This is a genomic window from Paenibacillus oceani, assembly GCF_014705615.1.
In the GTDB taxonomy this organism is placed as follows: Bacteria; Bacillota; Bacilli; order Paenibacillales; family NBRC-103111; genus Paenibacillus_AB; species Paenibacillus_AB oceani.
This window is the reverse complement of sequence record NZ_JACXJA010000064.1, coordinates 1-42390: the sequence shown is the minus strand read 5'-3', so window position 1 is coordinate 42390 and position 42390 is coordinate 1. Positions and strand designations below refer to the sequence as shown.

Sequence of the window (42390 nt, the reverse complement as noted above, 5' to 3'; positions counted from 1 at the left end):
CCCGGCGGCGTAGCCCGGCGGCGTAGCCCGGCGGCGTAGCCCGGCGGCGTAGCCCGGCGGCGTAGCCCGGCGGCGTAGCCCGGCGGCGTAAAAGACGCCCTTCCCAGGGTTCCCCAGGGAGGGCGACTTTTACATGTGCCGCGGTTTGAGAGGTACGGCTGAGCGGATAACCTCCCGGATTTCCTCCCTCATTTCTCCAAGAAATCCCCGTCACTTTTGCGTCAGAGGACGCTGCCCGTCAGAGAACCGTTAGCAGTCTTTTGCACCCCTTATTTCTAGTAGATTGGTCACTTTCGGCAAAATAGCGGATGCTAGCAGCTCTTATTATTCGAGTTATGAGCCCTTGCGCCAATTTACCCAAAAATAGCAGCTTCCAAAGACTCTTATTGGTTGCGGATCGACGCTTCGGGACGAAATAAGCGCTGCAAACGTCCGCTATTAGGGGAGGGGGACCCACACTAGGCCCACACAACCCGGCAGCATACCACATACCGCTTGGAGCATGCCAGCACGCCGGCACCGACAGGCTTCGTACTCGCCGATGGCATACCGCCGCTCGTCCCAGCCCCCCCTCCTCCCTCGCTTCGGCGATATGCAGAAGAAACAGCGTTACTCCCTCCGCACAATGATCGGAGCCGGATACTGCGATTCGCTTCGCCCCGTCCCGCCGCCTGATAGGCGCCTTTTAGGTGTCCAGCCTAAGAAGGTTACTGCAATTGGTTTCCCTTGTCCTGCTCTTCCCTGCTCTTCCCTGCCCTGCCCCGTCCTATCTTTTCGCTTTTGGCAAAACGCATATCGCCGCCGTTACTCGTACCAATAGGCGGGCAGCGCTTCCCGCTCCTGCTCCAGCAGCTCTCTGATGATATGGTCGGCGTCGCCGATCGAATTGACAAGCGGATCGGTCATCATCGCCCTTCTCAGCTTGACAAAGCTCCGCTCCACTACGGCTTCGGCGGTAAGCTCGTGCGTATCGAGGACGAGCTCCTGCATCCCGCGGATCCCCCGCGGCATTTCCCCTACCGGCCGCGGCACGATCCCTTCCATCGTCACATCGCAGAGCAGCTCGAGAAAAGCGTCGCCGCTCATATTGGACACCGCCCCGCGGTTTAACGTGTTGATATAAAACGGCTTGCCCAGTCCGCCTACCATATTCTCGATAATATCCGTCGCATGATCGGGACCGAAGGCAGTCCTAAAGTCGGAGATCGGCTTCTGGCCGGTTATAAAAGCATCGACCTGCTTCCACATCTCGTCATGCCGCTTATACCGCTCTTCCGTCTCCCATATATGCAGCGGCGGAACCGGCTCCACCGTCTTGCCGAGCCCTTGCCAAAAGCGCACGTATTCCTTCGTATGGGCGACACACGTAGGGATGTATCCGAAAATACCGTACAGTTCATACCCGATCGCGTCGTTGTACGCCGCCTTGGCTCCACGGTCGCCGCCGTCGGTGCCGGTTTCCGCCGCTTTGCGAAGCGATTCGGCGATTAACGGGGCAACGTCCTTGCCGTCGAATTCCGCCTTCAGCAGCCACGTAAAATGATTGACGCCGGCAATCCGGAGGTCGAATCGCAGCGACACGTCTTCGGTAAATTGACCGGCTTCGCCAATAAGGCCGGACCGTCTCAAGTAATTCCGTTTTACGTGCGGCATATGCAGCCCGTCGCACAGAGCGAAGCTCTTCAGCTTCGGCGCATACCGGCTTAAAGCGATGCCGTGCACGGCGGACGGATTGATGTAGTTGATGACCCAGGCATCCGGACAAATGTTCTCGATATCGCGGACGCTTTCCATAATGACCGGCAGCTCCCGCATCGCCCTGAATATGCCGCCTGGTCCGATCGTATCCCCGGAGCACATGCGAATGCCGTATTTCTCCGACACCGTGCAGTCGATGCCCCTGTACTTCACCGTATCTTTGGCAAAACTGAGGACGACAAAATCGGCGTCCTTCAGTACGTCCCGGCGGTCGGTCGAGCCTTCCACGGCAAGCTTCACCCCTTGCTCGGCCGCCGCCATACGGGCCAGTTTCAGCAGCTTGTTCAGCCTGGCTTCGTCGGTATCGACCATAGCGAGCGTCCCATTGTTCAAATACGGCGAAGTGACCATCTGCCATATCGACTGCCTTCCGAAAAACAAGCTGCCCGCTCCCAGTACTACGACTTTCGGTTTGCCCGATTTCCCGCCATCCCGATTCATAGCGTATCCCTCCTTTTCCTTCTCGCCTTAATTATAAAAGGATGGGAATGAATTCAAATGGACTGTAGTTTTAAGCGGATGTCAAATAGTACGATTGAGATGCCGGCCATGATCTTGTGCTATATTGGAACCAACGCGATTCGTCAAAAAGTATCGAAGGGGCGGTAACCTATGAAGGGTCAAGCGGGGTCCTTTCACCTGTTCAACGAGCTGTCCGAGCATATTACGCTGCGGATCGGCTCCTGCCATTCGCTATACCACGACAGCAGGTGGAGAGAAGTCAAGGAGCACTCCGATTACGATCTATGGATCGTGGAGGAAGGGACGGTTACCCTCCGGATGGGGGACGTGAACGGGACGGCGAAGGCCGGAGACCTGATCTTGTTTTATCCGAACGTTCCTTACACCGCTTCGAACGGGGAGGAGGGCTGCCGGTTTATCTACGTTCACTTTGATTTTGGCATCGGGGACCGGTCGCGGATATTGGACAATTTCCCTTTATCCGGCATTGTTGCGGGAAGCTCGGTGCAGGAGGAGGCGGCTTTGTTCCGGCAAGCCTTCGAGCGGTACTCCAATCGTTCGGTTTTGTCGAGCGTCCGGCTTAAAGGCTGTCTGACCGTACTGCTCGCCAAAATTATCGAAAATGCGGCGGAATCCGAAGCCGCTGCCGCAAGCGGCGAACCGGCGGACACGCCTCCGAAGGCAAGGGCTTCCCGTCAGATGGACATCCTGCAGCCGGTGTTCCGCTTTGTGCATGAACAGCTGCACCGTCCGATCGCCGTCCGCGAGCTTGCCGAAAAAGCCGGGATGTCGGAGAAATATTTCATTACGTTTTTCAAGCAAACCGTCGGCGTCACACCCGGCTACTACTTGTATCAAGTACGCATGAACCGCGCGCGCGACTACTTGTACCGGAGATCGTACACGATCAAACAAATCGCCGAGCTGCTCGGCTACCCCGATCCGTACACCTTTTCGAAAGCGTTCAAAAAGTATTACAACAAGCCGCCCTCGCAATTTGTGTAAAAGGGCGCCCTGTCTATTTCTCCGCCATACGGGGCGTTTGTTGCCCGGTTTGGTTTATGTAGGGTCTGCACTTCCGGGTTCATCCCCTGTGGTATACTTGTCTTATGGACCCGTACAAGAGCCTTGGAGGAGGGATGCTTGATGGAATGCCGGGTCGGATGCGCCGCTTGCTGTATCGTCGTGTCGATCTCGTCCGCTATCCCCGGAATGCCGGAAGGCAAACCCGCCGGCGTCCGGTGCGTCCAGCTTAAGGGCGATAACAAGTGCGGCCTGTTCGGGAAGCCCGAACGTCCTGCCGTATGTCTAAGCTTGCGGCCCTCGGAAGACATGTGCGGCCATTCGAATGAGCACGCTTTCGACTATTTAAGCACAATGGAGCGTTTGACAACTCCGGATCGTTCCTGAACGGCCGTTGCTCTGAGAGAGAAGACCGCGACATAACCAGACAGCCATTTGCCTCCCCAAAACGCGCCCGATTCGATGGCGAACGTTCAGACAAACAAAAACCCCCTCATCTCGAGGGGGCGGGGCGGCTCTTTCTAGGAAAGCGCACGTGCAAGCCGTTCGCATAAAGCCGTATCGCCGATCTGCCCGGTCAAATAAAGCTGCAGCGGACCGGATATTTGTCGCAGCTGCCAGTTGGCCAGATTCAGGTCTTGTTGAACGCGGAATGACGGCATAATTTCTTTAAACAAATTGTAGCGGGAAGGACGCAGTCCGTCATCCGGCCGGATTTCGTCGGCGACTTCCTTATGAACCGGGATGCTCAGAGAATGGGTGCTGATCAGCCTCTGAGCTCTTGGCGATCTCAAATACTCCATAAACGTGCGGACCGCTTCCTTCTGTCTGGACTGTTCGTTGACGCCGACTCCGATCGAGACCGCATTGGTCAGCGGATGACGGATAAACGGCAGCGGCGAGATATCGTAATCGAGACCGCTTCCTCCCAGCCTCGTTAAGGTGCTGTAGCCGACGAGTGTCATCGAAATATGCCCTTCTTTAAACATCTGGATATAATCGATCTCCCGGTCGTTCCAGAATGGAGGGAACATCGACGGGTCCGAGACGATCTCCCGGTAATACCGCATGCACTCCATAAACTTCCCGTCCGGACCGACCTCGAAACGGCCGTCGGCATCGCGCTCAAATTTTACGCCGCTCTGCAGGAGCAGGGCAGGCCAAATATTGATGGACAGCGGATCGAAATACAGGCCGTACGAATCGCTTCGGGTGAGTTGCCTCGCATTTTTGATCATATCGCTCCACGTCCAGGTGCTGTCCGGCTCCAGAAGTCCATTCTCGCGAAAATGCGCTTTGTTGTAGCATAATATAAGAGGAGAAAAGGTTACAGGCTGCACGTAGCGCCGACCCCCGACGGAAAACACATCTGTCAGAAAGCGGTACACGCCCGGCAGATGGTCCGGAAGCGGCTCCAGCAAGGACAGTTTGTCTCGCACCGCAAAATCCTGGAACGTATCCTGATTCAGCGTCACCGCGTCGATCACGCCGCTGTCCAGCATCTGGGTGAACATGTGGTAGTGGTCCGTATTGACCAGAATCGTTTTCACGCGTATCGACGGGTGCAAGGCCTGAAAGTCTGCGATTAACGGCTCCAGCGCAAAATCGTGGACAACCGTCGCATAACAGGCGATCACCAGCGTCACCTGCTCCAGTTCGGGAGCTTTGACGACTTTCGCGCCGACCCGCCTTTCCTTGACGACCATGCCCCGTTCCACCAGAAGATCGATGCCCTTGCGGACGGAACGCGGTCCCATCTTGAACAGCTCCGCCAGTGCGGTTTCGGAAGGAAGCAGATCGCCTACGCTGTACACGCCTTCGGCAATATCCCTCTCCAGTTTCTCCACCATTCGGTTCAGCCGGGAATGAAATGTTTTGCGGCTCGTTTTCTCCTCTTTATGCAACGGTTTCTACACTCCTGTCCAATCGCCGGAACTTTGCTTCCTTCATTTTGTATCGTTCCGAATTCAAAGTCAACAGACGCATTCGCCCAAGGCACCAAAATGGGAAATGCCCGGGTCTGTTCAGGCTGAACGGTCAGCCGTAATAGTGGACGATACATTCGATCAAAGCGATGCTGCCCGCATTCGTATCTGTCGGTGAATCACCTTGCCGGGTCAATCGGAAGGCGGCGTTTTTGCCTTTGAGTCCCCCGCTCTCGAAATTATAGGCGACATGGACTTTATTGATTCCCGCCGTCAAGCCGGCATGAAACACGTTATCCATTCCCAGAGGCGCATTCGTCGCCGTATCGATGGCAGCAAGGCGAAACGATGCGTCGCCCGGCTCGTCGGCATGGACGATTACATCTACGGCTCCCCGATTAGCGATCCCGGTCCCGAAGGCGACGAACCCGAGCCACCCGTCAGTAGCGACATCCGGGCCGGCAGCTACATGGCCGAGCGAGAACGAGCGGCTTGTCGGGTTGCCGTACTGCAACGTATTGTTGATAACAGGCTGACCCGTTACACTGAGCAGCGACCTCCCATCGAACATGCCGCCCCTCACCCCGTTGGCAACGATCTCATTCAGCACAAGCGCATTTTCATATCCGTGGAAGGAACAAGCCGGATCGATGTACAGCCCAATTGCTTTGTTGACGACAATCGCCCGCTTGCAGCCGGAAGATCCCCGTAAAAAAATGCTCCCTCTCACGGCTATCCCGTAAATCGTAGCTAACGGATCGTCCACATCGATCGCAACATCAGCTCCATTGTTCACGTTGGCCGTGCCGTTCGATTCGAAATAGACGCCGTCAAAGTTGACTTGACGCGTCCCGTTTTCGAGACGGGCGCCGAACTGGCTATTCCCTTCGATGGCCGTGCCGAAGAAGTTGACTCCGAGCGGAGAACGGGACCGGAACCCGACTCCGTTTCCTTGCAGCTCCCCTCCGACGAACGAAATGCCGTTAAAGCCGACATGCGGCGGCGAGTCGCTCCTTACGATATCCACACCTACGGCGAAACGCTGTGCGATCAGATTGAATACGGACGCGATCCATCCGCCGCGTATGCGGCATCCGGTCCCTTGCCCGACGGTCTCGCTGTATAAAAAGAGATTGCTCAGGGACCAGCGCGTAGGCGCCGTATTAACGCTGGCATCGATAATATCGAGCGCGATCTGGCCGCTCCCCGCTGTCGTGATCAGAAAGTTATCGAGGCTGAACTCCTTGGACTCCGCTCCGCTCAGGACGACCCCGCCCGACGTAAAACGAAGATTCGTGCTTCGGCCGTATCCCGTGACACGGTTGCCTTTGGTGAGATAGATGTTGCCCGCGCACAAATAAGTTGCTTTCGCCGACAGTTGAACGCCGCCGTGAACAGCCGCACATTGGGTGATCTGACGCTGGCTCGGGATGACACCGCCCGGATCGGCGCCAAACATCTCGGGCGTTATAGCCGTATCTCCCACTCTCCTGTAACAGCCTTGGCCGGTTGTGTCCGCAAGGAACCAACTCGCCACTTGTCCGTCATTCGTCCAGTCCGCGGGTAGCGGCCGGTTTGGATCGACGACAGTTCCGCCGTTATGGAGACTTTTGCTAAGCGAAGCATCCCAGACATAAGCGCCGCCCCCATGCGGCGTACCCGCACGGTAGCCCTTCAAGCGGAAGCACTGTCCGTCCTGCAGCTCCGACTCGTCTATAGCTGTCAGGTCGGCCAGACTGTCTACGCACATGGCGCAGCTCGCACCGGCGGCTTTCTTGGCGAATCCGACCGTGCTGCCCGATGCGGCGATGGCGCCGGCGGCAGCCACCCCGATGGTCGCCAGCATCTTCCTGCGGCTGATGGTCCCATTTTCCCATCCAACCCGATTCCCTTCCATGCGTATCACTCTCCCATGTACGTTTTTAGAGGTTGTTCAAAAAGTCCACTTTTGATCACGCACTTTTAGTTATTTCAGCTGTGCTTCGATTTTTTTATTGGCCCGCTCTTCCGCTTCCCGCAGGGCGGTATTGACATCTTTGGACCCCGAAGCGACATCCGTTCCTGCGATATTCAGCTCGGGGCTGGCCAATTTTTCGTAATTCGTGCTGTATGGCAGAGGAGCCGTTTGATGTTTGAAAATCGCCTCGATATTTTTGCCTTTGACGAGCTCATTCTTCGTGCCGAACTGCTTTCGGATCGCCTCCGAATTCAAGGCGGTTATTTTGCCATATTGCGAAAGCAGCGACTGCACTTCTTCCGAGGTCGATATGTACGATACGGCCTGGAACGCTTGCTCCTTGTATTTGCTGCTCTGGGACACTAGCAAATAAATCGGCTTGGCTGCACCGGATATGCCGGGCGCCTCCCGATGCTGCGGAATGGAAACCATATCCCAGTTCAGCGTCTGCCCGCTATTCGCCACGCTTTCGGCGAAACCGAGCATCGGATTCAGCCACTGGGTAAGCATCGCCATCCGCTTTTCCTTATAAAACGCCTCGTTGGGCAAATTCGTAATTCCCGTTTCGTGAATATCCTTCACTACACCAAGTGCCCGCTTCCATAAATCATTTTGAAAATCGGCCTTTCCCGTCTGCTTGTTAATGATCGGAATGCCCCACTGCATCCCGACCGTATGCAAATTACCCCAGCGGACGCCTTCGTATTGAACTTGATCTTCCTTGCGTGTAAGCCGTCTGGATACATTCACCAGGTCTTCGTAAGTCATCTGATCGGTCGGATACGCAACCGCAAATTTGTCGAACAAGTCCTTGTTGTAAAACAGCATGAATTTATCGACGTACCACGGCAGACCGAATATTTCCCCTTTGGGTCCGACGTTCCGGATGCCTTGAACAGGCGATGCGTCCAACTGATTCAGATTCACTTTGTATGTCTCCAGGTAAGGATTCAAGTCGAGCGGATACGCATAGTCCGTGACGGCGGATAAGTTCGGATAATCGGTTATGACGAGATCCGGGGGCGTTCCTTGCTCGATCATCTTCTGGAAGCTGACCCCTCCTCCCGTGTTCACATATTCGATCGTAATATGGGGATATTTCTTCTTTACGGGTTCGCCGATAAACTGATCGACCGCTTCCTGTGTAATTAACGTGGCGAAATACATAATCTTCAGCGTAGCCGGTTCAGCTGTTGCAACCGCCGCAGCCGCTTCGGGCACGTTCTGCCCGGGAACGTTTACGGCCTCCGGTTTCGTTCCTCCGCATCCGGCGATCATACTTGCGGCAAGAGCGAACATCGTGCACGTGTAAATCGGTTTGCGAAACATCGCTTGACCCCCTTTTATTGACAACGCTTTCATTTTCGGACTTGTTTCATATTCCGCATTTCATATTGCCTGCCTCCGTACTCCTAGCTCATAACGGTAGTGCTACTCCACATCACGCTTGAGATTGCATGCCGCAAGAAAAAAGATACTTCCCTCCCAGCCGTGTAGATTAGGTCTCATCTACATCCTTTATTTATAAACCGACTATTTTCAAACAACTTAGGACGCTTGAAGATCCGACCTTGAAACTCATTATATTTCGTCTCCCACATCCTGTAAAGAGGGTTTTGGACGTTTTTTTGCCTGAAACAAACAAGAAATCGTATAAATGTTATATTTAATTGTTTAGTTTATTCAATTTGGGATGTAGATAGGATGTTATAACTTTTATTTTTAATAAAAACCAGGTTGCAGATGGGATGTAATATCCCAAATCCGACTAGTGCTAGACCTCGAAATTAGACCAACGGATAAATCTACCAGCGTATGGGCAGCAGAGATCGGTGTCCGGATCCAGCGGCGAATGAATTTACGCCTACACGCTGAATGAGGATAGCAAGGGGGTGTTTTTTGCAGGGTGAAGCGATTAGCGGAAGAAAGACTTCCGCTACTGTGCATGAAACCGTCCAGAAAGGTGGATAGCGGAACTATTATTTCCGTTATTTATGGAAATTTACTTGAAATACAGAGAAATCCTCCGTATAGAGGAAATAAAACTTCCGCTAACGACCATAAAAGAGTTTGATCAATGAATTAGCGGAAGTAAAGTTTCCTCTATCTTGATTTGCAGGGAGCAAAACAAGGTTGAACCGTATTCTTTGCCAAACGACCATCGCTCGCCTGTTATATAAGGCTGTCGATTCAATGTGGACAACCAAGTGGAATGGGAAAAGATTAGCTTCTGGCGAGTTTTGTCTGGAATCCCCTACCTTACCATCCTTATTCAACAAGGGATTCCGGACAACCTGTTTGAGCAGAAGAAGGTAACTTTTCACTTGGAACGCCCTGCTATCACTTCTACATATTGAATCGACAGCCTCTATATGACGACTAGTACATCCAACCTCCCCGTCTGCGCAAACTCGCCGCTTCGGTAAAATTTGCTCGTACAAGTGTTGGGATTTTTACGCAGCGTTGCACTAGGCATCAGCTCGCCCGTTTCTCTTCACCTTTCGACTCGCATTTTTCATGATTTCCGCTCCCTCTATTTGAGCTCCCCGGGAGAGTCCGACTTGCTGCAGACTTTTGTGATTCCCTTCGTGTACGTGTCCGCAGCCCTTCCCTGACTGGTCCCGCCTTCGCCCGCTTCCTAATTCCAACTGCATTCGCAATTCAACCAAAGGGAAAACGGCCGAACGAAGTATTAGCCGCTTTTCCGGAACGTTAAAAGACCGTTTCAGCCTGGTGAGATGGCTTCGAACGGTCTTTTCGCTGCAGGTTCTGACATAATTTGTTCCATCGGCATTTCATGATCGACCAGGTGAACTTCAGCAGCCTGACAAATAGCCGATGTTAGGTTGGTCGCTGGAACGCCTCTCTACCACTGGAAAGGCAGCTTGTTAAAAAACAGATTCGGGTTGGCCTGCACATTATGCACCCAGAACGTAAAATGCAGGTGCGGCCCCGTTGAAAATCCGGTCGTACCGACAAGCCCGATGATGTCGCCTTTTTTCACCCGGTCCCCGGCCTTCACCTTTAGCTCGGACATGTGCGCATACTGCGAAAACAAACCCATGCCGTGATCCAAATAAATCGCATTGCCGGTTAAATACAACATCTCCGCCAATACGACGACACCGTCGTTCGTCGCCTTGATCGGCGTCCCTTCCTTCGCCGCCAGATCGATCGCCAGATGGGAACTGTCGTATTTGCCGTTGACGTAACGCGTATGTCCGTATGGCGTGGTCAGCCGGCCTTCGACGGGCTGGATGAAGGCGGAATCGAACAAAAACTCGGGCTCGGATTGGCTGCGCGCCTCGTTAATCTTTTTCTGATCGGCCTGGATGCGCTGCGTGTCCTGCTTCATGCTCTCCATCTGCTGTGTCACTTGCAAATATTGGGTGTCGAACTTTTTCGCTTGAATCGTTAGCTGCTTGTCCCCGATCGGGTACGAGCCGGCCTTTACCGACAGCGGAATCGGAATATACGTGAAGTAACCTGCACCGAATGGCTGAAGCGTGTACGTCTTGCCGTTCCATTCCACCTGCCCCGGCTTGTTGTGCCGGACGAGCATGACATCTCCGGGCGAAGCCTGCTCCGGGAGGATGACCCACTCGGTCCCCATCGTCTGCTTCGCTTGCTCCGGTGTGGCATACAATGCCGCTTCCCGGCTGATTCGCCGCAGCCGCGACTTCTCTTCCTCCAGAGCTTCTTTAACTTGCGGCGTTACTTCCGCTTGCCAGCTCGTCCCTCCGTCGGTCGTTACCAGCAGCGGTGAAGCCGGTTCCGCCGGCTGCACGGGCAGCACCCAGCCGACACGGTCGGTTACGAACTGGGATTGCTTGACCGGATACGTGTTCGTCCCGACCATAACGTTCGCGGGTTTGGGCTCTCCCTCCGGCACTGTGCTCCAATCGAACAGAACGGCCGATGGTCCGGCAGTGCCGTTCGGGGAAGCTGGCGCTGCGCCTGGGGCTGTGCCTGGAGTTGCACCTGGTGTCGCGTTTGACGTTGTGCCCGGTGTCGTGCCGGCGATTGTCCCCGGGTTCGCCGCTGCACCACTTGCCCCGGTTGCCGCACCGGCCGCCGACACCCCCGGAACAGCGCCGGCGCCAGCACCGCCTGCTCCTGTTGGACTGTCCGCAACCAGCCGCCACTGGCTCCCCCCGTCCTCGGTTACTTTCATAGAGCCGTCCGAATAACGCATCCACCCGCGGTCCAGATCGGTCATGCCGAACTGGACGACTTCCGGGGGAGGCGGCTGTACCGGCATTGGCGGCGCCTCGGGCTCCGCTGCCGGAGACTGGCCGGCCCGCTGCCCGTTCACGAACACAACCGCACAGGCCGCCACGAGGACGATGGCGAGCAGAAATAGTCCAAATTTGCGCGACATAAGTCCGGATCGTTTCGAATGCGTCTCTTTCCGCGAATCCATACTTCTTATCCTCCACTCCGTACTTTCGTTTTGATTCTTTAATCATACGATACGGAGCTGAAAAATTCTATTTCGTATCCGTTGCAAATTTCATGTTGACTCTCACGTTACGTTATACTTTAAAGTGAATGTTGAAAGGAGGTCATTGCGATTCCGCTAAAGGTAAGCGAAGTGGCGGAGCTGGCCGGCATCAGCGTAAGGACGCTTCATCATTACGATGAAATCGGGCTGCTAACCCCTGAGGAAGTGACCGAGGCTGGATACCGCTTGTACTCCGACGGCAATCTGGAGACGCTGCAGCAAATTTTATTTTTTAAAGAGCTTGGCTTCCCGCTCAAACACATCAAAGAGATTATGAGCAGTCCTTCCTTCGACCGTCAGGAAGCGCTGGAGCTGCATCGGAAGATGCTGCTGGAGAAACGCCGCCAGCTCGACAAGATGATCGCCACCATTACGAAAACGATTCAGCATACGAGAGGAGAAATCCAAATGTCCAACAAAGAGAAATTCGAAGGCTTCGACTTCAGCCACAATCCGTACGAGAAAGAAGCCCGCAAACGGTGGGGAGACGAAGCCGTAGACAAGGCGAACGCCAAAGTCGGAAGTTTGTCCAAAGACGAGCAGGCCGCCTGGGGCGAGGCGATGAACGCCATCTACACGAAGCTTGCCGCGCTTCGCGGCAGTTCGCCCGAATCCGACGAGTCGCAAGCCGCGATCAAGGAATGGTACGACTTCCTGAACCGGATGGGCCAGTATTCGCCCGAGGCTTTCAGAGGGCTCGGCCAAATGTACGTGGACGATGAACGGTTCACCCGGAACATCGACCAGTTCGGAGAAGGTCTCGCCGTATTTATGCGCGATGCGATGGCCGTCTATGCGGACCGGCATCAGGAATAGGTGAATGCCGCGGTAGACGACGTATCCCGCGTACCCTTATCCATTTTCGGCCGTTGTACGCGAAAAGTCCCCGCGGAGGTGCTCCAGGCACCCCGGACGGGGACTTTTTGGCGCGGCGGGAAACGATGACGCCGTAGTGGATCGTCCCACCGCAAACTTTTTTCCAACAAACGTCTCTAATCCATCCTGTCTCCAACCGACTGCCCGCGTCCGCGCATCTCCTCCATCACCGAAACGAGCTCGCTAAACGCGCGGATCGTCCGAAACGGCTGAATCTCATGCATCGACAACGGGTCTTTGCCTTTATGGTTGATCCAGACGGATTTGATGCCGAGCTTTTGTGGCGCCACCACTTCCCATTGGTAGTTGTCGCCGATCATCCACGCTTCCTCCGGTTCGGCTCCCAGCAGCTTCAGGGCGTGCTCGTACACGCGGCTGTCCGGCTTGCCGCTGCCGAACTCCCCTTCGATCAGAATATGATCGAACAGCGGAGCAAGCCCGAACCGGTCGATCTTGGACCGCTGCGGAGCGGCAGCGCCATTCGTCAGCAAGACGAGCGGAATGCCCAAACTTTGGATGTAATGAATCGTATCGATAGCACCCGGAAATACGGACACCTTCTCGTCACGCTCGACTCCGTAATCGGAGGCTATCAGGCCCGCCAGCGGGCGATCCCGGATACCGAGCTGCTCCAGCGCACATCCGATAATTTCGGTTCTCGCCATCGTTAGATCAAGCCTTCCCACCCTATGGCGCTCGGCATCGCTCCAATACCAATGCGCTTGCTTTTTGATGGCGTCGACTACCGTCTCCACGCTCGGGCCGCTCTCCCCGTTCAAATATTTCCCGCATACGCTTACCCAACATCCATCCAGATCGACTCCCTGCTCGTAAGCAAGAATCGTATCGTCCATATCCACTAACAAAGCTTTTGGCAGCAAACGGCTCTCCCCCCTCCACATCGACGCGCGGCATAAGTTCCGCAGCGGTTCCTCGTTGTCCATCCATTATCTCCGTTATTTCCTGTATTTTCAATCGGAAATTGGGAGGGAGAGCCGCCGGGTGCAGGCCCAATAGAAATCCAAGCACGCTTGGGCAATCGGGAGACCCCCTCCCGCTACTTGCCCTGCTGCTTCATCTCCTGAATATGCTTGTTCGCTTTCTCGTCCGCGAGCCGAAGCGCCGTATTGACGTCCATATTGTTTTGCGCCATCTCTTTGTTGGACTCTTGGAGGAACGAATAAATTTTCGTATCGTAGTTCGTGCTCATCGGGGCCGGAGCGGGTGAAACTTTGAATATTCCCGCCAAATTTTTTCCTTCATACACGTTCAAGTCGGCCGCATAGTTTTGTTTCATCGCCGTATCCTTCAGCACCGTCAGACGTCCGGCTTTATTCATCGCCACCTGCGCCTCGTCCGACAGCAGCGTACGGATCACTTCATAGGCGGCGGTTTTGTTTTTGGATGCCGGAGGCACCATGAACAGGTGGAAGTCGATCTGGCGTCCCAGCTTCGGACGATCGTCGAAGGCCGGATACGAGACCATATCCCATTTGAACGAACGGCCCTCCTTCTCCATCTGCGCCAAAGTGTCGGTCGTCGCCGCAATCCAGTTCGGATTCATCGCCAGCGTCTGGTCTTTGGCGAATTCGTTAAATCCGTAGTTGAATTCCTTGTTCGGTCCCAAATATCCGTTCATATCGTACAGCTGCCTCAAAGAATTAAATATCGTCTTGAAGCCTTCGGACGTAACCGCCGACCTCTCCAGCTTCTCATCCACGACCGGCAGCGAATATTGCCGCAGCAGTCCTTGCGGCGCTCCCATCGATACGCCTACATAGCGGATTCCGCCTTCCGTCCGGGTTACCCGCTTGGCCAGCTCCAGCGTCTGGCTCCAGGTCATCTCGTCCTTCGGATAAGGGACGCCGAGCTTGTCGAATATTTCTTTGTTATACAGCATGACCCCGTAATTCATCGAGAGGGGCAGACCGAACAGCTCTCCCTTCGTTCCGAACTTGTTCAGCTCATTCAGCGCTTCAGGCTCGATCCGGTTCAGATTCAATCCGCTCGCCTTCACCATAGACTGCATATCTTCGCCGAACCCGAGATCCAGCATATACTTCACGTACACATTGCTCGTGGCGACCAGATCCGGGACGATTCCCGACGCAGCCAGATCCTCGGGAGACTTGGCCGTCAGCAGCTCGAACGAGATATGCGGAAACTTGGCCTGGATCGGCTTAACGATATACGCCTGCAGCTCGCGGTCGTTAATGCCGGCCTGGTAATCGTAAATTTTCAAAGTTACAGGCTCGTTCACGGGCTGGGCCGCTGTCTTGGCGTCCGGTAAAGCCGTTTCTTTGCCGCAGCCGGCCAGTGCTGCCGCCAGGATCAGTCCGAGCACAAACGCCTTCCGTCCTCTCATCGTCTAACTCCCCCTCATCCTTTATCATAGGACCCTTCAACTGTTACTCTGCGAATGAACAGACTGTACCCCTTGCTTCATGTAAACGCATTCAAATAAACACAGCGATGACCACCTCCCATCGAACTTTATCTCCAGCTTCCCCTTCCTCATGAGGAGCTCGGTACTGCGGAACAGGCACGTGATAACCTCCCAACGACCTCTGAAACCGTTCTCATTTCACCTTTTAGAAAAAACGCTCCGCTTCCAGCGCCTGCATCCCGCCTCTGTCTCCCATTCCCGGTAGACCAAACAGGCTGACTGCTTCTCCTATCAGGTCAGCCGTTTGGTCCCTGATCCGGGCAGGTCACCTTGCCGGATTCGGTTCGTACTTCTCGTCCTGTACTTCCGCCTGGAGACGGTACAGTTCCTGTTCCAAAATGTCCACGACACGGGCATAGTCCGGATCATCGTAAACGTTGATCATCTCGTGCGGGTCTTTCTTCAGATCGAACAGTTCCCACTCCGGCGGCTGGGGGTTATCCTCCGAGCCCGTAGTGCCGAGTGCGTCGGCGTAATAATAGATCAGCTTGTATTGTTCCGTGCGGATGCCGTAATGGGCATAGACGGCATGCTCGGACATATGCATCCAATACCGGTAGTACATCGACGTGCGCCACCCCTCCGGGCTTTCTCCCTGCAATACCGGCCGGAAAGTGACGCCCTGCATATCCGCAGGTATTCCGATTCCGGCATAATCGAGGAAGGTCGGGGCAAAATCCGTATTCAGCACCATATGCCGGTCATCGACGGTCCCCGGCCGAATGCCGCGCGGATAACGGATGACAAAAGGCATGCGCAGCGATTCCTCATACATGAACCGCTTGTCGTACCAGCCGTGATCGCCAAGGAAGAAGCCTTGATCGGACGTGTACACGACGATCGTGTTGCCTGTCAGCCCTTCCGCATCGAGATAATCGAGCAGGCGGCCGACATTGTCGTCGACGGAAGCGACGCACCTCAAGTAGTCTTTCATATATCTCTGGTATTTCCAGCTTTTGAGCGCGGCTCCCGTCAGATGCTCCGGCGGCTCCATCTTCAGATCCCGCGCGGTCAGATCCCGGTCGATCCGCATCTCCGCCGCCGCTGCTGCGCTCGCCCGGTTCGTGTAGTCGTCGTGAAACGTCTCCGGCTCGGGAATATCGACATCCTCGTACAGGCTGGCGTGCTTCGCGTCCGGAATCCACGGCCGGTGCGGCGCTTTGTGATGGCACATCAGGAAAAAGGGCCGGTCTGGGTCGCGCCTTCCGATCCAATCGATGGACAAATCCGTAATAATGTCGGTCGCGTACCCGCGGATGACCCGCCTCTCTCCTCCGCGGATGAAGGCCGGATCGATATAATCGCCTTGACCGGGCAAGATGTCCCAATAATCAAAACCGGTCGGGTCGCTTTCCCTGCCGTGTCCGAGATGCCATTTGCCGACAATCGCGGTCTGGTACCCGTTCTCCTGCAGCAGCTTCGGCATCGTTTGCTGTCTGCCATCGAACCGGTCGGACAACGTCCGCACGCCGTTGATATGATTGTAGACGCCTGTAAGGATCGCAGCCCGGCTCGGGGCACAGATCGAATTCGTGCAGAAGCATTGATCGAGGCGCATCCCCTCGTCCGCAATCCGGTCGATGTTCGGTGTACGATTCATCCGGCTGCCGTAACAGCTTATCGCATGGGCGGCGTGGTCGTCGCTCATGATGAATACGATATTCGGGCGGTTGTCCGCTTGTGGCTCCACCTTCGTCAGCTCCTTCCAACGCTTGGTTGCCCCCATTATAACGAATCCGAATCGCCGCCAGCCATGTACAATACTCCGGCTTTATGTACAAAATCACATTGGCAACGACAGCGCGGATCGTGTTACGATGAGGACAAATGATGGCGTGTTAGGGGTGTTTCCCGGATGCTCACTCTCCATTCCGCTTATTACGACGACAGGATTCCCAACTGGCGCATGGCACCGGTCGCGGTAGAATCCAACATTCTCGTCCTCGTCACAGAAGGCAGGCTCGTGTATACCATCAACCATACTCTAATAACGGCGGAAGAAGGCGATCTCGTCTTCATCCCGAAAGGAACGTTCCGCAGCGCGGAGAATGACGGGCCGCACCCCCACCGGAAGTATTCGGCGCTGTTCGACCATTCGTTTCCGCACGGAACCGTTCCTCTGTTCGACCTCGGCTGTTTTACGAAAAAAAGAATTGGCGATATCGATTACGTGGCCAAGCGGTTCGAGGCGCTGCACCGCGAAATGCAGGAGGAGAAGCCGATGCACCGGTTCGCGGCTGCGGGAATTGTTCAAGAGATCGCGGCCATCGCAAGCCGCGAATCCGGGTCTGCGGGCATCTCCCCGACGAAGTGGAGGCTGGCCGAGCGAATGAAACGGCACATCCGCGAACACTACCGCGAGCCGCTTCATGTAGGCGAGCTCGCCGAGCTCATTCAGCGTTCCCCCAATTACGCGATATCGCTGTTCAAGGAGGCGACCGGCCAGACGCCTGTCGCGTATATGCAGCAGTTGCGCATCGCGGAGGCCCGCAACCTGCTGCTGAACAGCGATTTTACGGTAACTGAAATCGCCGACTACCTCGGGTATTACGACACCTCCTATTTCTACCGGGTGTTCAAGCGGGCGACGGCCGTCTCGCCCTCCGCCTTCTCCGTCATGAGGGACAGATGATCTCCTTCGGACCGGTACTCACCAATCCCGCCCATTCTCCATATGCTGTAGGCAAACATCCAATTGGAAAGGAAGTTTGACCAGCATGTCCTATCGGTTCCCGGCTGAAGCCGGCAAGCTTAACGAGACTGCCTCCTTGGAGAAACGGGAGGACGACGGGTGGGTGACGGCCGGCGGTCCGAATCGGGCCGAGCCCGGTCTGAACGCAGATCTGGACGGAGACGGCGTCCCCGAGTGGATCGGCGTGTATAGGCGCAATGGCGACTTGTATGTGATGGTGTACCGCTGGAGCGGAACGAATTGGGCTCCGGCCTCCGCCTTAAGAGGGTACGGCAATGAGCTAAACGTATTCTACGCCGCTCCGCTCACCCGTCCTGACCGGTGGAACATCGTCGCCGGATGGCACGATGCGGAGAACGGCGCTCGGCTGGCGATCTACGAATGGACCGGATACGGTCTGATGGACTTCGGTCCGGGCCCGGCCCGGCCGCTGATCTCCGGCAGCGGATACGGCTCCGGTTACGCCCCGGTCCTGGTGCCGGAACAAGCCGAAACGAGACTGCCCGCCGCCGCCGTCCGGACGATCCCGCTGTATCCGATCACGGTCAGGACGATCGGGGGCAATCTGTGGGGGTATATCGACGAACGCGGGCAGACGATCCTCCCTCCCCGGTTCGAGTACGCGAACGACTTTCAGGACAACGGGCTCGCTGTGGTGGAGACCGGCGGCAAGCAAGGCGTTATCGACGCCCGGGGGCGGTTTGTCGTAGAGCCGGTTTACGAATCCGTTTCCCCGTTCTCGGAAGGCCGCGCCATTGTCATCGACAAGAAAGGGTTCCGTGTCATCGACGACCTCGGCCATATTCTGACTCCGAACACTTACGACTATATCGGCGCTTACCATGACGGCAGAGCGGTGTTCTACACGATGGATGCGGGCGGGTTAAGCCGCTATGGGTATTTGAATCTGGCAGGACAAGAAGCGATCCCCGCCCAATACTTGGATGCGACCGACTTTGCAAACGGCAGAGCGGTCGTGAAGGTGAAGGAAGGCGAGTATGCGTTAATCGGAACGGACGGCAGACGTCTGGCCGTCTACAACTACGCTTTTGTCGGCAGTCCGGGCGACGGGCTCCTGTCGTTCCAGCAGACGGAAAACGGCAAGTACGGGTATATCGACGAAAAGGGGAAGATCGTGATCCCTCCCCGCTTCAGCATCGCTCTACCTTTCCAGAATGGCCGGGCCGTCGTAAATATCGCGGAGGATTACAACAACCTGTACGGGCTGATCGATACAACCGGTGCGTATATTATGCAGCCCGAATATAACGACATCTCATTGCTCGGAGAGCAGCGGGCGGCGGCTGGCAAGGCGCTCGATCCGAAGCGGCCATATCTCGGCTCCACATACGCGCTTGCCGACAGCGGCAGCGGACAACGGCTGACCGGCTTTGATTTCGGCCAAATTACCGAATTCCACGAAGGGTACGCCTCCGTGTACAACGACCGGTACACGTACTGGATCGACCCTTCGGGCAGGCAGGCCGCCCATCTGCCCCGGCTCGAGGGCAGCGGCACGATGGCGTTCATCGGCAAGTTGATCAGCGCCAATATCGATCAGCGGCTGTCGTATTACGACCGCAGCGGCAAGCTCGTCTGGCGCCCCCCGGTCGTGCTGCCGCTCCGCCCTCCTTACCAGGTCCGGGAGGTCAAGTATAAGCCAAACAAAGATTACCTCGTCTACTACCCGCAGATCGAAGGCATGGCCGATCCGGCTGTCCAGAAGAAGGTCAACCGCAAGCTCGCGGAGCTGTCCGCCGTGAAGCCGGTTCCGGCCGACAAGCAACTGGACTACAACTACACCGGCGATTATGCGGTTGTCTTTTTCGACAAAAACCTGCTCGTCCTCGAGCTGTACGGATACAACTATCCGTTCGGAGCGGCCCACGGGATGCCGAGCCGCGTGTACGTCCACCTGAATCTGGCGAACGGCGATATGTATGCGCTGAAAGATTTGTTCAAGCCCGGAGCGCCTTACACGCAACGGCTGACGGAAATCGTGAAGAAGCAGATCGCGACGAATCCGGAGTACGATTACGTCTTCCCGGACAGCAAGGTTGAAGTGAAGCCCGATCAGCTGTTTTTCGTAAACCGGGATGCGCTGCACATCTTGTTCCCGCCTTACGAGATCGCGCCGTATGTCGCAGGTTTCCCGACCTTCAGGATCCCGTATGCGGAAATAGCGGATATTCTCGATACGAACGGGGCGTTCTGGAAATCGTTCCATTGAGATTGGAGCCCGTGCGCTTGGATAAAAGCCCCTTGCGCAGCAGTTACCAGCATATGGCCGGCCGACCGGAGTCATTTGGGGGTGGGGGTTACCCGATACGATTGGGCCTTCCCAGTAGTCAGTACTCGGTTCTTCGAGTCCCTTAGAACCAACGATTTTCCACGAGATATAGGGAGCGGTCTCGAAAGTCTTTTTGCGAGGCTGCGCCCCGCTTCGAACCGACTTTCTTCGGGAAAAAGGACCTCGAGCCTCCACGTTGCAGTGGAATCCTGAGGTCCGTTCTTGGGAATCGGGCCGTTCCGCATCCTGCGAAAAGGCTGAGGGACGGTTCCTTGGGTTCTCCGGGTGATCCGGTTCGGGGGCCGGTTCTCTAGCGCTCCGGTGATTCGGTAATCCGGCGATCTGAAAGTAAATCGTATCCGCAGCTTTTGGAAGCGACGGTCCTTTCCCGACCTTGCTCGACATAAAGGAGGTTTGCACCCCTTATTAAACAACTTTAGCATCACTACCAAGAAATAACGGCGGTTTGAACCTCTTATTTCAGCGGCTTTGGGGCAATTTGCAGAATTCGGGGGAGTTTAGCAGCTGCAGACCGCTCTTATTCTCGCATGAACCCCGATTTCTGGCAAAATAAGAGGTGCGAATCGCTCTTAAGTTACGACAACTCCCCCTTGAGCGAGTAAAACCGCAATTCGCGATGCGCGCCAAGGCGAAAGCACCGCTGCATACCGAGCAAAACGCACCCGGAGCTTGATGAGGTCTAGCATCTCCCGCATAACTGAAAAAAACCTCCAGACGCCACCGGTTGAGTGGTTCTGAAGGTTCCCGCCGCCATGCCGTGCAGCGAAGCACCGTATCTGAAAACTGCATACGGTGCCGCTACGCCGCGATATGTACTAACCGCACACCTTGCTTGCCCTGCATATCCGTATGCCTGTACGTCCTGCTTATCCCGCAGACCTGAATGCCCAGCATATCCCACAGGCCCTGCACGCCTCGTAAGTCCTGTATGTCCTGCACACCCTGCTTATCCCGCAGACCTAAGTGTCCTGCCTATCCCGCATGTCTCGCACACTTCACACGGTCCTGCCTGTCCCACCTAGCCGCCAAAATAATCGTTCAGGCCGGCCGCGATCGCGCGCGCCGCCTTGCGCTGATAATCGTCCTTGCGGACGACCGATTCGTCGCTGGCATCTGTCAGGAAGCCGAGCTCGAGCAGCACCGAAGGCTGCTTGTTTTCCCGCAGCACGTGGTAGTTGCCGTACGAGATCCCGTTGCTTTTAATGCCGCCTCCTTGGCCGAGCCTTGCCTCGATACTGCGGGCCAAGGGCCGGTCTTTTGATTCGGAGTAATAAAACGTCAAGGTGCCCGACACTTTCTTGGGGGATGCATTGTAATGAATGCTGACGAAGGCGTCAGCCTGCTGCTTGCTGCCGAGCGCGGCCCGCTGAGACAGCTCCGGCTGCTCCTTGTCGCTTGTCCGGGTCATGACGACTTTCGCCCCGGCGCGGCGCAGCTCCTCCGCAACATACTGGGCCGTACTCAAATTAATCGTCTTCTCTATCGTCTTATATTTGTTGCCGATCACACCCGGATCATCGCCGCCGTGCCCGGGATCAAGCACGATCACTTTCCCTCTAAGACCGCCGGTTTTCCGTGCCGTCTGCGCTGTTACGCTGCCTCCGGTCTCGTCCACATAACGGCCGGACACCCATCCGGTCTTGCCGGCGGTCGTACGGACCTGCAGCCAGCCGTTCTCCCGCTTCACGATCGTCAGCGCCGCGCCTTTCTGCAGCAGCTCCGTCGCCTCGTTGTTCGTCCCCGGTCCGCTGCGCATCCACAGCTTGTCCGCCGAGACGACGCCGTGCTTGCTTGCGGTGGCGTTCCCGACCGCCGATTTCGGCGTCGCTTCGCTTTTGGAGGTGTTCGTCGTTGCGGTTTTGGCCGGGCTTGCGGCCGGGTTACCGGCAGTTGCTGTCGAGTTGCTCAGCTTTTTCACATATTGTCCGGCTACCCAGCCTGTTTTCTGGCCCACCTTGATCTTCAGCCAGCCGTAGGCCTCGTCCGAGACAGTGATAACCGCACCATTCGACAAAGAGCTGACGATCTTCGAACTGGCCGCCGGTTCGGAGCGAACGTTCAGATGATCCGCAGTCACCCGAGCCGAATACGTATCGCCGGCGTGCGCTTTTTCCGTTACAGGCAAAGAGATGCAGAGCATCATCCCGAGAACCAGAACAGCTTTCCGTGCAATAGGTGGTTTCATAGCAGTCCTCTTATTTTCTTTTAATAGGTTTAAGAGGTTGTTCAAAAAGCCCACTTTTGATCACGAAGCAGATACAGGAAGCCTGCTCGACATCGAATATGGAATTCAGCCGGAACCTCCGGTGCTCACGAAAGCTTTCACTACGCTCCGCTCCTCATTTCCTTGCTTCATCCCATCTTCACGGTGCTGAAAACCGGGCTTTTTGAACTCGCACTTTAAATTCCTTACTCTCATTTTTACCATTTACGACAAAGAGACGCAACTGCCGACAGGACCGTTTTTCCCATTCCATGGAACTAGACGGGGCGAATCGCAGGGTCACAAGAAATTACTTCCCGGAAGCCCAGAAGAAGGGACTTTTTTTCGAACATAGCAGCTGAGTACATACATCTATTCCGAACGAACAGCGGAACCTTTCCCCAAAAATGAGCCGAAATGATGCCAAAACGCCCCGGTTTGCTTTAACAAACAGTCACATTCTGTATCGTTAAAAAAAATGTAGAATTTACCCGAAAACATCTAAACTTTCGTGTCGCCGCAACCGTCAAATAAGATAAGAGAGTTCGGCAATAGCGTACGCATAACTCTTGTAGGCGCAAACCGCGGTGCGCCGCCCCAAGCAACCGATTCACCCGTTATGAAACACTTCGAAACAGAGCCTAATGATGGTACGGCGTCCGTGCTTGTTGCGGAAGTTCGTTCCTGATCATCCAGCATCGTTTCCAACCAAATAAATAGATCGGCAAGCAGCCAGCATGGTAGAAGAGAAAGGATTCAGCTTATGAGAAGACGTAGAAGATTAAGACTAACGGTCGTTAGTGTTGTCATGCTGCTGATTTTTGCCGGTTATACGATTAAAACCGCATGGATTGGCGGCGAAAGTCCGCAGACCGCTGTAGCCGAGGAAGTGCACAGTCCGATGACTCCCCCTCAGGTGCCGCCGGTAGAGAACGCATCGATGACCGGCGGACAGAGCGGCTTGCCGGCGCCCGGCAGCTCCGTAGCAGCGAAGCCGGGCAAGGAAAACGGCACACCGAAACCGGCAGCACCGAAAGAAACGGCGAAGCCAAATGAAGCCGGGAAGCCGACCGTTCCGGTCAAGAAGCCGGAAGGGAAGCAGATCGCGCTCACCTTCGACGACGGTCCGGACAAAACGTATACGCCTCAAGTATTGGATATTTTGAAGGAGCACGACGTCAAGGCGACCTTTTTCGTCGTTGGCATTCAGATTGCGAAGTACGGGGATGTTCTGAAACGGATTCAAAAAGAAGGTCACGCCATCGGCAATCATTCGTATCATCATGCCAAATTGACCGAATGTAACCCGGATCAAATCGCCGAAGAAATCGCCAAAACCGACGAAGCGCTCCGCAAAGTGCTCGGAAGCGGAACCGATCTGTTCCGTGCGCCGTACGGTGCGACCAACGAGAAGGTGAAGAAAACGGTAGCGGCCTCCAAACAGGAGCTTATCCATTGGACGGTCGATACGAAGGATTGGGCCGGCACGCCGCCGGAGCAGATCATGGAGATCGTCAAGGAGCATGCGAAGCCCGGAGGCATTATCTTAATGCACAGCTTCGGAGGCAAAAACGGCAAGCTGGACAATACCGTCGAGGTGCTGCCGCAAATGATCGAATATTTAAAACAAAAAGGATACACGTTCGTAACCGTGCCGGAGCTGCTGGCCGGCAAAGCGGCGTAAAAACGTCAAGGGCATTCGCTCCGTCATGGAGTGAATGCCCTTTGCGTACCGCTAACCGGACAAACGCCGATATCGCCTGTTGCCGTGCCGTCACGGTCCGGGTGGAAGAAGTTCGGAGTCACGATCCGGTCCTCGTAATGATTATGGAAAATCGGCGTCGTCGCAGGCGATAGGGGAGGGATCAGCCATGTCCAGTCTCCCGTTACGCCTCTTCCGCACCGGCTCTCGCGCTCCTCGAACCGGGTAAACTGCTGCGCCGCCGTATGATGATCGACGATCATCACTCCGTGCTTCTTGTAGGAATGCAGAACGGCCACGTTCAGCTCCACCAGAGCCCGGTCCCGCCACAAGTACGACTCGTGCCGCATATCGAGCCCCATCAGCGACGCCACCGCCGGAAGCAGGTTGTACCGGCGCTCGTCGGCCAGATTGCGAGCCCCGATCTCCGTCCCCATATACCAGCCGTTAAACGGAGCCGCAGTGTACGAGACGCCACCGATCTCCAGTATCATGTTGGAGACGATCGGCACGGCGTACCATTTCAACTGCAGATCGGCAAGTCCAGGCAGCTCCGGGTGGGAGAGCGGGACCTCCAGCACAAGTTCGCGGGGAATCGGGAATAACCGGGGAGTCCGATCCCCGATCCGCACGACGAGCGGCAGCACGTCGAAAGCCGTCCGTTCCCCCTGCCAGCCAAGCTCCAGGCATCGCTTCGTAAAATCGACCGAATCCGGGTCGCCGACAATCCCTTCCTCCGTCTCGTAACCCGCATAACGGATCAATTGATAATTCTCGATCCGAATCTCCCGGCCGGGTCGCCCCGCCTGCCGGAATACCGTAATTGTCGGCCTAATTCGTCCGCCGTTGGTCGCGGTCCCGATATGGCGGAGCAGCGCCTCGGCAATCTGTTCCTCCGTCTCGAGCTGTCTAACGTCCACAACCTCGAGCGTCTCCCAGAACAGCCGCCCGATGCACCGGTTGCTGTTGCGCCAGGCAAGCCGCGCTCCGAGCCGAAGTTCCTCCTCCGTATGCTCGTAGCTTCCGCTCTCCGCGATCCGGCGCCGGACCTCGAGCAGCCGATCGTTCGTACGATCGGCGCCCCAGCCCAGTTCATCGCCGCATATCCGGATAAATGCTTCCGCTTCTTCCAGTACTGTCCGCTGCGTCGTCATGCTCATGAAGTCTCCGTTCCGTCTATGATGCTTCTAGTATACCTAACCGGAACGACGCGCTACAAATGAGCAGTTTGTGAACGATCGGCGCATGGCGTTATTTTTTTGCGGCCATCACTTCCTCGATCTTTTTGTTCGCCGCTTCCTCCGCTTCCCTAAGCGCCGTATTGATATCCTTCTGCCCGTTCATAACCGAGAGGTAAGCCGTATTGAGGAAGCCCGGCACCTGACCGAAATACGTATTGAACGGATACGGAGAAGCCGCGGACTCCAGCGGCACGGCTGCCTTTACATTTTTGCCGGCCAACTGCGGCACGTTTTTCCCGAGCACTTCCGTCAAATTGTCGATCTTGATCGGCGGAACATACCCGTGCTTGGCGAACTCCTTTTGGAACTCTTCCGAGCCGATATAAGCCGCGGCGAGAAACGCCTGGTCGCGGTTTTTGCTCGTGTTCGCGATGGCGTAAAACGGAAGCTGCAAGCCGGGTCCAGCCTTGGGAGCGTCCTTGAAGCGCGGAAGCTCCACGAGATCCCAGTTGATCGGCGTTTGTTTGACGATATCCCACGAACCCCCGCTCTGAGCGGCCATGATCGCCACCCGGCCTTCTTTCCAGAACAGATCGTTAAAGGTCGGGGCGTACTCATTGCCGTCGATGCGGTGAAACCGGGCGAAATTATCGATGATTTTTTTCCAGTTGTCGTTATTCAGCGTTGCTTTGTTCGTCTTCGTATCGATGTAGCCTTGCGACAGCTGATTGACCGGCAGCAGATGGCCGTAGCCTTCCTGGAAACCTAAATATTGAACGCCGCCGTCCTGTCTCGTCAGTTTGCGCGCCATCTCGTACACTTCGTCCCAGGTCATGCCGTCCTTCGGGTAGGAGACCCCGAACTTGTCGAAAATGTCTTTGTTGTAAAACAGCGCTGTCGATACGGCCGCATTCGGAATCCCGTACATTTCCTGCTTGCTGCCGAACTGCTGCATCTGTTCCAGAACGACGGGATACAGTTTGTTCAAGTCATATCCATACAGCTTGATCAGATCGGTGACGTCGCTTTCCAGCTTGTTGTCCGCCATCAGCGTATAAAACGAAGCTCCGCTTACTTTGATCAGATCGAGCGGAACGCCTTGAGCGAGCAGGTCGGGCAGCGACCCGCCTCCGTTATCCTTATTGGCCGAATACAGCTTGAAGGATAGGTTCGGGTACTTCTTGCGGATCTGATTGCCGTACAGCTCCATAAACTGCTCCTGCGTATACGTAGACGAGTTCTCGAACACGTTGATGACGACCGGCTTGGATGTCGCTTCCGCAATTTTGCTGGCGAAGTCGTCTTTCTTGGCTGCACCGCTGTCTCCGCCCGGTTCCGCCGTTTTCCCTCCGGTTCCGTTCCCGCTGCAGCCGGCCAGCAGAGCCGCAATCGTCAAGCCCGTAATCACGATCGATCTTTTTCCGTTCATTCGGAACACCCCTTCGTTTGTCTGATAGGATCATTTCATAAACGTCCTAACGTACCGGTCTGCATCTCGGCCGCATCTGTCTGTCCCGCTCCTGTTCCACTGCTCGATCACTCAAAGCTTGATCACCTGATCGCGACGCGAGGAAGCGTTGCGGAAATCCGGCACATCGATCACCCGGCCGCCGTTCATAATCGACAGTTCGGACAGCAGACCGACCGCCGTCCATTCACAAGCGTCATACACGTCGATCGCCGGAGGAATCCGGCCGCGGACCGCCTCGATAAAATCGTGCACGATAAAATAATCTCCGCCCCAGTGGCCGGCCCGCTTCTGCTCCTCGGTAGCGTTGCGGTACCGCTCCGGCATCTTGTCGTAATGACCGGCAAGCGGCTCCCATTTGGCATGATCCATCTCTTCCCCGTCGGTATGAAAATAAATTTTATGCTGATCGCCCAGCCCTCTCGGCGCCTCGTAGCTGCCTTTCGTTCCTTGCAGCGTGTAATAGCCGCAGTTGCCCGGCCGGTTCGACACGCAGTCAAGGCGCAGACGGATCAGCTTGCCGCTCTCGAGCTGGCACATCGTGACGGACGTGTCTTCCTGCCGGAACTGCGGAGCCGTATGCCAGCCCGTGCCGAAGCAGGCGACGCTTTTGATCCGGTCTCCGCGGAACCATTGCATTAGCGGCCCGAGACTGTGCGTCGGGTAGAAATTGCCCCGTTTGCCATACTGCCAGTAATGGCGCCAGGAGGTCCGGTTCGCCGTCGGATCGTTCGTCACCCGGCGGTTATGTCCGAAGGCGAGATGGCGGTTGCTGTGCAAATATTCCCCTTCGGCGTAATAAATATCGCCGAACATCCCTTGCCGGACCATATTGCCGATCAGCTGGTTCTCCGGAATATAGCAGTAGTTTTCCGCCATCATATATACTTTGCCGTGCTTCTCCACCGCTTCCTTCAGCCACCACAGCTCATCCATCGTGACCCCCGCGGTCACCTCGCACAACACGTGCTTGCCCGCTTCCAGCGCCTGGATCGTCTGCTGGAGATGAAACTGCATCGGCGTAGCGACGAAGACGGCATCGATATCCGAGTCGAGCATATCTTCATAGATCCGGTACGTGTTCGGAATTCGGAGCCATGCCGCCCGTTCCAACAGCTGCCCTTCGTGCAGATCGCATAAAGCGGTTACCTCGACGCCCGGAATCGAGTTGAAGCCGAGCATCATGCTTAACCCTCTTACCCCGGCAATTCCGATCTTTAAAGTCATTGCTTCCACTCCTATCTGTGTAAGGATCGTTACCGCTCCTTTTGTATGCGCTTACAATGATGTTGCTGCATCTTGTGAAGCAGTCTCCCGTCTCCGATTTATACGGTTAGCCCCCCTTCTTTCAACTGACGGAATGTCGTTCCGTATGCTGAACCACAACTATAGCGTACCATACCCTCATTTCCGGGATATGATCTATCTTGCATCGTTTTCGACTCTTATTTGCCTAATCTTGCTTTCTTGCGTCCTTGCCGTCCCTCCGCCCAGCCCGTCGTATCCGTCCTGCACGGCCCACTCATGACGTGGCGTTTTGCTCCCGGCGGTATTGATCCGGGGACATGCCGACCTGCTTTTTGAACACTCGGCTGAAATGAGCCAAATTATTGTAGCCGACCTGGTAGCATACATCCGTAACCGTACTGTCCTTCCGGTAATAAAACAGCAGCTTGGCCTGCTTGATGCGTCTGTGGCGCAAGTAATCGAAGATCGTCATGCCGGTCATCTCGCGGAACATTCTCGTCAAATAATATTTGCTCATATGAAGCTCGGCTTCCATCTGCTCCAGCGTGACGTCCTGCATGTAATAATTTTCAATAAAGGCGATCATCTTCTGCACGTTCCGTTCTTTTTCCGCCGATATCTTCGGATTGCTCTCCATCGTCTCCTTGCATAAATTGCTGATAAACATCAGCAAATCGTAAAACGCCATCAGGAAACGGTTGTAATACGCCTTCTCCTCTTCTTCGTAGAAATGGTTGATCCGCATTAAAATGTTCTCGCAATCGGCAACCTGCTCCTCGCTCAGCCGGATCTGGTGGTTGCGCAGCTCGATGAACGGTTTGAGCGGCGAGTCCGTGCAGAAGTAAGGGTCGAATACGTGGGCCAGCTGCGGGTCGAACGAAAACCGGGTCTGCACGCAGTCCCATCCCGGTTCCGCCTTCGGACTGTAAGGCGTGATGCCGTTCGTAATGATCATGTCGCCGCGCCCCCAACGGACCGTATGCTCGCCTTGCCGGTAGTCGCATTGGCCGCTATGGACGTAATAAAAGTGGTATTGGGTGCAGTCGTGGGGAGTGACGCCAGGGTCGCTTTTCTTGTACTCATACGTGGCAAAAGGGAAATGCTGACGGGGGTGCCTCATCGATAATCCCTCCAAATTCGATTAGTTGGTTTCGATGGATGGGCAAGATTGATCAAATGATGTTGAGTCTACTGTATCACAATTCCATGGCGGAGATTTGATTTTTATTGCCGTTTCCTGCTCCTCATTTGATTTTTATTGCTCGATCAGCGAATTGGAAAATGGCGGCAGGAGATCCGGAGACGAGGACGAATATGTAGCTTCGTACGTTTCCATATCATGGCGCGGGTGGAGCTTTGCCGAGGCGCAAGGCCGCCATAAACGCGGGAAACTGTCCTCCTTGCGGAGGGGCAGACCCGCATTCCGACGCCGATAACCGGGAGGAACACGATGAACGCTCTGACGGAACAAGAACGCCAGCAAGGATACCGACTGTTGTTTGACGGCAGCACGCTGGGCGGCTGGGCGGTAACGCGCCAGCCGGAGGAATGGCTCGTCCGCGACGGGAACCTGGTGTGCACCGGGGACAGCCACGGCTATGCGTATACAGAGGATCAGTTTGAGAACTTCATCCTGGAGCTCGAATACAAAGGGGCGCCCGGGACGAACAGTGGCGTATTTTTCAGATGGTCGGATCTGAGCGACCCGGTGAACACCGGACTGGAGATGCAGATCTGGGATACGTTCCACCAGGAGGAAATGGTCAAAAACAGCTCCGGCGCCTTGTACGATCTTGTCGCTCCGTCCGTTAACGCCGTGCGGCCGGCGGGGGAATGGAACCAGATCGTCGTCAAATGCGACGGCAGCATCGTCGAGCTCACGCTGAACGGGACGCTCGTCGTCAAGGCCGATCTCGACCAGTGGACCGTTGCCGGCAAAAACCCGGACGGCACGGACAATAAGTTCAAGTACGCTTGGCGCGACCAGCCCCGCCGGGGACATATCGGGCTGCAAAACCACGGCGGCTACATCGAGTTCCGCAATTTGAAGCTAATCGAGCTGTAAGCGGGTGATTAAGCAATACAGGAAGAATATGGGAGATTCGCCCCAGGGCGGCGGCCGATCGTCATTGGAAGCGGGCGAGGAGCGGTACGAAGCCGGAGCCGGGGGCGGACTCTGGTGGAAGCACAGCGGAAGAGGGCTGGCGCTCGTATCGGGCAGACGCGGGCCGGTCGGTACAACTTAGGGCGGTTGTCAGCTCGTATTGGGCAGACGGCGGGCCGGTTGGGCTGCTTTGGGGCGGGATAAGTCTCTTGTTCCGGCGCTCTACCGGATAATGTGCTGTTTCCGACTAAATAACAACTGCAAGCCATCCGTAACCCTGTACACCGCTGCACGTCACTGCACACCACTGCCCCCGTCCCCCCTAACAAACCGCTCTTTTTTTCCTCGCCGAGTCCGATTTCCGGCTGAACCTGGACAAGCTTGTGGTCCAGCAGCTCCTTTAAAGGCGGTTTGAGACTCTTACTCGGCCGTTTTGTGCCTATGAGGGCGACTTAAGAGCGATTTGTACCTCTTATTCCGGCGCTCTCTGCAGCAAATGGGGCGTTACGAGGAAAATAGCTGCTGCAAACCGCTCTTATTTTCTCACCACGACCGATTTCCAACTAAATAAGGGGTACAAATCGCTCCTATTGCCCTCTCCCTTCTTCGGTTCCCCGAAAAAAGGACCTCGGCCCCCACCATGCAGCGGGATTCGAGGTCCTTTCGTTTGGAAACCGGGTGTTCCCAGGCCGTATGCGAGCACTTTTGGGACAACCTCAGTTTCATTCTTTATTCGCTTTCACGCAACACTCATGCGCCCCATCAAACCGACCGATTTCGGAAAAACGGGAAGAATAACCAAAAACTTCTGCGGCGCACCGGGTGTCGCACGGACCGCGGAGTCAGGACCGGCTGCAGGCCCCCTGCCGCAAGCTTACCACCGCTGAACCGGTCGTTCACCGGAACGGGCAGCGTCGACCAGGCGGGAGCAGCCGCCTGCTGCGAGGTGACGGCCTGCACCAGATCGGACAGAGCCGGCAATGCCGCTTCCGCTGAAGCGTCTTTCGCGAAAGCATCCGTCGCTTCCTGCGCGCCGCCGCTATCCGGCATCAACTGCGACAGCAGCAGCGGAATCTCCAGCTCCCTGTCTCCCCCGCGCCCCTCTGCCGCCGGGATTTCCACAGCGGCTGCGGCTTCCTCCCGCCAGAGCGGATAGATCATTTTCCCTTCCAGCACATGCAGACGTTTCGCCAGCTGAGCATTTTCCTTCTGCAGCTCCTCGATATGCTCCAGCAAAACTTTCATCGTAAGTCTCGACTTACGCGGCTTTTGTTGCTCTTCTACAGAACGATCGGACGGCTGCGACGACATTGGATCATTAGCGGCTGTTTCGATATGCGGTTCCACGGCTTCGGCCTCCTTCAATAAAATAACTGGACTACTAGATTAGTAGTTTTTATCCTACCGCACTTCCAGTAAGATTACTGTCGAAGGCCGCTGTCAAAAGAGCATTACTTATGGAGACGGGCACGGGACCCGTCCGTTGGGACGTAACGCCTACTTCATGTCGGACATCACGCTTGCCGTCGAAAAACGGCCGCACTCGGCTTCACGCCATAACCATGTCGGATTTTCACGAGGTTGGACAACAGCCTGCGTCCGACCGTGCAACTCATGCGGGCCACCCGCGGTTGCCCGGTCACCGGCCCGCAGACAAAATATCGAAGCTGCACGATCGCGGCAGCTGCTCCAGCTCGCTCATCAGCCGCTTCGCCTCGGGCAGCTTGTCGGATACCGGACGATCCCCCGCCAACGGCTGTTTGTTGTAAATCTTCCTAAGCTCGGCGTTATACGCCCCTCCTCCATACGGCCTGATCACGATGCGATGGGGCTCGAAGGTCAGCACGCCCGTCAAATCCCGAACGATGGCGGAAGAGGAGCTCTCCAGCAGCTGTAACAACTGGTAATCGGTCAGCCCATCCAGCGAAGCGGCTGTGCTCCCGTCCGCCTTAAGCTGCTCCAGCACGGCCCTCGACAATATCTCGTCCGCCGCCAAATAAAACGGATGCGCAAAAATCCGATTATCGGCCGCAACCGCACGGCAAATATGCAAGGCCGTCTCCTCGTCCGCCGCAATTCGGTTCCCGCAAAAGGTGATGCCGCGGATAATGTCCGACGGATGCTTGATGTAAAGACCCGCGCCATACGTATCGCGCAGGAAGCTGTCCAGATGATCGATGCGGATGCCGTCCGATTGGCCGCTAAGTGGAGTATCCTCGTTCAACAGTTCGATCAACCGGGACGCGCATAAGCCATGCTTGGCCAAAATCGATGCAACGGAAGCCGACCGGATCACCTCTTCCGTGAGCGCGTGATGGCTTTTGCCCAGCGCTTTTTCCACGGAATGCGAGAAGGGCAAGTGCCCGACGTCATGCAAAATGGCTGCGGCATGCAGTTCCCGCCACTCGGGGAACCACCGCTTCGTCAGCGCCCACACCCCCACCGTATGCTCGTATCTCGAATGCGTAACCGGGCCGATCAGAGCGCCTGCGCCAAAATGATGCAAATGTTTTAACCTTCTGACGGCGGCGCATTGGAACAGCTCAACCTCGAATGGCTCGGCCGCAACATCCAACTGATAGACCGGCTCCCATACGGCCGGGGTGGTGAACGTTTGCTCGGTTTGTCTCATGGATCTGGTTATCCTCCTTGCGGGTAAAGTTCGGATGTGTCGAAACTATTTCCTCTCCCGATCGTCTAATTAAGACAAAATAAACTTTAACATTAAAGGGTGAAATTAGGATGCCTCGTATGCAGAGAAAAAGCTTGCTGGCGATAACCGCCGTCCTGATCGGGACGCTCACGGCGGGCTGCATCCAAACATCGCGGGGCAGCTGGGGCAACGGCGCCGGCTCCACGCCCGCCTCCGCAGGTCCTGTGATCCAGCAGCCCGTCCAGCTTCGTCTGCTCGATGCGAGCCGAATGCCGGCCGATACGTTCCAGAGCGCTGTAACAGACCTGCTGCTGAAACGACAACCGATGATCAAGATCGAGCCGATCGTTTATCCGGAAGGAACCGACTGGCGGACGCTTCTAGCCGGCGAATCCCCCGATCTTGCGCTTATTCCGTTGTCCGAGCTCGAATCGGGCCAAGCTGCGAACGAATGGCTCGATCTATCCGGCGTCATCCAGGAAATGACCGTTGAAGTGCGCAAGCTCGGTCAGCTTCCGAAGGACACCGATCCGCTTAACGGCGCGGAGAAAATTAGAAGCACCGAAGGGACCTATGGTCTGCTGCCTCCCGGCAAGGGCGCTTCCCTGTATTTTAACAAGGACATCTTCGATAAATTCGGGATTCCTTATCCCGCAGAAGGACTGACCTGGGGCGAGACGAAGGAGCTGACGGCCCGATTGACACGGGTGGACCGGGAGATCCGGTACGTCGGTTTCGCGGCAGACCGCTCTCTCCTGCTGAACCATATGTCGAAGCTGGCTCCGCTGGCCAATCCGCAATCCGAACGGGCGCAGTTGATGAGCGAAAAGTGGATTCCATGGCTGGCCGCTTTGAAATCGGTATACGATGTACCCGGCATGGAAGTCGAAGGGATGGGCCGGGACCTTAGCAAAAACCGGTTTATCCAAAAAGGGGATGTCGCGATGTGGGCCGGCAACTTCATCTACCCGCCTCTTGAGCAGATGCAGCGTCGTGTCGGCCGAATCCCGCTTCCTTCCTTTGACAGTGAGCTTGCGGGCAGCCCGGGATTGCCGGCCGGATACGTTTTCGTGGTTCCGAAGACCGCCCGGCATCCGAAGGAAGCTTTGTACGCTGTCGCCGGCATCGTTACCACCCCGAACCGTTCCAGGCTTGAAGCTGCGGCGCTTGGCGAGCTGGGGCTTAAGTTCAGCGACGTGCTTGCCGGGCAAAAAGATTTGAATACTGCCTTCCGGGAAGCGGAGGAAATCGTGGAGATCAGGCGCAAAGCCGGACAGATTCAATAAAAATGCAGGCTTAGACAGGAAATGGCGGTTACGACTGATCGAGCCGGATCGTGTAAGAGCGGACCGGCCGTGCGAAGTCGTCCGCCAGCATATCCATATACACCGTGTCCACTCTGCGGTTCCCGGACCGGATCAGCTCGCGCCGCCGGCCGATCTCGCGAAAGCCGGATGCCTGCAAGCAGTCCAGCTTCGCCCGCTGGTCGTGCAGCGCCCATACCGTTACCGCGTACAAGTTTAAAATATGAAAGCCGTATTCCAGCAGCAAGCCGACCGCCTCCTGCCCGCGGCCGTTCGTCCAAAACTCCAAATCGCCGGGAGCGAGCCACAGAAACCCGGATTGGTTCAGATGGCTGACCCCGGTTATACTCCCGACGCCCAGCAGGCGATCTTGTTCGGCCGATACGATCGCATAATGATAGCCGTGCTTCATCATCTCTTCCACGTCGTCCCGCGTCTTCTCCAGCGAGCATGAGTTTGTACCGCTGTCCCAGTACGGCGTGAGCGCGGGATCGTTCCTCCATCCGGCGATAGGCTCCGCATCCTCCGACAGGAGCGGGGATAAATAGACACGTTTCCCCGGCACCCGCCGCCAATGACTACTCATGTCGCATCCGCCCCCTCCTTCAGAAAATCGTCCGCGAGCATATCCATCCAGACGATATCGTACCGGCGCCCGGCGATCAGTTTGGCTTTCCGCCTGCGCCCGATTTCGCGAAACCCGCATTTCTCGTAACAGCGGATCGCCGCCTTGTTGTACTCGTATACGCCCAGCTCCACATTGTGCAGATGCAGCTCCGTGAAGCCATAATGAAGCAGCAGCCGAACCGCTTCCTGTCCGTACCCTTTGTGCCGGAATTCCGGGTCCCCGATCGAAATGACCAGGCTGGCGTAGCGATGATGCTCATTGACGCCGGTTAGCGCACAGATCCCGACGAACCGCTCAGCCGCCCGATCCACGATCGCAAAATGGTGACCGGCTGCACTCATGCTTTGCAACGATTGGCGAACCTTCGGAAGCGGGAACATTTCAGCAGCCTGCCCCGTCAGTATGGAAAAATCCAGGTCGTTGTTCCATTCCGCCAGCTTCTCTGCCTCCCCCGGATCAGGCGGGGATAAATAAAGCCGCTCCCCTTCGAGTCGTTTGTAATACGGCACCGCTTCGCACCTCGTCTCCATATGGAAATGAATGTATAACCAAACGTAACAGCCCCCTGCTCGCGGAACAAGGGAACGAATGGTTACAGGTATATTATCCGGGGCCGGCGGGGCAAGATATCGTTTCGTTGCAGGCCTATTATCCAAGGTGGGCAATGAGGGCCGATTCCGATCGCGGCACATGCTCCTTGTCTGCAACCATTCGACGGTAATAGGAAGCGAATCGTTTTCCGGGCATTCATCGTGTACGCCGCTCAAATCCCCATATATCCCCTGAAGCACTGAAGCAAAATATTGCAACTTCGTCCTATTGGATACTCGTCGACTCCCACCTTGCCGTCGTTAACCTTTGGCGGTACGTCCTCACGAAATTCCCAGGACACGACCTGGAACTAGGACAAATTGGTGGATATAATGGGAAGATCAGACATGATTTTGGCGGGAATCTGGCGAGGTTTCGGGAGTATGGCGGGAGTGCGGGAGTTGTGTACAAATGTAAGGAGGGCGGGGGATCAAATGAAATGGCAAATTGTACTTTTCGCAGTTGGAGCGGGGATCTTTGCATTTACCGAAAACTATTGGGTGGCCGGATTATGCTTACTTGCAGCTATCGTGAAAACGATTCGGTACAGGCTGAATAAGAAAATTAACGAATGAGAACGGAAACGGGCCGCAGAATGTCAGTGTCACCCGGGAGCGTGGCTTATTGCACAAGCAGCTTGGAGCGTCGCTGAAGTAATGCTCGGTGTCATCTGTTAATAGACTCGTTGCAAGCCGCTTCAAACGTCGCTGCAATTAAAGGTATTGGGGGATAAGAGCGGTTTGCCTGTTTGCCGCTCTTATTTTCGTCATTGGCGGGCTTTTCGCAAAAATAAAGGTGGTTTGCCCCCCTTATCAAGCCGCGAAAACGAAGAATTCGTTCCCGGCGAACGAAATAAGAGCTGCAAACCACCTTTATCGCCGCCGATTCCGGCGATTTGCAGCAAATAGAAGCTGCAAATCGCTTCTATTCGCGCCGGCCCCCCCATCGCCCGCAAACTCGAGGCCGTAGACTGGGCGTATTCGGCAGCATGCAGCTTCCGGCCAGGGGGTCACGCGCAGCGGCGTGGGGTATAGCCGACGCGGCCCATGGCGCGTGCCTGCTGCTGCGCGGACATCGCCTCGCGGGCGCGGCCTATGGCCCAGCCTGCTGCTGCCGCGGACATCGCCTCGCGGGCGCGGCCTATGGCCCAGCCTGCTGCTGCCGCGGACATCACCTCGCGGGCGCGGCCTATGGCCCAGCCTGCTGCGGCCGCGACCTTACCGCCGCAGCCCGGCTCACTTGTACCACTGCGACTGCAGCCCCCACATCCGCGCATACTCGCCGCCCGCGGCGAGCAGCTCCTCGTGGGTGCCGAGCTCCGCCAGCTTGCCGTCCTGCAGCACCATGACCCGGTCGCACAGCCGGGCCATCCCGAGCCGGTGCGACACCAGGATCGCGGTGCGGCTGCCGGCCATCGCCGCGAACCGCTCGAACACGTCCGTCTCGGCCTTCGGGTCGAGCGCAGCCGTCGGTTCGTCCAGCACGACGAGCGGTGCGTCGCGCATGAACGCCCGGGAGATCGCGACACGCTGCCACTGGCCGCCGGACAGATCGGTGCCGCCCGTAAATCTGCGCGTTAGCGGCGTCTCGAAGCCGGACGGCAAGCCGGCCGCCACCTCGTCCGCGCCGCCGAGTGCCGACGCCTGCTGCACCGCCTGCATATCGCCGGCCTGATCGGCCTTGCCGAAGCCCACATTATCCCGCAGCGTGAACGCATAACGGATAAAGTCCTGGAACACCGCGGCAGACCGCATGCGCAGCTGCTTCAAATCGAGACGCGACAAGTCCCGGCCGCCGTAATAAACGCTGCCCGCAACCGGCTGGTACAGGCCGAGCAGCACCTTGACCAGCGTCGTCTTGCCGGAGCCGTTGCTGCCGATCAGCGCGATCCGCTCTCCCTCGCGCAGCGTAAACGAAATGCCGGTCAAGCTGTCTTTCTCGCTCGTCGGATACCGGTAAGAGACGTTCTCCACCCGGATGTCTCCGATCCTCGCCAGCTCCTCCCCGCCCGCAGGTTCCTCCGGCCCCAAATCCAAATAAATGAACAAATCTTCCATGCAAAGCAGCTTGTCGCGAAAATAGCCGAATCGCCCGGTGACCCGCCCGACGTTATCCTTTAACGTCTGCAGGGCAAACAGCGTGGCGCCGAACTGGGCTGCGGACAATTCGCCCCGCAAGACGGTCCAAGCCGTCCAGGCGACGCCGGCTCCGAGGCCAACCGCCCCCAGCGCCGAAAGTCCAGCGCGGACGGACTGCTGGCTGCGCTCCTGCCGGTACAGCGTATCGGCCACCTGCCAGTACAGCCGGTCCCACCAGCGGATAAGCACCGGGGCCGACCCGAACGTCCGCACTTCCTTCGCCGCCTCCTTGGACGTTACCGTCCGGGACAAGTAGTTCATGATCCGCTCCGGCTCCGTCTGCTTCCGCTTCAGGAAAAAAGCCGATTTCGCCTGCACGAAGCTGGCGACCGAGTCAGGCAGCGCAACGACGATAATCGCGAGCAGCAGCCATACGTTCCAGACGCCGATGAGCGCGGCGATCGAGACGATCCGGATGAATCCGGTGGTTGTATTGTAAAAATCCATGATCAAATTGTGAAACTGCCCGGGTTCTGCCATCTTGCGGGCGCGCTTCAACAAATCGTGAAAGTCGGCCCGTTCGAACGCCTCTAGCCGAAGACGGCCGGCTTTGCCCTGCAGTTGCCGAAGCAGCCGGTCCTCCATCTCCTGACGAAGCTGCTCCGTGAAGATTGCTTCGATCGGATTTATCGCCTGCTGAAGCAGCGTGAGCGCCGCCCATATGGCGATCCATTCCATCAGCGGGCTGGTTCCGGCCGTTCCGTCGTACACATGAATAATCTCGCTGAATATACGGGCGGTAATAAACACGTGAACGGTAGGAAATACGCCTCTGACCGCGTTTAATCCCATCGATAGTAAAGCGCGGAGCGGATCGGTCGCGATCATCCACTTCATGAATCGGAACAACGTAACGAGAGTCGCCGGCCGTTTTACCGGTACCATTGGGATTGCACCTCCCACATTTGGGCGTATGAGCCGTTAGCGGCGATTAATTCATCATGGGTGCCGTCCTCGATGATCCGCCCTTCCCTCAGGACGACGATCCGGTCGGCCAGTCTGGCCGAACCGAGCCGGTGACTGATGAGCAGCACCGCGCGATCCCGGATGCCGTTTACAAATTGCTCGTAGATCTCAGCCTCCGCTTTCGCGTCGAGCGCAGCCGTCGGTTCGTCAAGAATCAGCAATTGCGGGTCTCTCATAAAGGTCCGGCTAATCGCGATGCGCTGCCACTGCCCTTGCGACAACCCCTGGCTGCTCTCGAACAAGTGCCCGACCGGCGTGTCGTACCCCCTCGGCAGACCGGATATAAATTCAGCCGCTCCGCCTCGCCGGGACGCCGAGATGACCTTCTCCCTGCCCGCCTCGGCATCCCCCGCGAACACCTCCGGATCGCCCAGGGCGATGCTTTGCCCGGCTGTAAACGAAAATTTGTAATAGTCCTGATAAGCGGCCGTTACGTTCGTGTGCAGCAGCTTCGCCGGTATGTCGGCGTAATCGGTTCCGTCTGCGGTGATCTTCCCTTCGTCCGGCTTGTACAGCCCGAGCAGCAGCTTGACCAGCGTGCTTTTGCCGGCCCCGTTCTCCCCCACCAGGGCGACCCGTTCGCCGGGCCACAGATGCAGATCAAGCCGGTCCAGAATCGGACGTTCGCGGCCGGGATATGTAAAGCTCACCCCGTTCAGCCGGATGCCCTCCTGCAGTCTGGCCGGAAACATCCCCTCTTCTGCCGCAGCAGCCTGTACAGGTACGTTCAGAAAATCGCGCACATAACCGGTCTCGATGGAATGAACCTGCGTAATCCCGATCGCAAAGCTGATTTGCCCGGCAGCAGTGTCCATTTGGCTCACTCCCCGAAACAACGAGATGAACACGCCCGGTGTAATCCGCTGCGGTCCGAGCCAAACCGCCATAAGCACGACGGTCGCAACCTCCGTCACCCAAAACAGCCCGTTGGACGGGATACCGCCCAGTTCCATCTTCGTTTTGATCTTCAGCGCCTTGGCCCGCTGCTCCCGGCGCATCGAGATCCAGCGGTCCGAGAGCGGCTCCGCCAGATCGAATACCCGCATCTCCTTCTGCTCCGCCCGGCCGGTCAGCAGACCGTCCGTATAAGCGACCTTACGCTGCTCCTCGGTCTGATCGTATGTAAAGCTCATCCATTTCTGCGATTTCTTCGCACCGTAGATCGCCCGCGGAATCGACACCGCCACCAGTGCGACGGCAAGCCATGGCGATACGTTCCAGAACAAGCCGGCGATTCCGACCACGCTGATCGAGGCTTTTACCAGCAGCAGCGTGTACGTAAAAAAGTAGGCGACCTTCCTTCCGGGGTTGTCGCTTCTCGACAGCTTGTCGTAGGAAGCGCTTTCTTCATAAAATAAAAGCGGAAGCTGCGAGGCGTGAACCAGCCGCTTGCGACCAAGCGTATGCTCCAGCCGCTGGATCAGTCTCGTCGTACTCGGATCGCGCAGCTTCCAGATGACCTCTTCGGTCAGCAGCAGGGTGCCTGCGAAGGCAAGCAGCCACGGCATAACGGCCGCGAACGATCCGCCGCCCGCTCCCGCCGCTTGAATGACTCCATCGATGAGTTGCTGGGTTACGTAAATCGTCAGCACCGGCGAGATCCCTTCGAGCAAAGCAAAACCGATCAATGCAGCGGCAGGCCAAGGCGCCGATCGGGCAATGACGGCAAGCGCCCAGCCCAGGTTGTCCATAATGTCCTGCCAACTTGTTTTCCTGTCGAAATATCCTTCCTTCAAAGGCAACCCTCCCCAAGAATACATTTACTATATTAGGAAAAATGAGGAATGAACAGACTGTTTCGATTGCTTTTTCTGTGTTATAATACACCTAAGAGATAAAATGGAACGAATGAATCGGAAACGGGAACCGTCATAAACACTGGCAAGTCTCAAGGAAGGCTGTACTCCCGAATTTTTCACCGGTTGCTTAGGCCGTACAAACCTCTCCCCTCATTCTGATGCCCATGCAAAAAAGACAACAAGAAGCTTCCGGCTTGTCCAGATGTGCTTCTTGTTGTCTTTTTTATCGTTTGCGGAGCGCTCGGGTGAACACGACCAGGATCGGCGACAGCAGTGCGGCCGCCACAAGCAGCGACGCCCGGACCGTAAAACGGTGTCCGACCCAGCCGACCAGCGGGCCGCCTCCCGTCTGGCCCAGCGCATCCGCCTGACCGAGCATCGACAGCACGGTCGCCCGCACCTTGCTCTCGATATTCAGGCTCAGCCATGTGTCATAGATTGGCCCGCTTAGCGTCCCGATGATCCCAACGGCAAGCAGCGAGCCGAGCGCCCAGGCAAAATTCGGAGCCAAGGCGAACGAAGCGATCGCGACGATTCGCAGTCCGGTCAACACGAGCATGCCGACAAGTACGACGCGTTTGTTGCTCACGTCGAGACGTTTCTCCGCGAACCGGACCACGAACAGGCTGAGGAAAGCGATCAGCGCCGAAATGATCCCGAACCAGACCGCCATCGGCATCGACGGACTCCCCGGAAAACCGATCCCGGTAATCAGATGAGCTTCCCACAATCGGTCGTAACCTTCCGAAGCGGCTCCCCCAAATACCGTAACGGCCACCATCATCAGCAAAATCGGCTGCCCCCGCACCGCCTTCGCGCCGGCGATCCATGTCGAGGTCATCTCCCGTAAAGGCGAGGCCGGCCCTTCACGCTCTGGCCGGACAAAACCCGTCTCCTTCATGCGGAGAATGAGAAACAGCCCGAGACCGATGTAGAGGAGCCCTCCTGTAAGATACGGCAAATGCGTCCCCGCGACGGATAACCCGACGCTGACCGGGATGCCGATCAAGGTGGCGACCAGACTGAGCCGGTTCGCCCGGAGGAACAGCCGCCCGACCCGTTCCTCGCCGATCTCGTCGGTAATCCACGCCTTGTTGGCGCCGCTTATAAACGTGTAGCCGACTCCGGAGACGACCTGCGAGAACAGCAGCCAGGCGATAGCCGGGACGGCCAGCCCGAGCGCATCCAGCCAAGGGATGACGCCCTGCAGGGCGAAGCCGAATCCCAGCGCGAACATCCCCGCGATCACCGAGAGCCGCCGGCTGTACGTATCCGCCACTACCCCGGTAATTCCCTCGAAGATCAGCACGGTCAGCTCCAGCGCCATCCCGACCAAGAGCAGCTCGAACGGATTCAGACCCAGTGTCGTAATGTAGTAAAGGGCATACGTAGTAAACATAATCGTATTCGCCAGCGACGAAACGAATTCCATAAGGATATAAACCTGTGAAGCGCGAACAGTCATCGGAGCGATTTCCGCCTTTCCGGCAGACGATATATCACGTATAAAAGCATCGGCCGCTGGTTTCCCTTTTTGGCGGCTCATCTGCAATAACAGCAATAACGAGTAGCGGGGGGGGGGGGACGGCCGGATTTCTTTTGCGTGCGAATATGCCTGTTTATTTTAAAGTCGTATCCTTGTTGCATCCAAGCGCGCCGCAGCCTCTCAGCCGAACGCAGGGGAGGAAGGGAAGCGGATGATTTCCTGCTTCATACAATACCTATCATTATAGCGATTTTGGAACAATCCGGTAGAGGAGAAAATGATTGTAGTCAAACTGCACATAAACGCAGGGGGAAAAGGATCGCGTTTGGCACCGTACGCAGCTCCCGGTGCGCAGTGTTTCACTGGACGATCGCGGCCGGTCCAACCACCATAAGAGTCTTTGGCGTCCTCTATTTTCGGCGGAATCGGGAAACCGAAGCAATTAAAGGCGGTTTGCACCCCTTATTTCAGCCAACTGGTGGGTTCTACACCACTTTCGCGGATTTTAAGAGCTACAAACCGCTCTTATTTTGCTATCCAAACCAGTTTCGGACCAAATAGAGGGTACAAACGAGGCTGTCGATTCAATGTGTAGAAGTGTTAGCAGGCCGTTCCAAGTCGTATTCGACAAGAAGCAGCATTTAGTGTCGGAAGAACATATATTCGTTAATGCCGCGTATGTATATTGGGAAAATCTATTGAGTCTACTGAACTATATCTATTACAAAATGGACCCCACCGATATAGTGACTATGTACTAAATACATATTTTAAAATATATGGTACTTTATATCGTGTAGTATAATTATCCAAATATAAGGAACGGAGGGAATTTATGAATAAAATATTAGGAAAAGTCTTGTTAATTTCTTGTGCATGACTTATGCAGTTCAAGTCAGTAACTGGTAATCATAGTCATGCCGAAATTTTTCGAAAACATTTCAATAAATAAAGAAAAAATATCT

General features: G+C 56.2%; 30 protein-coding genes. 10 read left to right on the top strand and 20 right to left on the bottom strand.

The window, feature by feature from the left end; all coding sequences use genetic code 11:
• Window positions 1-804 precede the first annotated feature (804 nt).
• Window positions 805-2199 (bottom strand): family 4 glycosyl hydrolase, encoded by a 1395-nt coding sequence (locus tag IDH45_RS32200; RefSeq protein ID WP_190932255.1) that lies wholly within the window; start codon window positions 2197-2199, stop codon window positions 805-807.
• 171 nt (window positions 2200-2370) lie between these two features.
• Between IDH45_RS32200 and IDH45_RS32195 the strand changes: the two genes are divergently transcribed.
• Together IDH45_RS32195 and IDH45_RS32190 are read left to right on the top strand one after the other, a co-directional pair.
• Window positions 2371-3225, top strand: coding sequence for an AraC family transcriptional regulator (locus IDH45_RS32195; RefSeq protein WP_190932254.1), 855 nt, complete (start codon window positions 2371-2373; stop codon window positions 3223-3225).
• Between the two features lie 141 nt (window positions 3226-3366).
• Complete coding sequence (locus IDH45_RS32190) at window positions 3367-3630, top strand: YkgJ family cysteine cluster protein (RefSeq protein ID WP_190932253.1); 264 nt, start codon at window positions 3367-3369, stop codon at window positions 3628-3630.
• A 134-nt stretch (window positions 3631-3764) separates the two neighbouring features.
• Here IDH45_RS32190 and IDH45_RS32185 read toward each other — a convergent pair whose 3' ends face one another.
• The 4 genes from IDH45_RS32185 to IDH45_RS34505 form a co-directional block, all read right to left on the bottom strand.
• Complete coding sequence (locus IDH45_RS32185; protein WP_190932252.1) at window positions 3765-5147, bottom strand: extracellular solute-binding protein; 1383 nt, start codon at window positions 5145-5147, stop codon at window positions 3765-3767.
• Window positions 5148-5280: 133 nt separating this feature from the next.
• A complete protein-coding gene (locus tag IDH45_RS32180) occupies window positions 5281-7065 on the bottom strand; it encodes a hypothetical protein (protein ID WP_190932251.1) in 1785 nt (594 codons plus the stop codon).
• A gap of 69 nt (window positions 7066-7134) precedes the next feature.
• Window positions 7135-8454 (bottom strand): ABC transporter substrate-binding protein, encoded by a 1320-nt coding sequence (locus IDH45_RS32175; protein ID WP_190932250.1) that lies wholly within the window; start codon window positions 8452-8454, stop codon window positions 7135-7137.
• Window positions 8455-9991: 1537 nt separating this feature from the next.
• Window positions 9992-11548 (bottom strand): peptidoglycan DD-metalloendopeptidase family protein, encoded by a 1557-nt coding sequence (locus tag IDH45_RS34505; protein ID WP_223837213.1) that lies wholly within the window; start codon window positions 11546-11548, stop codon window positions 9992-9994.
• 150 nt (window positions 11549-11698) lie between these two features.
• Here IDH45_RS34505 and IDH45_RS32165 point away from each other — a divergent pair, with 150 nt between their 5' ends.
• Entirely contained in the window at window positions 11699-12445 is a 747-nt protein-coding gene (locus IDH45_RS32165) for a MerR family transcriptional regulator (protein WP_190932257.1), read from the top strand.
• Between the two features lie 176 nt (window positions 12446-12621).
• Here IDH45_RS32165 and IDH45_RS32160 read toward each other — a convergent pair whose 3' ends face one another.
• From IDH45_RS32160 to IDH45_RS32150, 3 genes are all read right to left on the bottom strand, one after another.
• Window positions 12622-13449, bottom strand: coding sequence for an HAD family hydrolase (locus IDH45_RS32160; protein ID WP_190932249.1), 828 nt, complete (start codon window positions 13447-13449; stop codon window positions 12622-12624).
• Between the two features lie 113 nt (window positions 13450-13562).
• Complete coding sequence (locus IDH45_RS32155; RefSeq protein WP_190932248.1) at window positions 13563-14870, bottom strand: ABC transporter substrate-binding protein; 1308 nt, start codon at window positions 14868-14870, stop codon at window positions 13563-13565.
• 346 nt (window positions 14871-15216) lie between these two features.
• The gene (locus tag IDH45_RS32150; RefSeq protein WP_317891326.1) at window positions 15217-16641 is read right to left on the bottom strand and encodes a sulfatase family protein; all 1425 of its coding nucleotides are present in this window, start codon (window positions 16639-16641) and stop codon (window positions 15217-15219) included.
• Window positions 16642-16806: 165 nt separating this feature from the next.
• On the opposite strand from IDH45_RS32150, the gene IDH45_RS32145 reads away from it, so the two are divergent.
• The gene (locus tag IDH45_RS32145; RefSeq protein ID WP_190932246.1) at window positions 16807-17583 is read left to right on the top strand and encodes a helix-turn-helix transcriptional regulator; all 777 of its coding nucleotides are present in this window, start codon (window positions 16807-16809) and stop codon (window positions 17581-17583) included.
• Between the two features lie 85 nt (window positions 17584-17668).
• On the top strand, window positions 17669-19873 hold the full coding sequence (locus tag IDH45_RS32140; RefSeq protein WP_190932245.1) for a WG repeat-containing protein: 2205 nt from the start codon (window positions 17669-17671) through the stop codon (window positions 19871-19873).
• 1099 nt (window positions 19874-20972) lie between these two features.
• Here IDH45_RS32140 and IDH45_RS32135 read toward each other — a convergent pair.
• Entirely contained in the window at window positions 20973-22139 is a 1167-nt protein-coding gene (locus IDH45_RS32135) for an N-acetylmuramoyl-L-alanine amidase (protein WP_190932244.1), read from the bottom strand.
• 781 nt (window positions 22140-22920) lie between these two features.
• Between IDH45_RS32135 and IDH45_RS32130 the strand changes: the two genes are divergently transcribed.
• Window positions 22921-23841, top strand: coding sequence for a polysaccharide deacetylase family protein (locus IDH45_RS32130; RefSeq protein WP_190932243.1), 921 nt, complete (start codon window positions 22921-22923; stop codon window positions 23839-23841).
• A 23-nt stretch (window positions 23842-23864) separates the two neighbouring features.
• Here IDH45_RS32130 and IDH45_RS32125 read toward each other — a convergent pair whose 3' ends face one another.
• The 4 genes from IDH45_RS32125 to IDH45_RS32110 form a co-directional block, all read right to left on the bottom strand.
• On the bottom strand, window positions 23865-25013 hold the full coding sequence (locus IDH45_RS32125; protein ID WP_190932256.1) for a nitric oxide synthase oxygenase: 1149 nt from the start codon (window positions 25011-25013) through the stop codon (window positions 23865-23867).
• Between the two features lie 97 nt (window positions 25014-25110).
• The gene (locus IDH45_RS32120; RefSeq protein ID WP_190932242.1) at window positions 25111-26469 is read right to left on the bottom strand and encodes an ABC transporter substrate-binding protein; all 1359 of its coding nucleotides are present in this window, start codon (window positions 26467-26469) and stop codon (window positions 25111-25113) included.
• Window positions 26470-26580: 111 nt separating this feature from the next.
• Window positions 26581-27735, bottom strand: coding sequence for a Gfo/Idh/MocA family protein (locus tag IDH45_RS32115; RefSeq protein ID WP_190932241.1), 1155 nt, complete (start codon window positions 27733-27735; stop codon window positions 26581-26583).
• A gap of 295 nt (window positions 27736-28030) precedes the next feature.
• Entirely contained in the window at window positions 28031-28876 is an 846-nt protein-coding gene (locus tag IDH45_RS32110; protein ID WP_190932240.1) for a helix-turn-helix transcriptional regulator, read from the bottom strand.
• Between the two features lie 330 nt (window positions 28877-29206).
• Here IDH45_RS32110 and IDH45_RS32105 point away from each other — a divergent pair, with 330 nt between their 5' ends.
• Entirely contained in the window at window positions 29207-29821 is a 615-nt protein-coding gene (locus IDH45_RS32105; RefSeq protein WP_190932239.1) for a 3-keto-disaccharide hydrolase, read from the top strand.
• A gap of 4 nt (window positions 29822-29825) precedes the next feature.
• A complete protein-coding gene (locus IDH45_RS32100; protein WP_190932238.1) occupies window positions 29826-30002 on the top strand; it encodes a hypothetical protein in 177 nt (58 codons plus the stop codon).
• Window positions 30003-30622: 620 nt separating this feature from the next.
• On the opposite strand, the gene IDH45_RS32095 is transcribed toward IDH45_RS32100, so the two are convergent.
• Window positions 30623-31207: a hypothetical protein gene (locus tag IDH45_RS32095; protein WP_190932237.1), complete on the bottom strand. Its 585-nt coding sequence runs from the start codon at window positions 31205-31207 to the stop codon at window positions 30623-30625.
• Window positions 31208-31499: 292 nt separating this feature from the next.
• Window positions 31500-32492, bottom strand: a complete 993-nt coding sequence (locus IDH45_RS32090) for an HD domain-containing protein (RefSeq protein ID WP_190932236.1) — start codon at window positions 32490-32492, stop codon at window positions 31500-31502.
• A gap of 119 nt (window positions 32493-32611) precedes the next feature.
• Between IDH45_RS32090 and IDH45_RS32085 the strand changes: the two genes are divergently transcribed.
• Window positions 32612-33799 carry an ABC transporter substrate-binding protein gene (locus IDH45_RS32085; protein WP_190932235.1) on the top strand — a complete coding sequence of 396 codons (1188 nt, stop codon included), beginning with the start codon at window positions 32612-32614 and terminating at the stop codon, window positions 33797-33799.
• A gap of 28 nt (window positions 33800-33827) precedes the next feature.
• Here IDH45_RS32085 and IDH45_RS32080 read toward each other — a convergent pair whose 3' ends face one another.
• Window positions 33828-34403: a GNAT family N-acetyltransferase gene (locus IDH45_RS32080; protein WP_190932234.1), complete on the bottom strand. Its 576-nt coding sequence runs from the start codon at window positions 34401-34403 to the stop codon at window positions 33828-33830.
• A complete protein-coding gene (locus IDH45_RS32075; protein WP_190932233.1) occupies window positions 34400-34954 on the bottom strand; it encodes a GNAT family N-acetyltransferase in 555 nt (184 codons plus the stop codon). The genes IDH45_RS32080 and IDH45_RS32075 overlap by 4 nt, the downstream gene beginning before the upstream one ends.
• Before the next feature lie 516 nt (window positions 34955-35470).
• Between IDH45_RS32075 and IDH45_RS32070 the strand changes: the two genes are divergently transcribed.
• Entirely contained in the window at window positions 35471-35611 is a 141-nt protein-coding gene (locus tag IDH45_RS32070; RefSeq protein WP_190932232.1) for a hypothetical protein, read from the top strand.
• 660 nt (window positions 35612-36271) lie between these two features.
• On the opposite strand, the gene IDH45_RS32065 is transcribed toward IDH45_RS32070, so the two are convergent.
• The 3 genes from IDH45_RS32065 to IDH45_RS32055 all read right to left on the bottom strand — a co-directional run bounded on the left by IDH45_RS32065 (window position 36272) and on the right by IDH45_RS32055 (window position 41371).
• Entirely contained in the window at window positions 36272-38059 is a 1788-nt protein-coding gene (locus tag IDH45_RS32065) for an ABC transporter ATP-binding protein (protein WP_190932231.1), read from the bottom strand.
• Window positions 38047-39876 (bottom strand): ABC transporter ATP-binding protein, encoded by a 1830-nt coding sequence (locus IDH45_RS32060; RefSeq protein WP_190932230.1) that lies wholly within the window; start codon window positions 39874-39876, stop codon window positions 38047-38049. The genes IDH45_RS32065 and IDH45_RS32060 overlap by 13 nt, the downstream gene beginning before the upstream one ends.
• A gap of 286 nt (window positions 39877-40162) precedes the next feature.
• Window positions 40163-41371: an MFS transporter gene (locus IDH45_RS32055; RefSeq protein ID WP_317891325.1), complete on the bottom strand. Its 1209-nt coding sequence runs from the start codon at window positions 41369-41371 to the stop codon at window positions 40163-40165.
• Between the last annotated feature and the right edge of the window lie 1019 nt (window positions 41372-42390).

Coding starts and splice junctions, on each gene's coding strand:
- IDH45_RS32155 (WP_190932248.1), bottom strand. CDS start 14,870: ATGAGAGGACGGAAGGCGTTTGTGCTCGGACTGATCCTGGCGGCAGCA.
- IDH45_RS32070 (WP_190932232.1), top strand. CDS start 35,471: ATGAAATGGCAAATTGTACTTTTCGCAGTTGGAGCGGGGATCTTTGCA.
- IDH45_RS32180 (WP_190932251.1), bottom strand. CDS start 7,065: ATGGAAGGGAATCGGGTTGGATGGGAAAATGGGACCATCAGCCGCAGG.
- IDH45_RS34505 (WP_223837213.1), bottom strand. CDS start 11,548: ATGGATTCGCGGAAAGAGACGCATTCGAAACGATCCGGACTTATGTCG.
- IDH45_RS32105 (WP_190932239.1), top strand. CDS start 29,207: ATGAACGCTCTGACGGAACAAGAACGCCAGCAAGGATACCGACTGTTG.
- IDH45_RS32080 (WP_190932234.1), bottom strand. CDS start 34,403: ATGAGTAGTCATTGGCGGCGGGTGCCGGGGAAACGTGTCTATTTATCC.
- IDH45_RS32115 (WP_190932241.1), bottom strand. CDS start 27,735: ATGACTTTAAAGATCGGAATTGCCGGGGTAAGAGGGTTAAGCATGATG.
- IDH45_RS32195 (WP_190932254.1), top strand. CDS start 2,371: ATGAAGGGTCAAGCGGGGTCCTTTCACCTGTTCAACGAGCTGTCCGAG.
- IDH45_RS32135 (WP_190932244.1), bottom strand. CDS start 22,139: ATGAAACCACCTATTGCACGGAAAGCTGTTCTGGTTCTCGGGATGATG.
- IDH45_RS32120 (WP_190932242.1), bottom strand. CDS start 26,469: ATGAACGGAAAAAGATCGATCGTGATTACGGGCTTGACGATTGCGGCT.
- IDH45_RS32055 (WP_317891325.1), bottom strand. CDS start 41,371: ATGGAATTCGTTTCGTCGCTGGCGAATACGATTATGTTTACTACGTAT.
- IDH45_RS32140 (WP_190932245.1), top strand. CDS start 17,669: ATGTCCTATCGGTTCCCGGCTGAAGCCGGCAAGCTTAACGAGACTGCC.
- IDH45_RS32190 (WP_190932253.1), top strand. CDS start 3,367: ATGGAATGCCGGGTCGGATGCGCCGCTTGCTGTATCGTCGTGTCGATC.
- IDH45_RS32065 (WP_190932231.1), bottom strand. CDS start 38,059: ATGGTACCGGTAAAACGGCCGGCGACTCTCGTTACGTTGTTCCGATTC.
- IDH45_RS32090 (WP_190932236.1), bottom strand. CDS start 32,492: ATGAGACAAACCGAGCAAACGTTCACCACCCCGGCCGTATGGGAGCCG.
- IDH45_RS32110 (WP_190932240.1), bottom strand. CDS start 28,876: ATGAGGCACCCCCGTCAGCATTTCCCTTTTGCCACGTATGAGTACAAG.
- IDH45_RS32175 (WP_190932250.1), bottom strand. CDS start 8,454: ATGTTTCGCAAACCGATTTACACGTGCACGATGTTCGCTCTTGCCGCA.
- IDH45_RS32145 (WP_190932246.1), top strand. CDS start 16,807: ATGCTCACTCTCCATTCCGCTTATTACGACGACAGGATTCCCAACTGG.
- IDH45_RS32200 (WP_190932255.1), bottom strand. CDS start 2,199: ATGAATCGGGATGGCGGGAAATCGGGCAAACCGAAAGTCGTAGTACTG.
- IDH45_RS32085 (WP_190932235.1), top strand. CDS start 32,612: ATGCAGAGAAAAAGCTTGCTGGCGATAACCGCCGTCCTGATCGGGACG.
- IDH45_RS32160 (WP_190932249.1), bottom strand. CDS start 13,449: ATGGACAACGAGGAACCGCTGCGGAACTTATGCCGCGCGTCGATGTGG.
- IDH45_RS32130 (WP_190932243.1), top strand. CDS start 22,921: ATGAGAAGACGTAGAAGATTAAGACTAACGGTCGTTAGTGTTGTCATG.
- IDH45_RS32125 (WP_190932256.1), bottom strand. CDS start 25,013: ATGACGACGCAGCGGACAGTACTGGAAGAAGCGGAAGCATTTATCCGG.